Here is a 53907-nt window from a genome sequence, read left to right on the forward strand (position 1 = left end):
GGCGTCGAGTAGGTCGATGAGATCCGCGGCCCGCACCGATCGGTGCGGGCCGCGGACTGCTGTGCGTCAGACCAGTACGTGTGCGAAGGTGATCGGCTGGACGACCTCGATCCGCCGACCCAGCCGTCCGCGGGCCGACAACTCCCGGTACACCTCCCAGCTCTCGCCCGCGCGGTCCGCGTCCTCCTCGTGCAGCCAGTCGTCGATGGTCTGCTGGACGGTGCCGATCTGCTCGTAGGGCCCGGCATACCGCACGACCAGGACCGGGCCGCCGGGCAGCGCCGACGGCTCGATCAGCCCGTCGGCAATGATGGGTACGGCGACCGGGAAGCCGGCCTCCACATCGACAAACCCGTCGTGCAGCGGGTGGTGTCGGGCGAACGGGTATCCGCAGGGAGCCGTGCCCTGACGGTACAACCAGTCGCCGATCTCCACGCAGGCCCGCGGTACCCAGTCGGCCAAGAGGCCGGTGGGCACGACAGCGCGCCGGACAGCCGTCGCCTGTTCGGTGAATGTCCTCGTCTGCCAGGTGTGCATGGCGTCAGCGGACGATGGCGATCGGGCACTGGGTGTGGTGGAGGACGCTCTGGCTGACCGATCCCAGGAGCAGGCCGGTGAAGCCTCCGCGGCCGCGGGAGCCGACGACGACCAGGTCTGCGGACTCCGAGCGGCGGACGAGTGCCCGCGCGGCGGAGCCGCTGACGAGTTCGGTCGTCCACGCGACGTCCGGATGATCGGCGACGGCGCCGGCGACGGACTCGGCCACCAGGAGCCGGCTCTCGTCCTCGACCTTGTGCGCGTCGAACTGGAGCATGGACGCTCCGTTGGCATAGGTGAGGAAGGGGCTCGTCCAGGCGTGCAATGCGACGACGTGGGCGTGCATGGCCTCGGCTTGGTCGAACGCGAACTCGATCGCCCGCGCCGACGCCTTGGATCCGTCGACACCGACGACCACCGTGGGGCCCTCGTGCGCATGCGGCCGCAGGTCGGGCGGAATCACGACCACCGGGCACTGCGCGTGCGTGGTCACCTGGACCGCGACCGATCCGACCAGTAGCCCGCTCCAGCCACCGAGGCCCCGGGAGCCGAGCACGATCAGCCGCGCCTGCTCGGCCTCGGCCAGCACGGCTTCGGCCGCCGGGCCTCCGGCGAGGACTGTCTCGACGACCAGGCCGGGCTGTTGCAGGCGGATTCCCTCGGCCAGTGCGCTCAGCCCCTTCTCACGGGCGGTTCGCAATGCCTCGAGCGGCACGACCTGGCCCGGCGACGGCCGTGAGTAGACGACGAGCTCGAACGCCTCGACGATCTTCAGCGGCGCCAGCTCGCGGGCGGCGACGGTGGTTGCCCAGCGCAACGCGTCGAGGCTGGGCGGCGAACCGTCGTACCCGACGACGATCGGGGCTAGCGGTGCGGACATCTTGTTCTCCTTGTTCGAGGTTCAGAACCAGTGGTCGTAGGACTCGCGCCAGTCCCGCCGGGACGTGACGTGGTTGGGCTGTGCGGGGTAGCCGACGCGGAGGATCATCTGCGGCCAGGACCGGCCGCCGATCAGGTCGCGAACCTGGGTGCGCGACGCGGTGCTTTCGAGCACCTGGTTGAGGAACGACGCGACCAGGTCGTACGACGTCGCGACGAGCAGCGTGCGCTGCAGTGCCATACCTGCCCTGAGCCAGGCCTCGGTGTCCTCTTGCCGGGTGCACAGCACCGCGATGGCAGGGTCTTGCTCGAAGACCGCCTGGCTCCGGTGCGCGCTGTCGAAGCCGGCGGACAGGTCCCGGACCAGTGCAGGCTTCACCGGCATCGGGCCGAGTGCGCTCTCCTGGACACCCTCGGTCCCACCGTCGCCGCCGATCCAGCTCATCCGCTCGTGCAGGCGATCCTCGTCCCGCAGATCTGCGGCGTCGGTACGCCGCAGCAGCCCGGCCAGCCGGGACTTGGCGTCCTGGTCGAGCCAGCGCAGCGTCGCACCCTCGGCGCGTGTCGCATCGTCCAGCCGGGCCTGCACGCGGGGCGGGACGGCGTGCGCGAGCAACGGTCCACGGTAGGTGTGTCGCCGGGACAGTTCGCCGTACAGGCCGCCGAGCGTGGGCACCGGAGTGCTCCGGGCGCCGAGGAAGACGCGCGCCGCGATGTCGGGACGGCCGGGATCGGGTTCGGCCACGACCCGGGAGTCGTGGCCGAGCATCGCTGCCGCGACCCGGATGTTGAACGCCGCCGCCCCGATGCCGATCCGCGCCGCCCGGTCCGCCGGGTCGCTGGCCGGCAGCGTGCGTTCGGCGTCGAGCAGTACGTCGATGACCGGGGCGTGCACCTCGAAACGCCACGGCTGGGTGTTGTGCAGCGACGGCGCGTGCACCGCCGCGGTGAGCAGGATGCCCACCTCGTCGTCGGTCAGGGTGATGTTCATGAGAGGTCTGTCCTCGGCAGGTGATGGAGGTACGACGTCGCGACGCCGTAGGTGACGGCGGTCAGGAGGACGCGTTCGAGGGCCATGCCCGCCGCGACTTGGTCCGCGGGTTCGTCGCGGTCGGTGGTCAGCACCGCCAGCGGCGCGAAGGGACCGGGGAGCCAGCTCAGCGCGGTGTTCTCGAGCTCAGCCGCCCGGGTCAGGGCGAACCGGACTGCCTCGGTCGGCGCTGCCGGTGGCCGGGTCAGGTGCCGCGAGCGGATCGCGGCGTACAGGCTCCGCAGTTCCTGGTCGGGGAGGCCGGTCGGCTCGACCACCATGCGAGCGAGCAGGTCGGGCTCGTGCCGGTAGGGACACAGACTGACCCAGCTGTCGAAGCTCAGCGACGCTGCGGCGCAGCGCAGGTCGAAGACCGCGGCGCCACTGGCGATCAGCAGCGCTCGCGCTGCCCGGTCGTGGGCCGGCAGGGCGTGCGAGCCGTCGAGGTAGACATCGATCAGATGACCGTTGACGTCGAGCCGCCAGGGGCGTACCGCGCTTGCCGGGGCCGCGGCGTCGAACAGGACGCCGAGCGCCTCGTTCGTCAGCTGCTCGTCGAGCATCTGGGCCTCCTCGGCCGGACCGGGCACGGACTTCGTCCCTTCACAGGCTCTCTCCGGCAGCGAGCGGCTCCCAGCGGCAAGGGTCCCGAGCAGGCAGGTCCTTGGACTCTTCGGGCTGGGGTGAGAACGGCCCTGACCGAATCGGCGCCGCGGATCGACGATCGAGGTGTCGAGAACGAGTGAAAGGACGACACCATGACCACCACGCCGCACCGGCCGGCAATGCCGGCTCCGAGGATGGAGCCCGATGGCGATCGGTACCCGATCATCACGACGGCGGCGGGCCGCGCGCTCGCCGTGCTCCGGGTTGGGTACGGGCTCACCTTCCTGTGGGCCTTCTTCGACAAGTTGTTCGGCTTCGGGTACGCGACCCCGTCCGGCAAGGGCTGGATCGACGGTGGCGACCCGACCGCCGGATTCCTGGGCAAGGGCACCAGCGGCCCGTTCGCGGACTTCTACCAGTCGCTGGTCGGTGACTGGTGGGTCACCCCGCTGTTCATGGTCGGCCTGGCCGGTATCGGTCTCGCGCTGACCCTGGGGATCGGGATGCGGATCGCGGCCGGCACCGGCGCCCTGCTGTACGTGCTGATGTGGACCGCCGCCCTGCCGCCGGAGAACAACCCGGTGCTGGACGACCACATCCTCGGCGCCATCACCCTCGTCGTCCTCGCGCTGGTTGCCGCTGGCAACGTGTGGGGCTTCGGCAAGTGGTGGAGCGGCCTGAACCCGGTCCGCCGGTACCCCTGGCTGCGGTGAGCACGATGACCCCGAAGCCGGTCATCCACGTGGGAGTCGACGACTCCCGGCGGAACACCGGCGCCCTGGAGTGGGCCCTGCGGGAGTCCACACTCCGGCAGGAGCCCCTCCAGGAGCTTTACGTGGTCGAGGAGAAGCCGGCCCGGGCGCTGGCCGGCCGGGCGACCGGCAGCCGGATGCTCGTGGTCGGCCGCCGCGAACTGGGGACGTTCCGGCGGTTGCTGGCCCACTCCACCTCGGAGGCGGTCGCAGTCGAGGCGAAGGTGCCGGTGGTGATCGTGCCCGAGCACTGGATGCCGTCCGATCACGCCGGTCCGGTGCTCGTCGCACTGGACGACTCCGACGAGAACGCGGCGGTGATCGAGTTCGCGATCGCCGAGGCGACCGAGCGGCAGCTGCCGGTCCGGTTCGTGCACGTCTGGGATCTGCCGGCAATGTACAGCTGGGACGCGATGAACGTCGCCGGCGTCGGTGCCGAGTGGACGGAGAACGCCGAGCGGCACTTCGAGAACGTGGCGGCCGAGTGGCGCGCGAAACACCCGGAGGCGACCATTCAGGTCCGCGTCCGGCGCGGCCATGTGGTCGACGGCGTCGTGACCGCCGCCGAGGAAGCCGACGCGCAACTACTGGTGGTCGGCACCCGCCACCACACCCGCCTGGCCTCGTTCCTGCTCGGCCCCGTCACGCGTGGCGTCCTGCACCATGCACCCTGCCCGCTCGCCATCGTGCCGGTGGCACGGGCCTAGCAAGAGAAGAGGATGGCAGATGAGTACCTGGAACCGGGGCGGTCCGGTTGTGGTCGAAGTCGACGGAAGCGCCGAGAACCTGCACGTGGTGGACTACGCGTGCGGTGAGGCGCTCCGAGCCGGTGCCGAGCTGGTGCTGGTGGCGCCGTACGCACTGCACGGCTCGTTCTCGCCGATGATGCCTGCCTACTCGCCGAAGGCTCCGGCCGAGCTCGCCGACGACGCGTTGCGCGTGGCGGTTGCGCACGTACGGCATCACCACGGATACGCGATGGATCTGGTTGCGCTCACCGACGAAGGCTCGCGCGCGCGGGTCCTGGCCCACGCGGCGCGCAGCGCGCGCATGCTGGTGGTTGGAAGATCCCGCAGCCGCGGACCACAGCGCCTGGTCAACACCCACGCCAACCTGACCCTGGCTGCCCGGGCCGGCTGCCCGCTGGTCGTCGTACCTGCCACGTGGCGGCCGTCCTTGGCCGACCGGCGGGTTGCCGTCGGCATCGACGGTACGGCGCTGTCCGCGGAGGCGCTGGAGTTCGCCTTCGGGGTCGCGGCCGGACGGAAGGCGAACCTGATCGTGGTGCACGCCGGCCTGCCGGCGGATCACGCGTTCAACGACGAGGATCCGGAGCACTCGTGGATCAGCCGGGCCGATGCCCTGCTGTCGGACTCGCTCGCACCGTGGACGCGCCTGTACGGCGACGTGAAGGTGACCCGCTTCCTGAGCAGCCGGCCACCGGCCGCGGCGCTGGTGCACGAGAGCGGCGAGGTCGGCCTGGTGGTCGTCGGGTCGCACAGCGGGGCGTTGCCGATCGATCCGGTGGCGCGCCGGTCGGTCGCCGCCATGACCTGCCCGGTCGCGATCGTGCCGCACCACCCGACGGCCGAGGAGCAGGAGCGGCTGCGCAAGCAGCGCGAGGCGCGGCGTCGTGAACTTGTGACTCCGACGTACTGAACCTGAACGGAGGCTGATGATGTCCGAGGCCACACGTGCACTGATCGTGTACGAGTCGATGTACGGAAACACCGAGAAGATCGCGACCGCGATCCGCGACGGGCTGCGGCGGACGCTGCCCACCGAGACCGTACCGGCCTACCAGGCGCCGGCGGAGCTCCCCGGCGACGTGCGGTTGGTCGTCGTCGGCGGACCCACACACGCGTTCTCGATGAGCCGTGCGTCGACCCGGCGGGACGCCCAGAACCAGCACGAGGTCGTGATGCCGATCGAGGCCGGAATCCGCGACTGGCTGGAGACGCTTGCTGATGGCAAGCACGTTGACGCGGCCACCTTCGACACCCGGATCACGAAGGTACGGCGGCTGCCCGGATCGGCGGCCAAGTCCGCCGCGAAGGTGCTGCGGCACCACGGCTTCCGGATGCTGACCGCGCCGGCGAGCTTCTACGTGGACGAGACCACCGGCCCCATCGGCGCGGACGAGGTCGAGCGGGCCCGCAGGTGGGGCGAGGAACTCGGCCGGATGGTCAGCGGTTCGGCGGTCGCGTCCTGACCGCCTGCGGACCGAAGGAGGAGCCATGATGCACTCGATGGGAGCCGGGATGGGCTGGCTCGTGTTCGGGCTCGTGCTGTGGGCACTGGCCGTCGGCGGCGCGGTGTGGGGCACCGTCTGGCTGGTCCACCGGCCACGGCCGCGGCCGGCCGGACTTCCCTCACCGCTCGACATTCTCGAGCGCCGGTTCGCCGCGGGTCAGATCAGCCGTGAGGACTTCGACGAGGCCCGGGCCCGGCTCCGGGAGCACGAGGTGGATATCTGATCCCACGACCGAGGGGCTCACCGATCGACGGTGAGCCCCTCGTCGTCGACCTACCACGAGCGGATCCGCCGGCCGGTGATGCGCTGTGGCTCGATGGCCATGTAGGTCTCGCGCCGTCCGCCGGCCCAGGGCTCGACCCGTTCCCGTGCGGCCTCCAGTTCGGGCTCGGTGGCGGGACGGACCTGGCCGTTCACCAGGACGCTCCAGCCATCCCGCAGGCCTTCGTCGACCGTGTCGACCTGGAACGCGATCGGGGCCAGGTCGTACTGCGCGACGGCGCTGTCGGCCGCGGTACGGAAGACGATCAGGTCACCCACCCAGCAGTAGTTGATCGGGATCACGACCAGGCCGTCGGCGCTGTTGAAGGCGATCCGGCCGACGACGCCCGACTCGACGAGCTTGACGCACTCGTCCCGGCGCATCGGCTCGAGCAGTGGCCCCATCCGCGCGCGTCTGGTCGTCCGGTGCTGCAGCGGTGCGCTCAGTTCGCCGATCGTGGTGCCCAGCGCGCGGGCCAGCCTGGCCAGCTCGCCGGCGGTCAGTGCGACCGGGCGGGTCTCGACCTGCTCGATACGGCGGGTGCTCATCCCGGTGCGCTCGGCGACCTCCGACGTACTGAGGCCGAGCTCGGTCCGGCGATGCCTGACCCGGTTGCCGAAGTCACCCGGCACTTCCACGGGCTGCGTCCTGGTGTCCATCGGTCGTCCCTTCCTTGTTCCGGTAACTCCAGGCAACCATCAACCGGCCCGCCGCGGCAGGGCACGAGGACCCGACGGCCGCACCGCGCGTTCACGGTGAGCAGTGCCGAAGGTCCCGTCCGGACCGGGACCGTTTGCCTCTTCCGTACGGCGCGCCGGACCTGCAGGCTGGCAGGTGAAGCCGAAGGAGATGGTGATGACGATCAGGGTGTTTCTGCTCGACGACCACGAGGTGGTCCGGTTGGGTCTGCACCAGCTGCTCGAGGACGAGCCTGACATCGAGGTGGTCGGGGACGCGTCCACGGCCGCCGAGGCGATCGCCCGGATTCCCGCCGTACGGCCGGATGTGGCGCTGCTGGACGTCCGGCTGCCCGACGGCGACGGCATCACCGTCTGCCGGGAGGTTCGCTCGATGATGGACGAGCCGCCGGCGTGCCTGATGCTGACGTCGTACTCCGACGACAACGCCTTGTTCACAGCGATCATGGCCGGTGCGTCGGGCTACCTGCTGAAGCAGGTGCACGCGAGTGACCTGATCGGAGCCGTACGGCGGCTCGCCGCCGGTGAGTCGCTGCTGGACCCGGCCATGACGAGGAAGGTGCTCGAACGCCTGCGGCACCCGGTGGCCGAGGAGGATCCCCGGTACGCCTCGCTCACCGAGCAGGAACGCCGCATCCTCGCCGAGATCGCCGAGGGCAAGACCAACCGCCAGATCGCGCAGTCGCTCTACCTGGCCGAGAAGACGGTCAAGAACTACGTCTCGTCCCTACTGCGCAAGCTCAACGTCGAACGTCGCACCGAGGCCGCCATCTTCGCCCTCGAACACGCGAAGAAGACTCAGTCGAGGTAGCCGTCGCCCGGAACGTCCGGGGTCGGGGAGATCGCCGCGCTGATCTCCGCGGCCCAGCTCCGGATCTGGTCCCAGTCGCGGAAGTCACCCGCCAGATTGCCGGTGGCAAGGTGACGGGCGAGGAACCCCTTTGCGGTCTCGGGCTCGAGCCGACCGGCGAAGGTCACCGCCGGCGCCGCACCGATGTCGTCGGCCAGACGCTGTACGGCGGCCGGCATGTCCTGGACCTCGTCCTTGTCCGGGCCGACAGGCCCGCTGTGGAAGAGCCAGACCTGGCGGCTGCGGAGCTGGTCGGCGTTCCGGCGAAGGAAGTGGACAGCCTCCGGTCGCCAGCGCCGCATGTAGATCGCGCTGCCGAGCACGACGGCGTCGTACGGCTCGACGCTGCGGACCTGGTCGGCGGCGTCGACGTCGACGGTGTGTCCGCGGGCGCGCAGCTCGGTGCCGATGGCCTCGGCGATCTCCTGGGTTGCGCCCATCTTGCTGGCGTAGGCCACCAGCACGTTCCCGGACATGGCAGAGCTCCTTCGGCCGAGTCAACGGATCGCAGACGGGGGAATGACGGCGATCGGGCAGGGGGACTGGCTCAGCAGGGTCTGGCTGACCGAGCCGAGCAGGAGGCCGGCGAAACCGCCGCGGCCGCGGGATCCGACGACCACGAGCTGGGCGTCGGCGGACCATTCGAGCAGCAGCTCTGCGGGGTGACCGGTGACCTCGACGATCTCGGCGGTGCGTACGTCGTGGGCCCGAAGTGCCGCGGTGATCTCGTGGTCGTCGTCCTGCCCCTCCGGGCGAACCGTGACGATCCGGGCGACCAGTCCGTGCCGTTCTGCGTAGCCGAGGCCGTAGTCGACGGCAGCGTCCGCCGCGGGGGAGCCGTCGTACCCGATGACGACGGCGCCGCCGACCAGTGCCTCGTCGCCCGGCCGGACCACGACCACCGGGCAGCCGGCGTGCGCAGCGAGCTCGAGGCCGGTCGAGCCGACGAACAGCCCCAGCGCCCGGCCGGCGTTGCGGCTGCCGATCACGACCGAGTCGGCATCGCCCGACTCCGCCAGCAGCACCGGCGCCGGAAACCCGTCGACCCGGCGAGCGGTGACGGCCACGGCCGGCTCGAACTTCCGGGCCTGCTCGACCGCGTCGGCGACGATCTTGTCAGCCGCCGCACGCAAGCCGGGAGCGAACGCAGTCGGCCCCAACCGCACCCGGAACTCGGCCCAGACGAACGCGTGGACGAGATGCAGTTCGGCATCCCGGGCGGCGGCTTCGGCCGCACCCCAGCGGATCGCGTTCTCACAGTCGTCGGCACCGTCGATGCCGACGACGACTCTTCCGGCGGTCATGACGAGCCTCCTGTCCAGCGCCAGTCGCGGATCTCGGGCAGGTCCTCGCCGTACGCGAGGATGTGGGCGTGGTGCCGGGCCCGCTGGTCGGTGAGCCACTGCCGTACTGCGGCGGCCTGCTGACCGAGGCCGGGGACCCGGTCGATCACGTCCAGGGCCAGGTGGAACCGGTCCAGGTCGTTGCGGACCACCATGTCGAACGGCGTCGTCGTGGTGCCCTCCTCCTTGTAGCCGCGGACGTGCAGGTTGCGGTGGTTGGTCCGCCGGTAGGTGAGCCGGTGGATCAGCCACGGGTAGCCGTGGTACGCGAAGATGATCGGCCGGTCCGCCGTGAACAGCGCGTCGAAGTCCGCGTCCGGCAACCCGTGCGGGTGCTCCGACTGCGGCTGCAGGCGCATCAGGTCCACCACGTTGACGACGCGGATCTTCAGCGCGGGAAGGTGTTCGCGCAGCAGTCTCACTGCTGCGAGCGTCTCCAGGGTGGGTACGTCGCCGGCGCAGGCCATCACGACGTCCGGCGTACCGTCGTCGTTGCTCGCGAAGTCCCAGATGCCCAGACCCCGGGCGCAGTGCAGGGCGGCGGCCTCAGGGCCGAGCCAGTCGGCCTGGGGCTGCTTGCCCGCGACAACGACGTTGATGTAGTCGTGACTGCGCAGGCAGTGCTCGGCGGTCGACAGGAGAGTGTTGGTGTCCGGCGGCAGGTAGACCCGGATGACCTCGGCCTTCTTGTTCACCACGTGGTCGATGAACCCGGGGTCCTGGTGCGAGAAGCCGTTGTGGTCCTGTCGCCAGACGTGGGACGTGAGCAGGTAGTTGAGTGAGGGGATCGGCCGTCGCCAGGGCAGCGCCCGGGTGACCTTGAGCCACTTCGCGTGCTGGTTGACCATCGAGTCGACGATGTGCACGAAGGCCTCGTAGCACGAGAACCAGCCGTGCCGCCCGGTCAGCAGGTAGCCCTCCAGCCAGCCCTGGCAGGTGTGCTCGCTGAGAATCTCCATCACCCTGCCGTCGGTGCGCAGGTGTTCGTCGGTCGGCAGCACGTCGGCGTTCCACGCCTTGCCGGTGACCTCGAAGAGCGCGTCCAGCCGATTGGAGGCGGTCTCGTCCGGACCGAAGACCCGGAAGTTCCGGTGGGCCAGGTTGTCGCGCATGACGTCGCGCAGATAGGTCCCCAGCACCCGGGTCGGCTCGTGGTCCGTCCCGCCCGGGCCCGGCACCGGCACGAAGTACTCGCGAAGATCCGGCAGGTTCAGGTCCTGGCTGAGCACACCGCCGTTGCTGTGCGGACTGGAGCCCATTCGGCTGTCCGGAGCTGGGACCTGGGCGAGCACTTGCCGGACCGGCCGGCCGTCGGCGTCGAACAGTTCCTCCGGACGGTAGCTGCGCAACCAGCTCTCGAGCAGGCGCAGATGATCCGGAGACGTCCGGACCTGGGACAACGGCACTTGGTGCGAGCGCCACGTGCCCTCGACCGGTACGCCGTCCACCTCCTGCGGACCGGTCCATCCCTTGGGGGTGCGCAGCACGATCATCGGCCACGCACGGCGTCGCGCGCCTCGCCCGCTCCGGGCCTCGGCCTGGATCTCCGCGATCTCGTCGAGAGCCCGGTCCAGCGTCAGCGCGAGCGCCTGGTGGACGTGTCCGGGATCGTTGCCTTCGACAAGGTACGGGCGATAGCCGTAGCCCTCGAAGAGCCGGGTGAGCTCGTCGTCGCCGATCCGGGCGAGCACGGCCGGGTTGGCGATCTTGTAGCCGTTCAGATGCAGGATCGGCAGCACCGCGCCGTCAGTGCGCGGATCGAGGAACTTGTTGGAGTGCCAGGAGGTCGCCAGCGGGCCGGTCTCGGCCTCGCCGTCACCGACGACACAGGCGACGACCAGGTCCGGGTTGTCGAGCGCGGCGCCGTACGCATGGCTGAGCGAGTAGCCGAGCTCACCGCCCTCGTGGATCGATCCGGGCAGCTCGGGAGCCACGTGGCTGGGGATGCCGCCGGGGAAGGAGAACTGGCGGAACAGGCGCGCCATACCGGCCGCGTCCCGCGAGACGTCCGGATAGGTGTCGCTGTAGCTTCCCTCGAGCCAGGTGTTGGCAGCGATCGCGGGTCCGCCGTGCCCGGGACCGATGACGTACATCATGGTCAGCTCGCGGCGGCGGATCACCCGGTTCAGGTGCGCGTAGACCATGTTCAGCCCGGGCGTCGTGCCCCAGTGCCCGAGCAGGCGTGGCTTGACGTGCTCGGGGCGCAGCGGCTCGTCGAGCAAGGGGTTGCCGAGCAGGTAGATCTGGCCGGCGGACAGATAGTTGGCGGCGCGCCAGTATGCGTCGAGGCCGGCAACCTCGTCGTCGGCGAGCGGCTTACCGGTCAGCTCATGCATGCTTCCTCCAGTTCAGGGCTGGGTGAGACCAGCCTGTCGGCCGAGCGGTGCCCGGGCCCAGAGTCGAAGGTCCTGGGCCGCCGGGACCGTACGGCTCTGGCCCGGACCTGCCCTGCCGGGGTGAGCTGGAGGAGTGTCGGAAGGAGACGTCATGACGACGGTCGAGCGGCCGGATTCCCGGCTCATGGCGGGATGGGACGTGCTGGCCTCGGACGGGTCGGTGGTGCGGATCCGGCCGGTGCGGGCGGACGACGAGGCGGCGCTCGGTGCGATGAACGAACGGGTGTCGGATCGGTCGATGTACCTGCGGTTCTTCGGGATCAGCCGGTCGATGGCGGACGAGCACATGCACCACCTGGTGGCCGACCACGACGGTCACGTCGCGCTGGTGGCCGAGTACGACGACCGCGTGGTGGGCGTGGCGAGCTACGAACCGCTGCGGCCCGGAGAGGCCGAGATGGCGTTCCTGTTGGAGGACTCGGTGCACGGCCGGGGGATCGGGACGCTGCTGCTGGAGCAGCTCGCCGCGACCGCGCGGGAGAACGGGGTGGAGCGACTCCGCGCCGACACCCTGGCCGAGAACGCCGGCATGCTGCGCGTGTTCGCCGACTCGGGCTTCGAGCAGGTACGGCGGCTGGAGAGCGGAGTCGTGGAGCTGGTCCTGGACACGGCGTACCGGCCGTCGACGCTGGAGCGGATGGCCGACCGGGAACGTGCGGCGGAGGACCGCTCACTGCACCGGGTGTTCGCACCGCGCGCGGTGGCGGTCATCGGCGCCGGTCGCAAGCCCGGTGGGATCGGTCACGAGGTGCTCCGGAACCTCGCCGGAGGCAACTTCACCGGACCCGTGTACGCCGTGAACCCGCACACCGACCGCGTTGGCGGCCAGCCGTCGTACCCATCGGTCGAGGACGTGCCGGGAGTGGTCGACCTCGTGGTGATCGCGATTCCGGCCGAGCAGGTGCCGCACGTTCTGGTCTCCTGCGGAGCCAAGAACGTCGCCGGAGCAGTGGTGCTGACCGCTGGATTCTCCGAGCTGGGGACGGCCGGTCAGGCGGCCCAGCAGGAGATTCTGGAGGTTGCGCGCCGGCACAGCATCCGGCTGATCGGCCCGAACTGCATCGGCCTGGTGAACACCGACCCGGCCGTCAAGCTGAACGCGACGTTCGCCGAGGTGTTGCCGAGACCCGGCGCGCTGGCGATCGCGGCGCAGTCCGGAGCGGTCGGCGTCGCGGTGCTGGACCAGGCCGGCCGCAGCGGGCTCGGCATCTCGGAGTTCGTCTCGCTCGGCAACAAGGTCGATGTGAGCGGCAACGATCTGCTGCTGCACTGGTGGGGTGATCCGCGGACCGCGGTGATCGGGCTGTACCTGGAGTCGTTCGGGAACCCGCGGAAGTTCGGCGGATTGGCGCGGCTGGTCGGCCGGACGAAGCCGATTCTCGTCGTCAAGGGCGGCCGTTCCGCGGGTGGCCGGCGGGCCGGTGCCTCGCACACCGCCGCCGCGTCGACTCCGGAGACTGCTGTCGACGCATTGTTCGCGCAGTCCGGCGTACTGCGGATGGACACGCTCGAGGAGCTGGTCGAGACGGCTCGTGTCCTCGCTGCCTTGCCGCTGCCACGCGGCCGTCGGCTGGCTGTGGTCGGTAACGCCGGTGGTGCCGGGGTGCTGGCCGCGGACGCGGCCGGGCGGCTCGGTCTGGAGCTGCCGGAGCTGAGTGACGCGGTTCAGTCCGAACTTATGGAACTCGGCGCGGTCGGCAGCGGTAACCCCGTCGACCTCGGCGCAGCTGCGTCACCGAGCAGCCTCGGACAGGCTTTGCGGCTCATCGCCGACAGCGGCGAGGTCGACTCGGTGCTGATCAACTACGCGGCCACCCGCGCCGGCCGCGTCGACGAGATCTACGACGCGATCGCCCACTCGGCGGCCGGTTCCGACCTGCCGATCCTGGTGAACTGCGTCGGTGCGCTCGACGCTGCCCCCGAGATCGTGGTGGCGGGCGGGCGGCGGCTGCCGGTCTTCCCGTTCCCCGAGAGCGCCGTACGGGCGCTGGCACACGCAGTCCGGTACGCCGAGTGGCGGGCTCGTCCGCAGGGCGCCGTACCGGAGCTTGCCCGGGTCGATGCCGCCGGTGCGCGAGCCGTGGTTCGCGGCTTCCTCGACGAGTGTCCTGAGGGTGGCTGGATGGATCAGGTGCGAGTGGGACAGCTGCTGCAGAGCGCCGGAGTCAAGGCGATCCCGGTGACCGTGGCATCGACCCGGGCGGATGCGATCCGGGTGGCGAAGTCGATCGGCTACCCGGTCGCGCTGAAGACCGCGTCGCGGACTGTCCTGCACAAGACCGACATCGGGGGAGTGCGGATTGGGCTGGCCGACCAGCTGCAGCTGGCTGCCGCGTACGACGAGGTCACCACGGCGGCTCAGGACCCGGACGTGGTGATCCAGGCGATGGCCCCCGCTGGAACCGAATTGGTCATCGGCGTCGTCCGGGATCCGCTCTTCGGCCCGCTGGTGATGGCCGGAAGCGGTGGCGTGCTGACAGACCTGCTGGCCGATCGCCAGTGGCGCGGCCTGCCGCTGACGGACCTGGACGCGGCGGACATGGTGCGATCACTGCGGTGCGCAGTGCTGCTCGCCGGCTACCGAGGCGCGGAAGCCGCCGACCAGACGGCCGTGCTGGACGTGATCCACCGGATCGCGTGGCTGGCCGAGCAGGTCCCCGAGCTGGCCGAGCTCGACATCAACCCGCTGATCGCCGGCGCGACCGGCGTGTTCGCGGTCGACGTCCGCATGCGCCTCGCCCCGGCGAGCCCCGAGCCCGACTGGTACGCCCGCCGGCTGCGTTCCTGATCAGACTTTGACTCGCTCGAGGTGGCCGGGGGTCACGGCGGTCCAGTCGAGCTCGTCCTGGATTCGGTCGGCGAGCTCGGCGCGGGCGTGGTCCTCACCGTGGACGACGTACACGACCTCGGGCGGCTGCGGCGCCGCGGAGAGCCACTGCACCAGCTCGTCGGCGTCGGCGTGCGCGGAGAACTCGGGCAGCCCGACGACCCGGGCCCGCACCGGGACATACCGCCCGTGGATCTTGACCGAGCGGGCGCCGTCGAGCAGCGCCCGGCCACGGGTTCCGGGGACTTGGAAGCCGGGGAGCACGACGGTGTTCCGTGCCCCGGGCAGCAGCCTGGCGAGGTGGTGCAGCACGCGGCCGCCGGTCGCCATCCCGGACGCCGAGATCACCACCGACGGGCGACCGGGATCACTGATCCGGATGGATTCCTCCACCGAGTGGACCAGGCGCAGATCGCCGGGGTCGAACGGATCCGGGCCGCCGACGACCTCGGGCCGCAACTCGGGAGCCTTGCTGCTGACGGCCGAGCGGTAGACGTTCAGTGCGGCGAGTGCCATCGGGCTGTTGACGTAGACGGGCAGCCTGGGCATCAGGCCCTCCCGGGCCAGGCCGGTGAGCTCATGCAGCAGGACCGCCGTACGGTCGATCGCGAAGGCCGGGATCAGCACGACGCCGCCGCGTTCGGCTGTGGAGCTGATCAGCCGTCCGAGCCGGGCGTGGTCGAGCGGCTGGTGGAGCCGGTCGCCGTACGTCGCCTCGACCAGGACGGTGTCGACCGCCGGAGGAGTCTCGGGTGGCAGCAGCAACGGATGGTCCTGGCGGCCGAGGTCCCCGCTGACCAGGAGCCGACGCCCGTCCAGGTCGAGCTCGGCGAACGCGGAGCCGAGGATGTGCCCGGCCCGATGCAGGGCGACAGTGATGCCGCCGGGAAGCTCGACCCGGTCGGCAGTGGGCCGGAACAGGCGGATCGCTCGTTCGGCGTCATCTGTGTCGAACAACGGCAGTGGCGGATCATGTCGCGAGTAGCCCTCGAGCCGCGCGTGCTGTGCGTCCTCCACCTGCAGGTGGGCCGCATCGCGGAGCACGATTGCCGCGACGTCCGCCGTCCCCGGGGTGCAGATCACCGGGCCGCGGAAGCCCTGCCTGACCAGGCCGGGCAGGTATCCGCAGTGGTCCAGGTGGGCGTGCGTCAGGACGACGGCGGAGATGGTTGCCGGATCGACCGGGAACGGGTCCCAGTTGCGCCGGCGCCAGCGCGCGTCGCCCTGGAAGAGGCCGCAGTCGACCAGAACGCGGTGCCGGTCCTGCTCGAGCAGGAACTTGCTGCCGGTCACCGTCCCGGCCGCGCCGAGGAAGGTGAGGGTGGTCATCGGGCGGTTTCGAGGGATTGGTCGAAGCGGTAGGCGACGTGTCCGAGGGCCCGGAGGGCGGCGAGGGTCTCGGCGACGTGGTGGTGCGAGTCGGCTGGGTGGACGGTTCTGTAGAGGTGGTCGCGGAGGTCTTCGAGCCGGTCGAGCAGGTGGATGATCTCGTCGGCGACGATCGCGTCGTACTGCTGGCGGAAGGCGAACAGCGGCAGGATGCGGCTGCGGTACGCGGTGAGGGTGTACTGCGCTTCGGTCAGGCGGCGCTCCTCGACGAGCCAGTTGTCGGACGCGCTGGTCTCGGCGATGCGCTCGAGCTCGGCCTCCCAGCTCTCGATCTCACGCTGCAGTGAGGTGGTCATGACTGCTCCTTGTCGAGGAAGTCGGCGACGGGCCGGCGTGCGGTGCCTTCGGCCGGACGGCCGCGGCCGAAGCGGATGATCATGTGGGCGTGTCCCGGCTGCCGCGTGAGGCGCTGCACTTTCCTGCGCAGGTCGTCGTACTCCAGCGGTTGATTGAGGAAGGACGCGTTGACGCCGTCCCGGGTCGCGGTGAGCAGCACGCGTTCGAGCGCGAGTCCCGCGGCGACCTGGTCGGCGGGTTCGTCGGTTGCGGTGGACAGTACGGCGAGGTCCGGATGAGCCTCGAAGGTCGTCTCCTGACGCATCCGGTCGGTCGGCCGCGTGCCCATGTCGCGGACCGCTGCCGGATAGCTGGCGGAGCGTGGTCCGAGCGCGGAACTGGGCACGCCCTCGGAAGGTCGCTCGCCACCGACCCAGTGGGCGCGTTCGGCCCGGCGATGCCAGTCGTGGATCTCGCGCAGATCGGTCTCGACGACCAGGTCGAGGACGGTGCGGACCTCGGGCTCGTCGAGCCAGGTCAGCTCGGCGCCTTCGGCGTACGCCGCCTGGACGAGCGCCACCCGCGTACTCTGCGCGAGTGGGTCGGCGCCGGAGGGGCGGCGATCGGTGTGGCGCTTCGGGATCTGCCCGGCCAGGTCACTCAGTTCCTCGTCGGGTGTGCTGGTGGGCTCGACGACGATCCTGGCCAGCAGGTCGGGTTCCTCCGGGTACGGCGCGAGTCCGAGCCAGGTGCCGTAGCCGAGCGACTCGGCGGCGCAGCGCAGGTTGAACGTCGCGGCGCCGGCCGCGATCCGCATCGCCCGGCCGGTCGGGTCTTCGGCGGGCAGGGTCCGTGAGCCGTCGAGGAAGACGTCGATCACGCGGCCCTTCACCGCGAAGCGCCAAGGCTGGGTGTTGTGCATGCTCGGGGCCGCGACGGCCGCCGCGAGCAGGATGTCGACGTCCTTCGCCGGCAGTTGCTGGTCAGACACTGGAGGCTCCTCCCACTGGCTCCTACTCCAGCCTGACCCGTGCGAGGAGGGCCCCGCTGCGGTCAAGAGTCCCGACTTGGCAGGCCGTTCGGCTTGTCAGTCGCCGTTGAGCGGGGCGCGCAGCTCGACCACCGTGCCGTGCGGGTCGTTGTCGGTGATCTGGACAGTTCCGCCGAGGGCGTGCGCCCGTTCGGTCAGGTTGCGCAGGCCGCTCGATCGACGGGAGTTCCCGATGCCGACTCCATCGTCGGCGACTCGGGCGAGCACGTGGTGGGAGTCGACCGCGATCTCGACGGTGACATGCGACGCCTGGGCGTGGCGGACCACGTTGGACAGCGATTCGCGAACGGTGGCGAGGATCTGCGGCCGGACGGCCTCCGGTACGACGGTGTCGATCGGGCCGGTGCAGGTGAGTTGGGGCCGGAAGCCGAGTGGGTCGGTGTACTCCGCGACCAGGGCGTGGATGTCACCGCGCAGCGACGTGGCGTCGGGGGCCTGCTGGAGCTCGAAGATCGCGGCCCGGAGGTCGTGGATGGTGGTGTCGATGTCCTCGACCGCGCGATGCAGTCGTTGCTGGTGCTCGGGCCGGGCGAGCCGCTGCATGCCCTGAAGCTGCAGTCCGGTCGCGAACAGCCGCTGGATGACCAGGTCGTGCAGGTCCCGGGCGATCCGGTCGCGATCTTCGAGGACGGCCAGCATGTCGCGGTCGCGCTGGGCCTGGGCCCGCTCGAGTGCCAGAGTGGCCTGGCCGGCGAACAGTTGGACCAGGGCGGCGCCGTCGGAGACCCGGAAGGTCGCTCCCTGCTCGGCCGCCACCACGAGCAGGCCGCCCGTGCCGGTACTGCCGGCCGGTAGCGGTGCGATCGTCGTACGGCCTAGATTTGCGCCTTCCGGGAACTCGGTCAGGCCACCGGCGTCCTTGAGGAGTTGCGCGAGATCCTCGATCACGACCTGCTCGCCGCTGCCCGAGGCGGCCCGGCTGATCACCGGGAGATCGGCGGGGAGGCGGCGGCCCAGGAAAGGCTGGAACTCGGCCGGGCCGTCGATGGCACGCACCACGAGGTCCTGTTCGTCGTCGGCGAGCAGCACGGCCGCGACCTGCGCGCCGGACACCTCGCGGGCTCTCCGTGCGATCAGGTGGAGTGCCTCGTCGGAGTCGAACTGGCCCAGCATCAGCTGCGTGATCTCGGCGTTCGCCTCGTGCCATCGGCGGCGCTGCTCGGTGTCGGCGTAGAGCCTGGCGTTGTCGATCACGACACCCGCCGCGGCCGCCAGCGCGGTGACCGTGCGCTCGTCGTCCTCGGTGAAGGCGGCACCGCCGGTCTTCTCGGTCAGGTACAGGTTGCCGAAGGCGAGTTCCCTGGTGCGGATCGGCACGCCGAGGAACGTCTTCATCGGCGGATGGTTGGCCGGAAAGCCGTATGACCGCGGGTGCTCGGCCAGATCGGCCAGGCGGATCGGCTCGGGGTGGTCGATCAGCAGGCCGAGGATGCCGTGGCCCTCGGGATACGGGCCGATCGCGGCGATCTGCTCGTCGGTGACGCCGTACGTGATGAACCGGACCAGTCGTTTGCCGTCCGGTCCGACGACGCCGAGTGCGCCGTACCGGGCGCTGGCCAGTTCGCAGGCGGCGGTGACGATCCGGTCGAGGGTGCTGTTCAGGTCGAGGTCCGCGCCGATGCCGACGACCGCGTCGAGGAGGGCGCGGAGCCGCTCCTGCGACTCCATGATCTCGTCGACCCGGCCGAGCAGCTCCTGCAAAAGGGCGTCGAGGCGCACCCGGGACAGTCCGGCGAACTCGAGCGCCCCCTCGTCCCAGGTTCCCCGCCCGGTCCGTGATCCATCTGTCACGTGCCTACGTTACGAAGAATGCGCCCCGGATGTGAACCGTCACCGCGGAGATTCAAACGCCTGATCGCGGTCGCTGACCCCACGGCACCAGGCGGCGCCCGTTGACGGACTCGATGCCGAGACGGACGAGGTGTGGGTCGTCCATCGGCAGCCAGGAATGCAGCGGCAGGGTCCGCCGGAGCGCGGCCGCCTCGTCCGCGGTGACCACAGACAGGTGGCCGACAGCTGTCACGGTCCAGCCCAGGTGCCGCTCGGCGTCCACCACGTCGGTCTCGAACGCGACCACATCGCCCCGTTCCGCTGCCCGGAGCTTGTCACCCGGTCCGGAGTCGAACACGATCGTGTCGTCGTCGACGAGGAAGTTGACCAGGCGAACCGCGGGAAGGCCGCCGTAGGTGTAGACGAGCTGGCCGAGCGGTACGGACCGCATCAGCCGCAGGCACTCCGCGGGACTGATGATCTGCAAGCGGGAGTGGTCGAAGTCGGGCATGGCGGTCACGGTCTCCTCCTGGACAGAAACGACGTCGTCCATCCGTCAACCATCCCCCCGCCGCCGACGCCTCAGTAGGGTCGAAGGTCCCTGACCCCAACCCTCGAACAGCCTGGACACCATGAGCAGACGACCTTCCGGACCTTCGGGGGTCAATGGAAAGGACTTCGGCCCTGGGACGGCGGCCACCGGCGGCGTTCGGTGGAAGTGGGAGGACACCTCGAGTCCTGGAGGTGAGGACCATGTCCAACCCGGTGATCCACTTCGAGGTCGGCGGACGCGACCTCGCGCAACTGACGTCGTTCTACGGTGCGTTGTTCGGCTGGCAACTGCAGCCGGCCGGTCCGGACTACACGTTGGTCGCGGCCGGCGACGCCGGTCCCGGCATCGGCGGCGGCCTGATGCAGACGCGCGGCGAGATGCCGCCGTACGTCACCGTCTACGTGGCCGTGGACGACCTGAAGGCGACCCTCGACCGGGCCGGCGAGCTCGGCGCGAAGACCGTCGTCGAACCGACGGACATCCCCGGAATCGGTCAGTTCGCCATGTTCGCCGACCCCGACGGAAACATCATCGGCCTGATGCACCAGCAAGCCATGACCGAGCAGGCAGGAGCGGGCGATGAGGCATCTGCTGACCGTCGCTGACGTGATGACGCCGGACGTCGTCGCGGTGCCCGAGGACACGCCGTACAAGGTCATCGTGACCTTGCTGGCCGAGCACCACATCAGCGCCGTGCCGGTGGTCAACCGGTACGGCGGCATCGGGGGAGTCGTCTCGGAGACCGATCTGATGCGCAAGGAGGAGTTCCAGCGCACCGCGCGGCCGCCCAAGGTGTTGCGGTGGTGGCGGCGCCGGGCCCGGTCCCGGGCCGCCGGGCTGCGGGCGGGCGACCTGATGTCGCACCCGGCCGTGACGATCGGACCGGAGGCGACGATTCCCGAGGCGGCGCGGTTGATGGCGACCCGGGGGATCACGCGGCTGATCGTGACCGACGGGGACTTCCTGACCGGCATCGTCACCCGGTCGGACCTGCTGAAGGCCTTCCTGGCGCCCGACGACCGGATCGCGCAGCGAGTACGGCGCGATGTCGTCGACCACGTGCTCTGGGACGACCCGATCGGTCTCGAGATCAGTGTGCAGGACGGCGTCGTCACGCTCTCCGGAGAGGTCGATCGCCGCAGCACGGCCGAGGTCGCCGGGAAACTGACGGCCGAGGTCGACGGAGTGGTCGGCGTCGTCAACAGATTGTCCTGGGCCTTCGACGACACCGCCCCTGTGACGGTCCCGTGACCGCCGGCCGGCGCCGTACTCAACCGGTGCGGCGCCGGATTCGGCGGGTGTGGGACTCCGCGCGGAGTGAGAGGTAGCACAGGCCGGCCACCGGGACGGGGGCCCAGAACTGGACGAGGCGCCAGGAGATGACGCCGAGTACTGCGGCGTCGGCCGGCACCCCGAAGCCGAGCAGCATGGAGATCAGGACGCCTTCCACGACTCCGAGGCCGCCCGGAGTGATCGGGACTATCGCGGCCAGGCTCGCCGCGCAGTAGGCCACCAGCAGCATGACGGGATGGACGCGCTCACCGTAGGCGGCCAGAAAGACCCACAACGCGGCAGCATCGAGCACCCAGTTGGCCGTTGCCCACCCCAAGAAGGCCTTGCGCACCTCGGGGTCGGCGAGCAGGTCCCGCAGACGCAGTGCAACGGAGGCGGTCCACGGCCGGACCCGCTGGGGGAGCCGGTGAAGCGTCCAGCGCAGCAGCCGGCCCGCCAGCCGCTCGACCGCCGACCGCTCCCGTACGGCAAGCAGCCCGCAAGCGATCGCGACCGTGCCGACGAGGAACGCCACGAGGTAGGCCGCCGTCGCATCGAGCAGCAGCGCGGCCCCTGCGCTCACCCACGCGACGAGGACCAGCGCGAGCCAGGTGCCGACCCCTTCCGCCGCGACGGCGGCGGTCACCTCGGGCGTGCGAGCGCCGCCGGAGACCAGCAACCGGAACCGGATGGCGGTCGCCGTGGCACCGCCCCCCGGCAGAACGTGACTGGCTCCGAAGCCGGTCAGGTCCGAGCGCAGGATCCAGGAGAAGCGGATCGGGCTGGTCCGCAACAGCGCGCGGGTGAACAGCGAGTAGCACAGCAGGCTGAAGGCTTCCAGCCCGACACCGAGAACCACCCAGCCGGGCCGGATCTCGGCGAGCAGGTGCAGCGAGTCCTCCGCACCGGCCAGCTTCGGGAACACCACGTACCGGATCAGGACGACCAGGATCAGGAACGTGGCCGCCGACCGAAGCAGCGCGGGCCACGTCCTCCGCGGCTCCGCCGGAGTGAGCACGGCTGCCCGGCTCAGCGGTCGCGCGGTTGGTGCTCGTTCAGATGGGTGCCTTCGACGACCAGCCAGTCGCCTGCTGATGCTCGCATGGCGGTTTCCTTCCTCTCACTTGCAGGCTGGCAGTTCGGGCGACCGCGGTGCAGATCCGTTCGGCTCCGAAATCGGGACGTTGGGCCCTGCTGCCAGGAGGCCCCGGATCGGGATGCTCGATGCGGAGGTGGTCATGCCCAGCTCGCAGGAAACCCTGATTGCCCGAGGTCTGTCGGCGGCAGCGGCTGCCCAGCGACTCGCGGCCGACGGGCCGAACCAACTGCCGCCACCCCGGCGAACACCGGCGTGGCGACTGCTTGCCGGGCAGTTGACCCACCTGTTCGCCGTCATGCTGTGGGTCGCCGCCGCGCTGGCACTGGCGGCCGACCTCGCGCCGCTGGCCGCGGCGATCGTGGTGATCATCGTTCTCAACGGGGTCTTCGCCTTCGCTCAGGAGTACCGCGCGGACCGTGCGGCCGAACGGCTGCGCGACCTGCTTCCCGCCCGGGTTCAGGTCATCCGCGACGGGCAGGTGACGAGTGTCGACTCGGCCGGACTGGTCCGCGACGATCTCGTCCTGCTGAGCGCAGGCGATCGGGTGTCGGCCGATCTGCGTCTCGTCGCGGTGCACGGCCTGGCCGTGGACGAGTCGATGCTCACCGGCGAGTCGGTACCGGTCCGCCCGGCGGCCGGGGGTGACGTTTTCGCCGGGACGTACGTCGTACAAGGCGAGGCCGAGGCGGTCGTGACCGGCGTGGCCGGCGACACCCGGCTGGCCGGGATTCAGTCGCTGACCGAGAGCGCGGACCGGCCGCCGAGCCCGCTGACCCTCGAGCTGCATCGGTTGATCCGGATCATCGCGATGATCGCGGTGGCGGTCGGCGTCACGCTTGCCGCCGTGTCGCTCGTCCTCGGCCTGGGCTTCACCGAGGCGCTGCTGTTCGGCGTGGGCGTGACGGTCGCTCTGGTGCCGGAGGGCCTGCTGCCGACGGTGACGCTGTCACTGGCGCGTGGCGCACAGCGGATGGCTCACGGGAACGCCCTGGTCCGTCGGCTGGACGCGGTCGAGACTCTCGGCGCGACGACGTACGTCTGCACGGACAAGACCGGCACCCTGACGATGAACCAGATGGAGGTCCTCGACGTCTGGACCCCGCAGGGAACCGTTGCGATGTACGGCGACGGCTACGACCCGGTCGGCTCGGCCGAAGGGGATCCGACGGCGATCGCTGCGGCCGCCCGCGCAGTCTCAGCGGCCTTGGCCTGCGTCCGCGGCCGAGCAGTGAGCCTGGAGGGTCGTTGGGTCGCCGAGGGCGATCCGATGGAGGTCGCTCTCGACGTGCTCGCCCGGCGGCTCGGCGTTCCGGCCCTCGATCCAGGCACGATCAGCCATCGCGTCACTTTCACCAGTGAGACCAGGTACAGCGCGGCGGTGGCCGACGGCGACACGATCGTGCTCGGCGCGCCCGACGCGCTGCTGCCGTACTGCCGCGTCGACGGTGGGCCGGACGCGACCGCCGCGGTCGAGCGGTTGGCCGGCCGGGGACACCGCGTGCTCGCGGTGGCGGAGGCGAAGGGCGTGCTGGTTCAGCACGGCCGGCTGGAACTCCGCCCGGACGCGCTGGAACTGCTGGCCGTGTTCGGCTTGGAGGACCCACCCCGGACGGACGTGCACGAGGCCTTGACCACCTGCCGGCAGGCCGGCGTGCGGATCGCCGTGGTCACCGGCGATCATGCGGCCACGGCAGCGGTGATCGCCCGCGAGGTCGGGCTGCTGGGCTCCAGGGGAATCGTTGTGACGGGCAACGAGTTGCCGGCCGACGACGAGCAGCTCGGCGAACTGCTCGACCGGGACGACGGGGTGGTCGTCGCCCGAGTGACGCCGGCGGACAAGCTGCGGATCGCGCGGGCGTTGCGGGCCCGGGGGCACGTCGTGGCGATGACCGGCGACGGGGTCAACGACGCACCCGCGCTGCGTGAGGCGGACGTCGGTGTCGCCATGGGGGCGTCGGGCAGTGACGTGGCCCGGGCGGCGGCCGACCTGGTGCTGCTCGACGATCACTTCGCCAGCATCGTCACCGCGATCCGGCTCGGCCGGGCCACGTTCTCCAACGTACGGCGTTTCCTCACTTATCACCTCACCGACAACGTCGCCGAGCTGACACCGTTCGCGGTGTGGGCGCTGTCCGGTGGATCGATCCCACTCGCGATCGGCGTTCTGCAAGTGCTTGCCCTGGACATCGGCACCGACATGCTCCCGGCGCTCGGACTCGGTGTCGAGCCACCGGGCCGGCGCACACTGGACGGCCCGGCGAGGCATCGCCGGATCGTCGACCGCGCCTTGCTCGTGCGAGCGTTCGGGATCCTCGGACCGGTCGAGGCACTGCTCGCGATGGCCGCCTTCCTGATCGTGCTGACCGGCCACGGCTGGCAGCTCGGCGCGGAGCCGACGAGCGCCGGACTCGCGATCGCCTCTGGCACTGCGTTCGCCGTCATCGGCCTCGCCCAGCTGGCGAACGCGTTCGCCTGCCGCAGCGAGCGAAGCACCGTGTTCGAGATCCCGCCGGCCCGCAACCGCGCCCTGATCGTTGCCGTGCTCGCCGAGCTGGTCCTGCTGGCCGTCTTCCTCGGCGTGCCGCAACTGTCCGCCTTGCTCGGGGGCGACTGGCCGTCGTACCAGGGCTGGCTGTTCGCCGGCGCCGCCGCGATCGTCCTCCTGCTCACCGATACAACCGCCAAACTCCTGCGCCGCAGGATGACCCGGCACCCCTGAGGTCAAGCTGTGCCGGATCCTTCCCTGAGCTGGCGGCGGAGCCGGTCAGTGGCTGCGTCGGTGGCTTCGGTCAGGGTCGGCCCTTTCGCGTGGACGTGGATCGGCGTCCCGTCGACGATGGCCTCGACCTCGATCCCGGCCGCCTCCTCGTGCTTCTCGTTCGCCAGGGTGACGACGACGTGCAGGTGCTGGACGCGGTCCGGTGTCCAGTTCAGGACGTGGTCGATCTTCGCGGTGGCGTAGGTCGCGATGTCGCGCGGCACCGGGCCGCGCACGGTGAGCTGAACGCGACTGCCGGACTGCTCCGGTGTGGTGTTCGGTTGGGCCTTCATGGTGGGCTCCTCCTCAGTGCCGGCGCGGGATCGGGAAGGTCGTGTGTTCGGCGAGTTCGACCGCCCAGATGACGATGACCAGGGCAACGAAGACGGCGAGCAGGACACCGGCGACCGACGAGCCGGTGAGGCCGAGTGCCAGGAAGCCGGCCAGCGCGCAGGTGCCGGCCAGCGTCACGACGAACCACCCCAGTGCGTCGTACTGCTCGGCGCTCACCAGCACGTAGATGACGGCTCCGCCGGGGATCAGCGCGGCGGCGGTCATGTCCCGGGTGGTGTCGATCAACGGCAGTTCCCCCACCGCCAGGTAGGCGAGATAGGGCAGGACGAGGGCCAGAACCAGTCCCGTGGCCAGCAGATCCCGCAGTCTGACCTGCATCTCCACCCCCTCCGTCATCTCTGACGGTAGGAGCCGGGCGATCGCCCGGTCAGGGCCGAAGGTCCGTTCCCGATGGTGCCTAGTTCCCTGGGACAGGGCGATCAGGCGAGCTGTGGTGGAGGTAGGAGGAAGTACAGCAGAGAGGAGAGACTATGACGACACTCCAGCACCGGGACAACCGGCGCCAGTTCGTGGACCTGTTCGACTGGGCCGAGAGCCTGCCGAGCATGTTCGCCTGGCCGGGCACGTTGCGTGGCGTCCGGATCGAGGAGTTCACCGAGGACGGCAAGTACGTCGTCCGCGCCGAGCTGCCCGGGATGGACCCGGCGAAGGACATCAAGGTCGAGGTCGCGAACGGCATGCTGACCATCGCGGCGACTCGTCAACAGGAGGAGCACGACGGATCCCGGTCGGAGTTCCACTACGGCTCACTGATCCGCCGGGTCATGCTGCCGGACGGAGCCGACGAGGGCGCGGTCGTGGCCAAGTACGCGGCCGGCATCCTCGAGGTGACAGTGCCGATCACGGCGAAGACCGCCGAGGCGCGCACGATCACCATCGACCAGACCGAGTGACTCCACTGCAACCGGCCCGGCCGGGGCGCCCCGGCCGGGCCCGTCGGCGGGCGTGTCCGCCACCGTGTGCGTAGGGGGCCCGACCATGGGCTGCCGCGAGGTCTACCTGGACAACCTCAAGGTCGTCGTCATCGCCGTGATCATCGCCGGTTCCGGCGCCGGCCGAAGTGAAGCGCTACTACTGGCCGGCGGGGAATCTGGGGCTCGTTCGCGTTCGCCCGGCTGCTGATCGCCCGGGTGCCCGGAGTCGGCCGGGTGCTCTGATCAGTACCCGAAGTCCCGGCGGGCGAGGCCTAGGAAGCCGATGACGAGGCCGGCCGCCGCCACGGCGCCTACGACCACGAGGGGGGTCGCGGTGACGGTGTCCAGTGGGGCGTTCGGGAGACGGACGAACGGTGAGGCCTGACGTGACCAGGTGGGCAGACGGAACGACTCGGCGAAGACCGCGACCACCGCGCAGTAGCCGACCACTGTCCACGCCACCACTCCTGCAGCTCGCGGTATCCAGCCGATGGCCAGTACGGCGATCGCGACGACGAGCCAGACGGCGGGCAGTTGCACGAGGGCGACTCCGGTCAGTCGGACGAGCTGTCCAGGATCGGAGATTGCGACTCCGTAGGCCAGGCCATGACCGAGGCCGGCCGCGGCCAGGGCGATTGTGCCGCCGATCAGGGCGACGACGACATGACCGCCGAGCCAGGACCAACGGCTGACCTTGGTGGCCAGTACCGGCTCGGCCCGTCCGGACGTCTCTTCGTGCCGAGCCCGCATCGCGCCTGCCACGGCAGACGCCGACGCGAGCAGTGCGCAGAACAGGATCACCAGAGCGAGGTAGGAGTTCACTACGTCGACCGCACCGCCCGGCAGGAACTCGGCGATCTCGGGGTTGTTGGTGACATAGTCCTGGATGGAGTCGGTGAACGACCCGTACGCGACGCCGAGCACGAGCAGGCCCGCCGTCCAGCCGATGATCGAACCGCGCTGAAGGCGCCAGGCCAGTCCGAGCGGCGAGCCCAGTGCCCAGGAGGCTGTGGCCCGGCCTTGCCGGTAGGGCAGCAAGCCGTCTCCGAAGTCGCGGCGTTCCAGCAAGGCCACTGCAACCGACACGAGGGCTGCGCCGGCGATCACCGGTACCGCGAGAGGCCACCACCGGTCGCCGGTGTAGGGAAAGGTGCGCTGCCCCCAGCCGATAGGGGACAACCAGGACCAGATGGGGTTGCCGACGTCCCCCGCGGCTCGCAACCCGAAGGCGGTGCCGATCGCGACACCGACCGCGCCGTACACCGACCGGGGATTCTCGAACACTTGCGCGGCCACCGCGGTCAGACCCGCGAAGGCGATTCCGACTCCTGCACCCGCGGCCGCGACCAGCACGGAACCGGCGAATGGCAGACCGGTGCCGGCGGCCGCGACGAAGAGCACCAGTGCGACGGCCAGGTCGGCCAGTACGGCGAGGCACAGCGCGGACGCCAGCGGGGCGCGCCGGCCGATCCGGGTCGATCGGATCAGCTCGCCACGACCGGTTTCCTCGTCGGTCCGGGTGTGCCGCCCGACCAGGAACATGTTCATCAACGCGATCACGACCGCGAGGAACGCGAACACCTCGAAGACGACTTCACCGCCGATCGTGCCGAGCAGCCGTTCGGGACCGCTCATCGCGAGAATCGCCGTGTTCCCGGTCATCGTCTGCCGCAGGGCGGCGAGCTTCTCCGGGGTGTTGTACAGGTCCTGGCTGCCGACCGACTGGAAGGCCAGCAGCGCGCCCGCGCCGAGCAGCCACCACGGGAGGCTGCGGCGTTCCTGCCACAGCATGAAGCGCAGGAGAGTGCCGGTTCCCGCCGCCGTGCTCACGACGTGGTCTCGCTGTCGTAGTGACGGAGGAAAAGCTCCTCGAGCGTCGGCGGCGTACTGGTCAAGCTGCGGACGCCGAGGACGGACAGCTGCCGGATGGTCTCGTCGAGGTGCGCGCTGTCGACGTCGAAGGCCGCCCGGTTGCCGTTGACCGCCAGGTCGTGCACACCGGGCAGCGTCGTGAGCCCGTCGAGCGGACGCTCCGTCTCGACCGAGATCGAGGTGCGGGTGAGGTGCCGTAGCTCGGTCAGCGTGCCGCTCTCCACGGTCCGGCCGAGCCTGATCAGGCTGACCCGGTCGCACAGCGCCTCGACCTCGGCCAGGATGTGGCTGGACAGCAGCACGGTGCGGCCTTCGGCCTTCACCTCCTCGATGCAGCGCTGGAACTCCGACGCCATCAGCGGATCCAGGCCGGAGGTCGGCTCGTCGAGCAGCAGCAGTTCCGCGTCCGAGGTGAGCGCGGCGATCAGCCCGACCTTCTGCCGGTTGCCCTTGGAGTAGGTGCCGGCCTTCTTCCGCGGATCCAGGTCGAACCGCTCGAGCAGGTCGTCGCGACGGCGCCGGTCCAGCCGGCCGCGCAGCCTCCCCATCAGGTCGATCACCTCGCCGCCGGTGATCCCCGGCCACAGGGTCACGTCGCCCGGAACGTAGGCCAGCCGAGCCCGCAGCGCGACGCCGTCGGTCCAGGGGTCGCCGCCGAGCAGCCGGACCGTGCCGGCGTCCGCACGCAGCAGGCCGAGCAGGATCCGGATCGTGGTCGTCTTGCCGGAGCCGTTCGGCCCGAGGAAACCGTGGACCTCGCCGGTCGTCACCTCCAGGTCCAGTCCGTCCAGCGCCCGCGTCGGCCCGAACGTCTTCACCAGCCCCGTTACCGAGATCGCCGAGGTCATCCACGCCTCCCCAGAGTGCCTGCCTACGAGTTGCCGATCAGTACGACGATGCGCCGTGGCCCGTGCCGCCGCAAGGGGGGCTCGCGCCGACGAGGTCCAGCCAGGAGCGGAGTACGACGGGATCGGCCGGCCCGCTGTGCAGGCCGACGTACCCGTCGGGGCGGACCGCGACGAGGTCGCCTCCGGGCCGGCTGGTCAGGCGATGAACGTGGACTCGCGGGCCGAGGGGGTCCGGCTGCTCGGTGTCGCGGGAGAGCAGGAGATGGATTCCGGGGCTGGCTGTCAGTTCGTGCAACCGGACTGTGCGGCCGTCACAGGTCACCGTTGCGTCCGGCAACCGATCACCCGGCTGGAGCTGCCGGTCCGCCGGAGCTGTACCGACCTGTGAGAGTGGGCTGCCGTGGTAGTTCACTCGGAGCTGGGACAGTGTGCGGACGCCTTCAGCCAGCAGCCGTCGCTGCCGCATCAGCAAGGGCGCCGCGGGGGCAGCCAGCGGAGCCAGCGTCCCGCGCAGGAACGCCGGCAGCGGGTGCGTCGACGCCTCGGCGAAGAAGATGAGATGCGTCATCGCCAGCACCTTGCGGGCGACCGGCCGCCGCTCCCGGCCGTACGAGTCGAGCAACTCGGAGCATCGTTCGCGGTCGGCGGCGTACGCGAGCTTCCAGCCGAGGTTGACCGCGTCCTGGATCCCGGTGTTCATGCCCTGCCCGCCGGCCGGCGAATGCGTGTGCGCGGCGTCGCCGGCGAGGAACAGGCGACCGTACCGGTATGCCGCGGCCAGCCGGTGCTGCAGCCGGACCTTGGCGGACCATCTGACCTCCGCGATGGTGGCAGCCAGCCCCGAGTCGGCGATCAGCCGCTGGAGCTCCGGTGTCGGCACGTCCCCACCCGGCTGGCCGAATGCTGCGTCCGGCGCGCCACGGACCGGGCGGGTCGCGAGCAGACGCCAGGTCGCGCCCTCGCCGAGCGAGAACACGAATAGCAGCCCGTTGCGTCCGGCAGCGACATGGACGACGCCGGGGGAGAGGTCACCGGTCAGTTCGACGTCGGCGAGAACGACCTCCTGGCGGTACGACGCACCTCGCCAGCCGATCCCGGCGAGGCGCCGTACCGTGCTGTCCGGGCCGTCGCAGCCGGCCACGAACCGGCACGTCGTGTCCTCGATGCCGGCCGCCGAGCGGAGCGTCGCCCGTACCAGGCCGCCGCCGTACCCGGTGAACGCGGCGTCGGTCAGCTCGACTCCTCGCTCGATCGTCACGCCGCGCCGGGCCAGCGCTTGCGCCAGGACTTCCTCGACATCGGCCTGCCGTACCAACGTGAGATGCGGGAAGGCCGTGTCGGGCAGGTCGAGGCCGGACAGCTCGACCGATACCCGCCGGTGGCCCAGGTGGAGCTCGGCGCGGGGCGCGATGTCGCCGCGGTCGAGCAGTTCGCCGGTCACGCCGAGCGGCCGGAGGCACTCGAGCGTCCGCGGGTGCACGATCAGGGCACGCGACGGCCGGAACGCGTCCGGTCGTCGTTCCACCACGCGAACACTCGCGCCGTGCGCAACAGCCTGCAGGGCAGTGGTGAGCCCGGCCGGCCCGGCACCGACCACCAGGACGTCGGTCATGACAGAGCGGATGCGATCTCGTCGGACCAGGTGCGGATCTGCGGCCAGTCGCGGGCGTCGCCGACCATGGTGTCGACCCGGGCCCGGTGCGCGAGGCGCCCGGCCGCGGTGTCCGGCTGGAGGTTCCCGGAGAAGGTCTTCACCGGCGGCGCGCCGATCTTCGCGGCCAGCCGCGCGACGTCGGACGGGACCTTCTGCGCCGCATCCCGGCCAGGCCCGATCGGCCCGCTGTGGAACAACCAGACCGGCCGGCTGCCCAGCTCCCGTGCGTGGCTGCGGAGGAACCGCACGGCCTCGGGGCGCCAACGGCCGAAGTAGAGCGCGCTGCCCAGTACGACGGCGCCGTACTCGCTGACCGCCTTGACATCAGTGACCTCATGGACCTCCACCTCGTGACCGGCCCTGCGCAGCTCGGCGCCGATCGCCGCCGCAATGGTGGCGGTCGCCCCCATCCTGGTGGCGTAAGCCACCAGCACCTTCTCGGACATCAGCCTTCTCCTCCTTCAGCAGCGAGCATTGCCCCTAAGTTCATCGTGGGCACGTCGGCTCGCCTCCGCTGCGGCTGGATGGCCTTGAAAGACAGGGACTCTCGGCCCGGGTCAGCGGACGACGGCGACCGGGCAGCGGGCATGGTGCAGGAGGTCGCGGCTGACCGAGCCGAGCAACAGGCCGCGGACAGCGCCGCGTCCGCGTGAGCCGACGACCACCAACTGGGCGGTTCTCGAGGCATCCAACAGTGCGTCGGCGGCGGCCGCGTGGACGACCCTTTCCGTCACCTTGATGTCCGGGTGGTCGGCCAGGTGCCCACTGAGGGTCTCGGCGAGGACCAGTGCGCTGTCCCTCTCGAGGGCATCGAGGTCGTAGACCACGGGCACCATGTCGCCAGGGCCGGTGCTCACCGGGTCGTGCCAAGCCAGCAGTGCCGTCAGCCGGGCGCCGCTCTGCTCGACGTGCCGGAACGCGAAGTCGATCGCTGCCGTGGACCGCTCCGACCCGTCGACCCCGACAACGACCTCGCCGTCTGGCTCCGGCGTCCAGCCGGCGGGTACGGCGACCACCGGGCAGTGCGCGTGGGTCGCGACGTGGGTCGTGACCGAGCCGGTTGCGAACTCACGGAACTCTCCGAGTCCCGTGGACCCGAGCACGAGCATCGCCGCATCCGCGGCCTCCCGCAACAGAACGGGCCCGGTGTCTCCGAACACCACCTCGACCTCGACGGTCAGACCGGGATACGCGGACCGGACGGACCGGCACGCCTGGTCGAGCAGACGTTCCGCGGCGGTGCGGATGCTGTCCTGCCGCAGCATCACCGCGGCGCCGGTCACGCTCCGGACGATCGGCCACGGCGCCACGTGCAGCACGCGGAGCGGCACGAGTTGCCGCCGGGCCTCGGCGGCGGCCCAGCGGAGTGCGGCGAGGCTCGCGGCTGATCCGTCGTACCCGATGAGTATGGGCTGGGTCATGTCGTCACCACCGTGATTGCTGCGAAGTAGATCGCGATCGAGAGCAGGTCCTGGATGACCGTCGCCAGGGGTCCGGATCCGAAGGCGGGATCGGCGCCGAGGCGGGCGAACAACCAGGGCAACGCCATCGCGACCAGCGTTGCGATGGAGGACGCGGCGAAGACGGCCAGGCCGACCGCCACGGCGACGTCGACGTCGTTCCACAGCAGCCAGATCGCCGGCGCCGCCACGACGCCGAGCAGCGCGCCGACGAGTACGCCGGTCAGTGTCTCGCGGACGACGATCCGCCGGATCCCCACCCCGACGGACAGTCCGCGAATCACCAGTGCCTCGGTCTGGGTGCCGACGGCGTCGGCGATGTACACGACGCCGGGCACGAAGAACGCCACCAGTACTGCGCGTTCCAGCGCCTGCTCGAAGGCGCCGACGATTCCGGCGGCGGCGAGTGCGCCGGCGAGGCCGAGCAGCAGCCAGGGCAGCCGGTGCCACAACCGGTGGGGGACCGGCTCGGTGCTGGCGGTACGTGCTTCGGCCGTGGTGTGGAGGTAGCCGCCGAGCCGGGCCATGTCCTCGTCGTGCTCGGCCAGCAGGACTGCCAGTAGCCGCTGTGGTGCGATGAGGCCGCGGAAGCGACCGGTGCTGTCGACGACCGCGAGCCCGGGTTCGCCGTGCTTCACGGCCTGCCAGGCAGCGCGTTCCTGATCAGTGCCGGGGGCAACAATGGGAGGGGCGGGATCCATCACTGCCCGCATGGAGAGATCGGGATCGGCGGCCAGCAGCCGTTCGATGGTCACCACGCCGGAGAGCCGGTCGTCGGCACAGACCGCGACGACCGCGGCGGTGTCGAACTGACGGCCGGCCATCCCGCGCAGCACCTCGCCGACGGTGTCGTCGGGCGCGGCGACCGGCACGGAGGCGGACGCGTGCTGCGCCGCGGTCTCCAGCAGGTGATCCGGCATGCGCGGGCCCGCACTCGCTACCGTGGCACGACGGCCGGCTGATTGCGTTCTCACTGCTCCAGCCTGCCCCGGGACCGAGCCCGATCGTAGGGGCGAAGGTACGGCGCAACCCGGGCCGAAGGCCCTGCCCGGGGCTTCGATCCGGAGACTCAGTGCGGAGGTGTCCAGGTGTGGGTCTCGCCTGGGCGTAGAAGGCGGGTGCGCCCGTAGCAGCGGGCGGCGATCGCGGGGCCGGGTTCGGGGTCGACCGTCAGGGTGACGCTCTTGGTCGAGATCTCGGCGACCACCCGATGACCGCGATAGCGCAGCACCATCCGGAGCGTCCCCAGCTTGGCCGGCCACCGCGGACCGAACCGCAGTACGTCGTTGGTCGTGGTCAGCCCGGTGAAGCAGCGCTGGACGATGTCGGCGCTGCCGGCCATCGCCGCGAGGTGGATGCCTTCGGCAGTGGTCCCGGTCCGCGTCGCGTCACCGGAGTCACTGTGCAGAGCCTGCTCGAGAAAGGCGAGCGCGCGGTCCGGATCGAGGGTCGCGAGGCCCCAGGCGTGGACGACGGCGCTGAGGGACGAGCCGTGGCAGGTCCGAGCCAGGTAGTACTCGACTGTCGAGCGCAGGATGCCGGACGACAGCGGGTACCCGAGCCGGTCCATCAGGCTGTACAGGTCCCGGCGCGGCAGTAGGTAGAGCAGCATCAGGACGTCGGCCTGCTTGGACACCTGGTACGACGTCACGTCGCGCCCCTCGGCCTCGAGGATCCGGTCCAGCCGCCGGATGTCGCCGTACTTGCGCCGGTAGTGCGGCCAGTCCAGCTCCTCGAGTCGTTCGTAGCCCTCGAACTGGCTGATCACGCCGTCGTGGAACGGCACGTACATGCGACGGGTCAGCTCGTCCCACCGGTTGCGTTCAGCCTGAGTGAGCCCGAGCGACTCGATGAGTTCGGTACGGCGCCAGGGCGGCAGCCGGTCGAGCGCGTGGGCCGCGGCGTCGAACAGCCAGACCGCCAGCACGTTGGTGTAGGCGTTGTTGTCGACACCGGGATCCGCCCGGCCGGGATACCCGGTGTGGAACTCGTCCGGGCCGACTACGCCCCTGATCACGTAGCGGTCGCGGCCGGCGTCGTACTCGGCCAGCGCGGCGAAGAACCTCGCGACCTCCACGATGACTTCGGCGCCGTAGTCACTCAGGAATCCGACGTCGCCGGTGGTCTCGACGTACTGCCACATGGTGTAGGCGACCGCGAGACCGACGTGCCGCTGGCGGAAGGTCGCGTCCTCGGTCCAGCGCCCGGACAGCGGGTTGAGATGCAGTCGCTGGCTCTCCTCACGGCCGTCGCTGCCGGACTGCCACGGAAACATCGCGCCCGGGTATCCGCTCTGCCGCGCCGCCAGCCGCGCGGCGGGAAGCCGGCGGCACCGATACTGCAGCAGTGCACGGGTCAGCTCGGGGATCCTCAGGGTGATGACCGGGAACACGAACAGCTCGTCCCAGAAGACATGCCCCCGGTACGCCTCTCCGTGCAGGCCACGCGCCGGTACGCCGGCATCCGCGTCGATGCTGTGCGGCGACACGGTCTGCAGCAGGTGGAAGAGGTTCAGCCGGAGTGCGGCCAGCGTTCCGTCGAACGGCTCCTCGAGATCGATGGAGAAGCGTCGCCACAGCTGCGACCAGGCCAGGGCGTGGGCTTCGGTCAGCTGCTCGAATCCCGGGGCGTTGTCCAGCGCGATCCGGGTGGCCAGCTCCGGCTCCGAGATCCCGGCGTCGCGCGATCCGTGGATCGCGACGACCTTCTCCGCACTGACGACGTCGCCCGCCGTCACCTCGACGCTGAGCTCGGCGTACGCCGACGTGCTGTCGGTGCGCGTGGCCCAGTCGAAAACGTCGCCGTTGTGGAGGGCAACCGTTTTGGTGCCGACGGCCACGCGATGGTGGGACTGACAGGTGGTGGCGGTCACGATGAGTTTGTCATCGGCAACCACCGGGGTGAGGTCGGTGAGATGCCGGCCGGCGAGTTTGCGGTAGCGCTCGACCCCGGAGTTGGTGACGCCGCCGCGCACCGCGGAGCCGATCCGGATCCGGCCCGACCAGTTGACGGCGGTGACGGCGAGCGTCTGTCCGCCGAGATGGGCGTCGGCCATGCTCGCGAGGCGGCGTTCGATCCCGCGCACCTCCCGGCCGTGCCGGTCGCGCAGGAGGAAACGGCGGGTCAGGACACCCCGGCGGAGGTCGAGCTCCACGTCGTGCTCGAGGACGTCGGAATTGTCCGGGGTCAGCCACTCGCCGTTGTCGATGGCAACAGTGAGGGGGAGCCAGTCGGGCAGGTTGACCAGGCTCTCGTTCTCGACGTCGGCCTGGCCGATCCGGTCGGTCAGCCGGTTGAAGTAACCGGCCAGGTACGTGCCTGGGTAGTGCCGGTCCCCGGCCGCGGAACCGGCCCAGGCGCCGCGGCTGGCGAAGTACCCGTTGCCGACCGCGCACAGCGCCTCGCGCCGGCGCTCGTCCGCCGGGTCGTATCCGTCGAAACGAAGGAGCCAGTCGGTCACAGCGCCGTGGACCGGCGAAGCGGACACGGATGTCATGGCTCGACTCTGCGCGCCGGCCGGTGGTGCCCACCAGAGCCGAAGGTCCTGTTCGAACAGGCCGGGGCTTTCGGCGTGCCACAGCCGTGACAACCGCCTCTGCCGAGGTCATGCCCCCGGCCGGACGATCGAGATGAGAACGAAGGAGAGGCATCTGCTATGAGCACTGCACCTGTCAGACCGGTCATCCACGTCGGACTCGACGCTTCATGGCGCACCAGCGGCGCACTGGAATGGGCACTGCAGGAGGCCGAGCTGCGGCACGAGCCACTGGACTCGGTCCACGTGATCGACGAGCGGGTACGGCGGACGCCGTACTGGGAACCGAACGTCATCGACGACGCGGCGATGGACCTGGCCGGCGAGGTCCAGGCTTACCTCGACAGCGGCCCGAGCACACTCGACCACGAGATGGATCTGGTCGTCGGGCCACCGGCTGAAACCCTGGTCAAGAGGGCCGCCGGCAGCCGGATGCTGGTCGTCGGCCGGCGCGGAATCGGCGCCTTCCGGCGGCTGCTGATCGGATCGACGTCGGAGGCCGTGACGGCGGCGGCGACGGTGCCGGTCGTCGTCGTTCCGGATCGGTGGAAGGCTGCGGACCACAACGGGCCGGTCGTCATCGCGGTGGACGAGTCGGGTGATGATCAGGCAGCGATGGAGTTCGGGGTCATGGAGGCGACCGAGCGGAATGTGCCGCTGCGGCTGCTGCACGTCTGGGACCTGCCGAACATGTACAGCTGGGAGGCGGTGAACTCGTCAGGCCTGGCCGCGGAGTGGGAAGCGGATGTCCGCAGGACGTTCCAGCAGATCGCGGAGCAGTGGCGCGCCAAGTACCCGGATGTCTTGATCGACGTCGACGTGTGGCGCGGCCACCCGGTCGACTGCATCGTCCGGGCGGCGGAGCGCCACGATGCCCAACTAGTTGTCGTCGGCAGTCAGCGGCGCCGCCGACTGCCCGCCATGCGGCTCGGCTCGGTCGCGCGCGGTGTGGTGCAGCACGCAACCCGCCCGGTCGCCGTCGTACACGAACCTGCAGGCCGCTGACAGCGTCAGGTGCTGGCCACTGGATCGTGAGGGACGACCGCCGCGGGGGTGAACGGTTGGACGACCTCGGTCCGCCAGAACTGTGGGTCGTCGGTCGGCGGGTCGTGGTAGACCTCCCAGGCATCACCGGTGCGGACGCCGTCCTGGGCTTTCAGCCACTCGTCCACGGCCTCGTAGGTCTCGCCCAGTCGCTCGTACGGGCCGATGTGCCAGGCGACCACGACGCGACCGCCCGGAAGGACGGAAGGCTCAACGTGTTCGTCACCCGCGACGGGCGCGTCGACGGGGAACCCGACCTCCACGTCGAACCTGTGGTCGGGCAACAGGTGGTACCTGGCGACCGGCATACCGCGCGGGGCGATGCCGATGGCACGCAGGTAGGCGACGACCCGGTCGAACGCGGCCGGGATCCAGGAACCCAGCTCCTCGCGATCCAGCGTCGCCTTCATGACTGCAATGTGCTGTGCGGGAACAGTCCGCGACTCGATACGCATGGTTTCCTCCACCTTCAGGCTGTGCCGACCGGCCCACCTGAGGCAGCGGCAGCGGTCCCGACCCGGCAGGGTCCTTCGGCGGGAATGGTCAGTTCTCGGTGCCGGTGAGGGCGAAGCGCTCGACGCGCTGGAGATGTCCACCGGTGAACGCGACGATGGTCAGGGCCGGATCGGTCGCGCCGCGGAAGCTGACGCTCGTCGACCACGGCTGGTTCTCGCCGCCGGCGGGTAGGGCGGGGGCCCGGCCGATCGGTTGCTCGCTCGACGGCTGCCGCACCTCGACCACGATCGACTCGTCGACCCCGGTGATCCGGCCGCCGACGGTGATCGGTGAGGTCACCTTCGCGCCGTACGCCGGCCGCTCCACGGTCAGCGTGGTGTCGCGGCTGCCGACGACCTCCCACGGTGCGTCGGCACCGGTCCCGATCCGGGCCAGATGCAGGACGGCGGCCACGCTGAGCTGCCCGTTCGGATCGCGGTACCCGACCGCCACCCAGGCCTCGGAGCCTCGCACCGACCGGGACACCACCCGATCGATCTCGGTGAAGCCGAGGTAGCCGGTGGTGGAGGCCAGCGCGGTCCGGCCGGCGTCCAGGTGCCAGGGTTGATGGCCACCCGACCGATACGCCTCCTGCCAGGCCTGCGCCTCGGCCATCGAAGCGAACGGCCACAGCGGCTGGTACTCGAACGTGACCGGGGTGGAGCTCGTCGGCGCCGGAGTGCTCGGCGTGGCACTCGGTGTCGCGCTCGGTGTCCTGCTGGTCGTCACGGTGGGCGCCGGAGAGGCTGTCCCCGTTGGCGGCCCACCCGGCTGCACGGTTTCGTCACCACGAAGCAGAACGATCGCCAGGGCGGCCACCAGGACGGCCGTCGTACTGATCGCGACAGCCGCAATGGTCCGCAGCCGCCGTAGCCTCCGCTCATCGGGCCCAGGAGAGGATCCACCTGACCCGGTGCTGGCTGTTGTCATCTTCTCCTCCTGCCAGTCGGATCGCTTGCTCAGGCGATGTGTACGGCGACGACGCCGCGGACGGAGTCGGCGACGGCCCTGGCTTGGCGGCGGTCGTGGTCGGTCGCGGGGCCGGTGACCTTGACGACTCCGCCGTCGACTTCCGCGTGCCAGCTGGGATTCCGCTGGCTCAGGGCCTGGTTGACGTCGGCGCTGATCCGGTCCTCGCGGGTCGCCAGGAGGTGGATGATGTCGCTTCGGCTGACCACGCCGACCACCCTGCCCGCCTCCTCGACCGGCAGGCTCTTCACCATCGTCGATCGCATCAGGTCGATCGCGTCGTCCAGCTCGTCGTCGGGGTGCACGCTCATCACCAGGTGGGCCATCACATCGACGACCCGGCGCCGCCGGCTGGCGGCCGACACCGTGATCGGAGCAGACGGCAACCGGTCGGACAGCAGCAACGCGTCCTGCATCAGGTCGGCCTCGCTCAGCAGACCGATCAGTGCGCCGTTGCGGTCGACCACCGGCACTGAGGTGATCTTGTTCTGGTCCAGCAGCCGCAAGGCTTCGCTGACCGGTGTCTCGCTCAGCACCGTGACCGCAGGTGTGGTCATCAGGTCCCTGATCAGCATTGTTCTCACCTTCTCCTTCGCTTACCTCCATTGCAGGCCGACTGCGCGGTGCCGGTCAGAGCCGAAGGTCCTCACCGCCGGGGGACCAGCAGGCGACCGGCTGCCGGCCCGTCCGCTACCGGCGTGAGGACGCTCAAAGGACGACCAAGGTCCTGGTTCTGCTGTGCGTTTCGCCCCTGGCCGGACCCCGTTGCCGACGGTCATCGTCACGCGTGACGGCACGAGCCTGAGCGGAGGCAGCCGACATGACGGTGGGACTGGGCGAGCAGGAGCGCGACGAGCTGCTTCGGGCAGCGGTCGCGGCTCCGTCCCTGCACAACTCCCAGCCGTGGAAGTTCCGCTTCCGGGGCTGGGAGGTGGAGGTCCACCGGGACCGGGCGCGCGAGCAGCCGGCAGAGGACCCGGATGGCCGGATGCTGTTCCTCGCCCTGGGCGCGGCGATCTTCAACCTCCGGGTGGCCGCCGCCCGGCTGGGCCTGACCGCCGTGGTCCGCAGCGTGAGCGACCGGCATCGCCCGGACCTGGTCGCCGAGCTCGACCTCTCTCCGGGCGGTCCGGACGTCGAGCAGCTGGGGCCGCTCGCGCCGTACGTCGTGCGGCGCCGGACCAACCGGGAGCCGTACGACGAGCGGCGGCTCCCGGGCGACGTGCGCACACTGCTGGAGTTCAGCGCGCGGCTCGAGGGTGCCGAGCTGGACTGGCTGAACCAGCCCGCGCGGCTGAAGTGGTTGCGACTGGCTACAAAGGTGGAAAGCTCCGCCGACGCCACCAGGAGGATGCTGGCGACGTTCGAGCACGACCCACAGCTCGCGGTGCTGTCCACCCGGTACGACGGCCCCGACGAGTGGCTGCGAGCGGGGCAGGCGATGCAGCGGATTCTGCTCGAGGCGACCGGTCGCGGTGTCTCGACCTCGGTCCTGAACCAGGCGATCGAGCACGAAGTGCTCCGCTGGCTCATCAACGACCCGCTGGGTACCTGGCGGCGGCCCCAAGCGGTGATCAGTCTCGGCTACGGCCCGCCGACCCCGCCGGTTCCGCGCCGGCCGATCAGCGACGTCCTGCTGGACTGAGCCTCGCGCTGCGCCACGGGCGGCCAGGGACCTTCGGCACTGCCGCTGGTGACTCCGGCCCCTGCCGGACGCGCGGCGCCGACGCCACGATCGAGGTGTTTCCCGACCGAAAGGAAGCGATCATGACCGCCAGTTTCGCTCGGCGCACGCCGTGGGTGCGGTGATCGGCATGAACAGTGCGATCTATGTCGGGGTGGACCACTCGTGGCGCGACACCGGGGCGTTCGAGTGGGCTCTGCAGGAGTCGAACCTCCGGCGCGAGCCCCTCCGAGCGATCCACGTCTTCGACGAACGGTTGCGGCCGACGTCGTACTGGGAGCCGGCTGTGGTCGACGCGCAGACGACGGAGCTGATCGAAGACGTCCGGCGCGAGCTGAAGTCCAGAGGTGGCGACCTGGACGTCGACGCGGACCTGACGGCCGGGTCGCCGGCCAAGCGGTTGGCCGAGGCGGGGGCAGACGGCTCGATGATCGTCGTCGGCCGCCGGGGGATGGGTACGTTCCAGCGCCTCCTGGTCGGTTCGACCTCCGAGGCACTGGTCCATGCGGCGACGGTTCCGGTGGTGGTCGTGCCCGCCGACTGGAAGACGCAGGAGCGGACCGGTCCAGTCGTGGTCGCCATCGGCAAGGCAGACGAGCAGCACGCCGCGATCGAGTTCGCGGCGACGGCGGCTGTCGAGCGGCACATTCCGCTGCGGATGGTGCACGCCTGGGACCTGCCGAACATCTACAGCTCGGACGCGGCGGTGGTCGCCCGGATCGAGGACGAATGGGCTGACGGCGCCCGGCGGGTGGTGAACGCTGCCGCCGACCACTGGCGGCGGCTGTATCCCGACCTCGCGATCGAGACCGTGGCCGTTCGCGGGCATCCGGTCGGCCGCGTCGTCGCTGCGGCCGAGCAGTCTCACGCACCGCTGCTGGTGGTGGGTGGTCACCGCCGGCACCGGATGTCACCGATGCTGCTGGGATCGGTCGCACGCGGTGTTCTTCACCACGCGAGCTGCCCGGTGGCGGTGGTTCACGACTCCTGATCCGCTGGAGAAGAGCGTTGAGGGGCGCGCATCTCCAGCCGAAGGTGCCGTGCGGCCGTGACCTCACCGGCCGCACGGCACCGACTCCTGTCTCGGGACGATCGGAGTCGGCTGCGGGCCCGGACAGAGCGGGACCTAGGGCCCCCGCGGCGGGGCCGGCCGCGGGTCCTGGGGCCTGGCGAGTTGGGGCCCGATGACTGTGTCCTGCGTCACTCCCTGAGCGGAAGACTCGGTCTCATGATCGACCGACGGGAGAGGGCGATGAACAGCATCGAGCAGGACGCAACCGACAGGGCGCAGCACCCGGCCATCGTGGTTCGTGAGCTGTCGGTGCACGGAGTCGAGCTCGACGAGCTTCGGGTTCGCCGCGGCGAGATCGTCGCCCTGCTGGGCGCCAACGGCACCGGCAAGAGCACGGTGAGCCGGGTGCTGGTCGGTGCGACAACGGCCGCCGGGACCGCCCGAGTGCTGGGCCTGGACCCTGTGGACGATCACGCTGAGCTGAAGTGCCGGATCGGCTTCCTGATCCAGGACCTGGAGACGATGGGCTCGCTGAGCTCGCGCGACGTGCTCGACATCTGTGCCGCGGTGCGGGGCTGCTCGGCGTCGTACGCCGTGGAGCTGGCCGAACGGATCGGCCTGGACCTGGACCGGCCGATGGGCCAGTTGTGCCGGGGACAGCTGCGCAGGCTGGGCGTCGTACAAGCGCTGATGCACCGTCCGGAAGTGGTCGTGCTGGACGACCCTACTGCCGAGCTCGACGCGCCCGGCCGGCTGGCGCTGGGGAAGCTGCTGCGCGAGGCAGCGGCCTGGGGCGCGGCGGTCCTGATCACTGTGACCACTGCGGCCGAGGCCGCGGAGTACGCCGACCGCACCACGACCTTCGCCCGCCGGTCCACCCCCGCCCCCGCTTCGGAGCCGACCGCTGACTGTGGTGCTTCGCCCTCGCAGAGCACAGACCGAGTGACTCATGTCCGGTACGGCGTCGCGGTGCACCGAAGCGCCACGACGTTCGCGTGCTGGAGCCCTCCGTCCTGCGGTGGGATCGAGGTCCTGCTGCCGGCCCGGTGGCGGTTGGCGTTGTCCGGTAGGTCGGTCTTCGGCGGCGTCGAGGACCTGAGCGGATCAGTGGACCGCCTGCCGGCCGACGCCGCTCGCCTGAACCTCCACGCGGTCGCGGTCTTCGGCGGCGTGACGGTGGCGAACGAACCGGGTGTGGCCGCCCGCCGGAAGGCTGCGGCCAGGAGCCGGGGCGCCGGACCCGAGTTCGTCGCAGCGTCCTCTGCCTGATCATGCGGGGGTCGTTCGCGGCGCGAACGCGGACCTTCGGCCCTGCTTGCCGGATGCCTGCGGGCGGACGGTGAAGGTGCGGGAAGGAGGTGAGGTTGATGAAGCTGAAGGCGAGAGATCTTGTGGCGACGCTGCTGGTCGTCGCTATCGGCATCCCGTACGTCGGTTACCTGATCGACGGCGACATGCCGTTCGTGGAGGATGCCCGTGGTATGGCCGCGGTTGGGCTGCTGCTGGGCGTCCTGGCGTTCGGGGTGCTGCTGAGCGGCACCAAGCAGGATCGGCTCGGCAAGATCGAGATCGGGATCGCGGCGGTGTCCATCGGACTGGGCGTCGTCGCACTGGCCCTTGCGGAGACCGCCGCGGCGGAGGTGCTGCTGGCGATCTTCATGGGGTCGATCCTGGTCGTTCTGGCCATTGAGCTGATCGACCACGCCGGCTGGTTGGACCGCGCCGGCCACCCGGTCTGATCCAGCCGTGCCCCGCAACGGCCGGTGCGACGCGACGCCGCCGCACCGGCCGGACCTCGTGGGAACCGGAGGTGTCATGGCTGCGCACCTCGAAGGGCAGACATCCTCGCGGGACCGCGTCTCGCTCGAGGACTGGACATCTACGCGCCGGCCGTACCTCGACAATCTCAAGGTCGCACTGATCACCGCGATCATCGTCATCCACGCGGTGCTCGGTTACTCGACCCTGGAGGCGTGGACCTACACGGAGCTGCGGGAGGTCACCCTCGCGCCGGTGACCGAGATCGTGCTGCTCGTGCTGTTGAGTCCGTTCGCGTTCTTCCTGATCGCGCTCCTGTTCCTGGTTGCCGGACTCCTCACGGCGCCGTCGCTCGAGCGCAAGGGGACGGCACGATTCGTCCGCGACAGGTTGCTGCGCCTGGGAGTGCCCTTCGGGCTGTACGTCCTCCTCGTGCAGCCCGCACTCGCCTATGCACTGCGCCACCCGCTGGGTAGTGCACCGGGATCGTTCTGGGCGGAGTACCTGGCCGCCGGCCGACTCGACACCGGGCCGCTGTGGTTCGTCGGCGTACTCCTGATCTTCTCCCTCGGGTACGCCGGCTGGGCCGGCCGGCGCCGTGGCCATGGCCATGGTCAGGGCCACCGTCGCATCACCCTGCGCACGTTGCTGCTGGCAACTGGTGTCGTGGCGCCGGCCTCCTTCGCGATCAGGCTGATCTATCCCTACGGCTCGGAGAGCGGCGTCACGGACCTGAATTTCTGGGAGTGGCCGGTCTGCATCACCGCCTTCGCCGTCGGTGTTGCCGCCTCGGGTCAGGGGTGGTTGACCGCGGTTCCGGAACAGCTTGCCGGCCGATGCCGGACGCTGACCCTGGCGGGCGTGGTGGCGATGGCGGCGCTGCTGGCGACAGTCTCCGCCGGTCGGCCTGTCGACGAGGTGCTGGGCGGTTGGCACTGGCCTGCCGCGGTGTTCGCTGTCGTCGACGCCGTACTGACTGTCTTCGGGTCGGTCTGGCTGCTCAGCGTGGCGCAACACCGGCTGAATCGCCCGTATCGCTGGGGTCAGCGTCTGAGCCGCAGCGCCTACGGCGCCTTCATGCTCCAGACACTCTTCCTGCTGGGACTGGCACTCGCGCTGCGCCCGCTCGACCTGCCCGCCGAGGCCAAGGCGCTGATTGTCGCCCTCGGCGCCGTGACCGGCTCGTACCTGGCGGCCTGGTTCCTGATCAGCCGAGCTCCCGGCGTCGCCAAGGTACTGTGAGGCCGGCGGCAGGCGAGCGACGGTCGGCGGTTCGGTCTATCGGTTTGGCTGCGGGGTGCGGAACTCGTGGACCATCGCGGGTACGGCGAAGCAGAGCGCCGGCACGGACCACAGCCAGAAACCCCAGCCGAACAGCATCAGCGCGACGTGGAAGACGACCACGGCGACGTAGCCGATGCGCCGCGAGCGAACAAGGAGTACGGCGACGAGGAGCTCACCGGTGCCCAGCAGCAGCGCCCACAGGGTCGGTGAGGCCAGGAAGACGTTCTGCCAGGCGTCGTACACCCAGCCGAACAGTGCCTCGTCGGCGAACGGCTCGTAGGACTCGGGGCTGAACAGCGCGAGCCCGATGTGGACGAACGCGCCCACGCCGAACAACGCGACGAAGCCCCAGTAGATCGCTCGCCAAGCCATCGCGGCGTTGGTCTCTTCGGTCTGCGGAGTTGTTGCCATCACGATCAGCCTCCCAGTTTCACCGTCATCCGATCGTGGGCCGGCCTGCAGGTCCCAATGTCCCGAAGACCGGGACATTGGTCCCTGCTCGGCCTGTGTCCACGCGGTCATGCTGGACACGCACGAGTCGCCTGAGGAGGTATGTGATGGCCGAACAAGGTCCGTTGCCCCGGGCCACCGCCTTCGGGCGGGTCGCGCGCTGTGTCGCGTCCACCGTCGTGCTGCTGGCGCGACGGCGAGTCCACCTGCCGCACGAGAACCTCGATCGGCGGCTGACCTTCGCCGACGGATCGCATGGCCGGGTCTACCGCGAGACGGTGGTCGAGCGGCCGGTTGCCGATCCGTGCGTCCTCGTGGTCACGTTCCGGCTGCGAGGCGTGCGCGGCTGGGGACACACCGCGTTCCGGTGGGAGTCCTGGTTGAACACTCCGCTGTTCGTCGGCTTCGACGGATTCGTCTCCAAGCTGTGGCTGGCCCACGACGAGTCCGGGGCGTACCGCGGTCTCTACGAATGGGACGGCCCGGACCGAGCGGAAGCCTATGCCCGCGCGCTGTGGCGGATTCTCGAGCTCGTCTCCGTGAAGGGCTCGATCCACTACAAGGTGGTCCCGGGCCTGCGACGAGACGAACTGTTCGCCGACCCCGGCGTCCTGACTGCGGTCGAGCCGACTGACCAGGAACCCTGGTGGCAGGTGGCCGCCACGACCTGACCAAGGATCCCGCCGGATCCGCGGGTCGGTTGCGGTGACAGACGGGACCTTGGGCCCTGGGAACACCCACCGGAACGCGGTGACGATCGTGCTAGGCCGGCCACTCGAACAACCGGATGGGGGGATGGCTGTGAGCGTCATGCTGGACCGCTTGCGTCGCTTTCGTCCCGTCGGCACACCGGGCGGTGCGGGGCCGGTCGGCGTCCCTGCGGACGACCCCTCCGGCGTGCCCGCCGAACTCGTCGCCGTCTTCGCCGCTCTCGACGAGGTGATCATCGAGTGCCAGGAGATCCGCACCCGCGCCGCGCAGCAGGCGGCTGACATCGCCGGGGGCGCGGAGCGTGACGCGGCCGGGTCGATTGCGGACGCCCGAACCCGGGCAGCGGGTGAGCGAGCCGACGCGGCTGCGGCTGTTCGGGCCCGAGGGGACGCCGCAGTGGACCAGACGCTCGCGGCGGCGTCGGCGGAAGCGGATCTGGTCTCCAGACAAGGGCTGCAGCGCATGGACGGCGTGGTGGCCCTGGTCGTCGACCGGATCCTGGCCGATGCGGACGCTGCTGGAGCCGGCTGATGAGCGCGGGCTGGGTCGCCGCCACCGTCCGGGCGAAGGCGATGGCACGTCGGCGGATCGGAGCCGGCGCCGCCCGGCGCATCGCGCTCGCGCCCAGCTTCGCCGATGCCCTCGGCCTGCTCGACGGCACGGCGTACGCCCGGGCGGCCGCTCCCGGCACGTCGTTGCCGGACGCCGAGTGGCTGATCACGGCCGCGGAGTTGTGGCAACTGCGGGTCCTGTCGGGCTGGTTGCCCAGGTCGGCGGTCGGTCTGGCGCGGGCGCTGGGCGGCCGGTACGAGTGCGCGAACATCGAGGTCCATGCACGAGCTCTCGCCGAGCCCGGCCGGCCGCAGCGGTACTACGAGCTCGGCAGCCTCGCGTTGTCCTGGCCGAGAATCGCGGCAACGACATCGGCAATCGAGCTCGGTTCGGCGCTCGGAGCTTCGCCGTGGGGTGACCCCGGTGACGGTTCGCTGCAGGCGCTGCACGACATGCTCACCCTGAGGTGGTTGCGGATGGTCGCGGCGGAGGCTCCGGCAGCCCTCGAATGGGCGACCGGTGCTGCGGCCCTGGTGGTCGCCAAGCAGTTGCTTGTGGCAACGACTGGTCCGGTCGAGTGGCTGGTTCGATCCGCGGCGCCGCTGCTTGGGCCGGACTGGACGCAGGCTCGATCGGTGTCCGCTCTGCGCGCAGCGTTGCCGGTCGCTGGACGCTGGGCTCTGGACGGAGTCGACTCCCCGGTGAGCCTGTGGCGGGCGGAGACCGGTCTGGCGCTTCGGATCGAGTCGGACGGCTTCCGCCTGTTACGGCGCGGGACGCCTGGCGTGGACCCGTTCCTGGGGGCTGTGGCTGTCCTCGCGGTCGATGGCTGGCGGGCACGTGTCGCTCTCGGCGACGCGGCGTACGGCGGCGGCCCGGGGGAGGTGCTCGATGTCCTGGCGTGACGCCGTACGGCCGGTCCGGATGCAGCGGGTCGCGCTGGTCGTACCGGTCGACCAGCTTCGCGAACTGCTGGAGCAGGTCAGTTCGTCCGGACTGGTCGAGCTGGACCCGGTCCGGTCCGAGGTCGATCTCGCGGTCGTCGGGAATCGGCAGCCGGACTGGTCGGCCCGCGAACTGGAACTGCGCCGGCGCACCGCGCAAGCGGTCGAACACGGTCCTGTGACGGCCATGCTGGGCTGGACACCGGCGGCGGCGTTGCCGGACCTGACGGATGCGGTCGTCGCAGTCGGCGGGGCCGCCGTACCGCTGCCACCCCCGCCCGGCGTCCAGCCACCGACGCTGTTGCGGCAGAAGGGCACGGGCCGGTCGTTCGAGCTGATCGTGCAGACCTACACCACGGTCCCGTACGCCGACGTCGACCCGTCGCTGGTCGCCGGAGTCGCGTACGTGGCGATGTTCGGCATGATGTTCGGTGACGTCGGCCATGGTCTGCTCCTGCTGCTCGGCGCGCTGCTCGTCCGGAGCGGCCGTGTCGCGCGGCTCGCGAAGCTCCGGCCGGCCTGGCCGTTCCTCGCCGGCGCCGGTGCCACGAGCGTGGTCTTCGGTTTCCTGTACGGCGAGATGTTCGGGCCGACCGGTCTGGTGCCCGTGGTGTGGTTGTCGCCGGTGGATGACGTGACCACCCTGCTGTTGACCGCGCTCGGAGTCGGGGCCGCGTTGCTCGGCGGCGCGTACGGACTGGGCATCGTGAACCGGTTCCGCGAGGGCGGCTGGGGATACGCCCTCTACGCGCGCACCGGAGTTGCGGGCAGCCTGCTGTTCATCGCATTGGCCGGGACTGTCGGCGGAGTCTACTTCGATAACGGCGGACTGCTGATCGCCGCAGTCCTGCTGGCGATCGCCGGCCTGGTGCTCACCTTCGCCGGACTGCTGGCCGCGTCCGGTGGCGGCGCGGCCGGTGTATTGCAGGCAACGGTCGAACTGTTCGACGTGGTCGTCCGGCTCGGCTCCAACGTCGTCTCCTTCGCCCGGCTGGCCGCCTTCGGCCTGACGCATGCCGCGCTCGGTGGGATCGTCTGGCTGGGCGCGGTCGCCTTGTGGGACAGCGGGTCGGCGTCCGGCCGGCTGGGTGCGGGACTGGTCCTGGTCGTGGGTACCGCCGTTGCGTTCACGCTGGAGGCGCTGGTGGCAGGCATTCAGGCGCTTCGTCTGGAGTACTACGAGCTGTTCTCCCGGGTCTTCGAGGCGGACGGGCGGCCCTTCCGTCCGTGGCGGCTGCCCGCGGAGGAACTGGAGGTGACATCGTGAGGGACTTCCTTCGCCGCCATCCATGGTCGGCCGTTCTGCTGACTGTGGCGAACATCGTGCTGCTCACCGTCGCAGTGGTCCTGCTGATCGCGATCGTGACCGCGGACTGGGGGTTCGCCGCAGGCGCTCCTGAGGTGGCTGGCGCGCCGCGGGCCGCAGCGCAGACGGCCAACGGATCCGCGCTGCTCGGCGCCGCGATCGCTGTGGCCGGGTCGGCGATCGGCGCCGGCGTCGCGGTCGCCTACACCGGTGCCGCCGCGCTGGCCGCGATGAGCGAACGTCCGGAGCTGTTCGGTCGCGCGATGGTGGTGGTCGGACTCGCCGAAGGGATCGCGATCTACGGCCTGATCGTCGCCATCATTCTGGTAGGCGAGGCGCGATGACACAGATCGCTGTCCTCGGAGAGCCGATTCGCACGTCGGGCTACGGGCTGGTGGGTGTGCGGTTGCTCACGGCCACTACACGGGCCGAGGTGCGTCGGCAGTGGCACGAGCTGCCCGCCGACGTGGGCGTCGTGTTGCTCACCCCGGCGGCGGCCGAAGCGCTCGGTCCGCCCTCGCTGACGTCGGCTTCGGTGCTGACTGTGGTGCTGCCGCCATGAGCCGACCGCTGCCCCCGATCGCCGACCACGCGCTGGATCCCGTCCGCGACGCGTTGCGGGCCGCGGCGCGCGCGGATGCAGCCGCGGTCCTGCGAGGTGCCGAGGACCGCCGGGACGCAATGCTCGCGTCTGCACGACGTACGGGGGACGAACTCGTCGCTGACGCCCGTCTGGAGGGCGAGGCTGAGGCCACTGCCGTCCTCACGGCGCGGATGGCGAACAGCCGGCGGGACGCGCGCCGTACCGTGCTGGCGGCACAGCGAGAGCTGTACGTCGAGCTCCGGCGCCGTTGCCGGGTTGCCGCGGTGGCGCTGGTGGGGAGCCCGGACTACGAACGCGTCCGCAAGAGCCTGGTAGCCCACGCCGAGGAACTGCTGGGCCCGGAAGCCACGGTGACCGACAGCCCGGACGGCGGCGTGCTGGCGTCGGCGGGGAGCCGGAGGCTGGACCTCAGTCTGCCCGCCATGGCCGAACGCGTCGTCGATCGATCGGGTGCGGAGGTGGCCGCGCTGTGGTCACGATGACGTCGTCGCAGGGCCGCATCGGCCGGATCAACGGTCCGTTGGTCGAGGCGACCGACGTGGCGGGCGCGTCGATGTACGAAGTGGTCGAGTTGGGTGCGCGCCGGATCCCGGCCGAGGTGGTCGCGATCGACGGCACGGCCGTCACGCTGCAGGCGTTCGAGTACACCGGTGGCCTCACGGTCGGCGACCCGGTCCGTCGTGCCGGTGGTCCGCTGTCGGCGCGGCTCGGGCCCGGCCTCCTCGGGCAGGTCTTCGACGGATTGCTGCGGCCGTTGTCGGCGGCACCGACCTGGCTGTCCCCTCAGCTGCTGTCTCCGGACGTTGCGTCGGCGGTCCGGTGGCACTTCGTGCCCCGTGCTGTCAGCGGTGAGCAGGTCGAACCAGGGGTGGTGCTCGGTGTGGTGACCGGCGCCGGTGCGGTAGAGCATCGGGTCCTGGTTCCGCCGGGCGTGCACGGTCGGCTGAGATTCCTCGCCGGTGCGGGCAAGGTGTCGGCGGGGGAGGCGGTCGCCCGGGTGGGCGAGGTTGAGGTCGGCCTGTTCGAGCTGTGGCCGATCCGCCGTCCTCGGCCGTACAGGTACCGGGAGGAGACGTTCGTGCCGTTGCACACGGGACAGCGCATCCTGGACCTGCTGTTCCCGATCGGTGCCGGCTCGAGCACCGCCGTACCGGGTGGATTCGGCACCGGCAAGACAGTCCTGCTGCAGCAGTTGGCGAAGTGGTGCGACGCCGACGTCATCGTGTACGTCGGGTGCGGGGAGCGAGGCAACGAGATGGCCGATGTCCTCGGCGAACTGGCCGAGCTCGCGGACCCGCGCACCGGCGGGCGGATGATCGATCGCACCGTCATCCTGGCGAACACCTCGAACATGCCGATGATGGCGCGCGAGGCGAGTGTGTTCACCGCGATCACGGTGGCCGAGTACTTCCGGGACATGGGGTACGACGCGGTGGTCGTTGCCGACTCGACGTCGCGGTGGGCGGAGGCGTTGCGGGAGTTCGCCAGCCGGACCGGAGCGCTGCCCGCGGAGGAGGGCTACCCGGCCGACCTGTCCTCGGCGCTCGCCGCCTTCTACGAGCGGTCCGGAAGGGTCCGTACCGACGGCGGCCGGACGGCGTCGGTCACCGTGGTCGGCGCCGTGTCGCCGCCTGGGGGCGACCTGACGGAGCCGGTCACGACCGCGACCGCACGGTTCGTCCGGGGCGTATGGAGTCTGGATCGTGATCTCGCCTACGCGCGGCACTACCCGGCGGTCAGCTGGTCCGCGTCGTACTCCCATGACGTCGGCGCCGCCGGGGTGTGGCACGCCGCAAACGACAACGCGGGCTGGGCCTCGCGACGTGCGCGGGCGATGACACTGCTCGCCGAGGCCGCGCGGCTGACCGAGCTCGCCGAGATCGTCGGCACCAGGACGTTGCCGGGCCGGGAACGCGTGACGATCCTCGGTGGCCGGCTGCTCCGCGACGCGGTGCTGGCGCAGAGTGCACTGAGCCCGGTCGACGCCAGTTGCTCCGTCGAGCGCGGCGCCCGGCTGCTGCAACTGGTTCTGGACGTCGTCGAGCGCTGCCTGACCCTGGTCGACCGCGGTGTGACCGCGACCGAGCTCGAGGAGTTCGACTTCGGTCCGCTGGTCAGGGCGCGGGAGGAAGCCCCTGCACCAGAGGATCTGACCGATCGCCGGACGGCGGTCATGCAGGCGTTGGAGGCGCTGCCATGAGCGAGCGAGGACCCCGATGAACAGGGGTGTGGAGTACGGCGCGGTGGAGTCGCTGCGCGGGTCCCTGCTGGTCGTGCGCGAGGTGCGTGGCGTCGGCTGGGACGAGTCCGCCCTGGTCCGGCTCGACGACGGCTCCGAGCGCCACGGCGTCGTCCTCGAGGTGGCCGGCGATCTCGCCGTGCTGCAGGTGCTCGAAGGGACCGGCGGCGTGCGTCCGGGTGGGGGCCGGGTCGAGTTCACCGGCAGCCCGTTCCGGATTCCGCTGGGTCGTGGCTGGCTCGGCCGGGTCTGCGACGGTCGCGGGGAGCCGTTGGACGGCGGCCCGCCGGTTCTCGGGCCGGTATCGGCTGCGGTCAACGGGTGGCCGCTCAACCCGGTCCACCGGGAACCACCACGGGAGCCGGTGCTGACCGGGGTGTCCGGGATCGACGCGCTGACCACAGTGGTCCGCGGCCAGAAGCTGCCGATCTTCTCGGTGCCGGGTCTGCCGCACCTGCTGCTCGCCACGCAGATCGCGGCGCAGGCCACTGCGTCCGGTGACCCGTTCCTGGTGGTCTTCGCGGCGATGGGTCTGCCGCACGCCGACATCGACTTCGTCCGGGCAGCACTCGAGGCGCGCGCTGCCGAGGGGGAGTTGGTGATGTTGCTCAACACCGCCGACGACCCGGTGATCGAGCGACTGCTGACGCCGCGGATCGCGCTGACCGTTGCCGAGCATCTCGCGTTCGACGAGGGCATCCATGTGCTCGTGGTGATGTCCGACATGACCAGCTACTGCGACGCGGTCCGGGAGGTGGCGGCGGCGCGGCGGGAGATTCCGGCGCGGCGTGCGTACCCGGGCTACCTCTACAGCGATCTCGCGTCCCTGTACGAGCGGTGCGGCCGGGTCCGCGGGCGCCCGGGGTCGGTGACGATCATGCCCGTGCTCACGATGCCCGCCGGCGACCTCACCCATCCGGTCCCGGACCTGACCGGGTACATCACCGAGGGACAGATCGTGCTGGCCGAGGACCTGCACGCGCGCGGTCTCTATCCTCCGCTCGACGTTCTCGGCTCGCTCTCGCGTCTGATGCGCAGTGGCGCCGGTCCTGGCCGGACTCGGGACGACCATCTGCACATTGCCGCACAGGCCATTGCGGCGCTGGCGCGGGCCCGGCAGGCGACCGACTTGGCCGACCTGATCGGTGCGGGTGCGCTCAGCGAGACCGACCGTTCCTACCTGACCTTTGCCACCGCGCTGGAGGACTCCCTGCTGAGGCAGCGCGCCGACGAAGCACGTGGCTTCGACGACACCCTGGATCGGCTGTGGCAGGCGGTGTCGGTGTTGCCGCGGCGTGAGCTCACGATGGTGTCGGACGCCTTGGCCGCCGAGCATCTCCCGAGGGCCGCCCGATGACCGGGCCGGCCACCGGACGTGCCGCACGGCTGGCGTTGACGGCCCGACTGACCACGGCGCAGCGGGCGGTCGCCTTGCTGGACCGCAAGCAGCGTGCGCTTGCCGCGGAGGGCGAACGGCTCGAGCTGGTCGCCGTCCGGGCTGCCGAGGCGTTCGACGAGCAGGCCCGGGCAGCGTCGGGCTGGCTGCGGCGTGCTACGGCGCTGGACGGGACCCGCGCCATCAACAAATCGACGCCGAGGGCAACCACCGAGGTCGGGATCGGGTACGAGGTCACGATGGGCGTCCGGCATCCGACTCGGACCGACGTCCGGTTCGGGCCGCAGGCCGAGCCGGCCGGGAGCTCGGCCTTGGCCTATACGGCGCAGGCGCATCGTGCCGCCGTGGTCGCCGCGGTCCGGCTCGCGGCGGCACAGCGTTCGGTCAGCCTGGTCGCCGCCGAGTTGGCGCTGACTCGCCAGCAGCAGCGGGCGCTCGAGTTGCGATGGATCCCGAAGCTGGAGCTCCGGCTGGCGGAGCTGTCACAACGCCTCGACGAGACCGAGCGCGAGGAGAACGTGCGGCTGCGCTGGGCGGCGAGCCGGACCGGGACGGAGGATCGACGATGAGGCGGATGCTGGTCGTGGTGGACGACTCGGCGGCGTCGCTTCGAGCGGCGCAGCTGGCAACCGAGCTCGCGGCGGCGGTCGGTGCCGACCTCATGCTCGTCGCGGTCGTCGAAGACCATGTGCTCGACGCGAGGCTGCGGGCCGCGGCGATTCCGGAGGCGACCGAGCGGCGGGCTCGAGGCGCGGTCGCAATGCTGTCGCGGGTGGCCGCGCGGGTCGCAGACCTCGGACTCCGGACGGAGACCGAGGTCCTCTCCGGCCGTGGCGCCGAGCAGGTGCTCGCGGTCGCCGCTCGCCGTGGCGCCGAGCTGATCGTGCTGGCCCGCGAACCGCACGGGTCGGTGAACGCCCAGCATCTGCTGGAGTTCACCGACATCCCCGTGCTTCTCGTACCTCCGATCGAATGACCCGGATCCCACCCGGCTCCGTCGTCAGTTCGGCCGAGCCGGTGCCTTCGTGCGGCAGACGTAGCGTTCGACCAACTGGAACGGGCCTCCGTCGACCGAGACTTCGTTGCGCCAGATCATCTCGGTGTCGCTGGTCAGGTGCCAGAACATCCGGAGCCGGACCGGCGGCCGCCCGAGCGACTCGAAGGTGAGCAGGTCACCGTCGATCCGCCCACGGAGGACCTCGGCGTGGCCGTTGTTGTCGACCACAGTGGCGCGGTACTCCTGTGCCTGTGGGTCCCATCCGGCCACCCAGTGCAGCTGCCAGCGGGCCACGAAGGTGCCGTCGGCAAGGAACTGGTCCTGCCAGTAGTCGCCGACGATCCACAGACCGTCCTGGATGAGGTGGTGCACACCCTGGCCGGTCGCGGTCAGTTCCGGGCTGTCAGGACCGAAGACCCCCGGCCTGATCGTCCCGGTCCAGGTGACGTCGCGGTGGAAGCGTGCGAGCGCCGTCAGTTCAGGCCCGGGCTGCAGCGGCCTCGGCAGCTCGTCTGTCCGGGTGTCCATGCTGATCACACCGCCTGCCGGCCTGCCCGCGGCACGGCCAGAACGATCGCGACCACGCCGAGCACGAAGAACGCGCCGGCGCTCACGAGTACGACGATGGACAGCCAGTCGAGCGCCGGTGCAGTGGCGCCGAGGTCCATCCGGACGTCGACTCCGGCGGACGCGTCCGACGACATGACGACGATCGTCCAGCCACCGGTTTCGACCGGCCAGGTGATCGACTGCGTCCCGCTGCCATCGGCTTGCACTCGCCAGATCGACAGCTCGCCCGGCGACGTCGCCGGTGCATTGCCCCGATGGTCGACGTACTTGTCGCTGTTCGAGCCGTACCACGAGCGGACCGTCGAGTATGCGACTCCTTCGAGGTACTTGTGGACGTCGCTCGACCGGGCGATGCCGACGAACACCGGACTGCCGTCGGCAGCCTCGACGCGCAGCCGTGCGTCACCGAGCAGGCGACGCGGTACGCCGGGAGTCGCATCGATCGTCATATCCTCGCTGACCAGGGCGTAGCCGTCGGTCCGGATCGACACGGTGTCGGACGTCAGGAAGCCGGCGCCGTCGCGCTGGGTCTGGTCGAACCAGAGCATCGTGCCCCCGACGACCAGCCCGAAGGCGGACATCAACGCCACCAGGATGCCGAGGACGAGCGTGATCACCCGTCCTGCGGACCACACCTTCCGTGGATTTGTTGT

The 53907-nt window shown here is 70.6% G+C and carries 57 protein-coding genes (1 of these 57 only partly in view); 28 read left to right on the forward strand and 29 right to left on the reverse strand.

What is annotated here, in order from left to right:
* Window positions 1–66: 66 nt before the first annotated feature.
* The 4 genes from AB0H36_RS05330 to AB0H36_RS05345 are packed head-to-tail and all read right to left on the reverse strand — an operon-like array spanning window position 67 to window position 3009.
* Entirely contained in the window at window positions 67–537 is a 471-nt protein-coding gene (locus AB0H36_RS05330) for a GyrI-like domain-containing protein (protein WP_360516857.1), read from the reverse strand.
* Between the two features lie 4 nt (window positions 538–541).
* Window positions 542–1417 carry a universal stress protein gene (locus AB0H36_RS05335; RefSeq protein ID WP_360516860.1) on the reverse strand — a complete coding sequence of 292 codons (876 nt, stop codon included), beginning with the start codon at window positions 1415–1417 and terminating at the stop codon, window positions 542–544.
* 21 nt (window positions 1418–1438) lie between these two features.
* Window positions 1439–2407 (reverse strand): nitroreductase family protein, encoded by a 969-nt coding sequence (locus tag AB0H36_RS05340; RefSeq protein ID WP_360516863.1) that lies wholly within the window; start codon window positions 2405–2407, stop codon window positions 1439–1441.
* A complete protein-coding gene (locus AB0H36_RS05345; protein ID WP_360516866.1) occupies window positions 2404–3009 on the reverse strand; it encodes a hypothetical protein in 606 nt (201 codons plus the stop codon). The genes AB0H36_RS05340 and AB0H36_RS05345 overlap by 4 nt, the downstream gene beginning before the upstream one ends.
* A 195-nt stretch (window positions 3010–3204) precedes the next feature.
* Between AB0H36_RS05345 and AB0H36_RS05350 the strand changes: the two genes are divergently transcribed.
* Genes AB0H36_RS05350 through AB0H36_RS05370 form a run of 5 tightly spaced genes read left to right on the forward strand, consistent with a single transcriptional unit; the run spans window position 3205 to window position 6281 of the window.
* Window positions 3205–3765 carry a hypothetical protein gene (locus AB0H36_RS05350; protein ID WP_360516869.1) on the forward strand — a complete coding sequence of 187 codons (561 nt, stop codon included), beginning with the start codon at window positions 3205–3207 and terminating at the stop codon, window positions 3763–3765.
* A 5-nt stretch (window positions 3766–3770) separates the two neighbouring features.
* Entirely contained in the window at window positions 3771–4511 is a 741-nt protein-coding gene (locus AB0H36_RS05355) for a universal stress protein (RefSeq protein WP_360516872.1), read from the forward strand.
* A gap of 19 nt (window positions 4512–4530) precedes the next feature.
* Window positions 4531–5463, forward strand: coding sequence for a universal stress protein (locus AB0H36_RS05360; RefSeq protein WP_360516875.1), 933 nt, complete (start codon window positions 4531–4533; stop codon window positions 5461–5463).
* Window positions 5464–5482: 19 nt separating this feature from the next.
* On the forward strand, window positions 5483–6016 hold the full coding sequence (locus tag AB0H36_RS05365; RefSeq protein WP_360516878.1) for a flavodoxin domain-containing protein: 534 nt from the start codon (window positions 5483–5485) through the stop codon (window positions 6014–6016).
* Window positions 6017–6041: 25 nt separating this feature from the next.
* Entirely contained in the window at window positions 6042–6281 is a 240-nt protein-coding gene (locus AB0H36_RS05370; RefSeq protein ID WP_360516881.1) for an SHOCT domain-containing protein, read from the forward strand.
* 50 nt (window positions 6282–6331) lie between these two features.
* Here AB0H36_RS05370 and AB0H36_RS05375 read toward each other — a convergent pair whose 3' ends face one another.
* Window positions 6332–6979 carry a pyridoxamine 5'-phosphate oxidase family protein gene (locus AB0H36_RS05375; protein WP_360516884.1) on the reverse strand — a complete coding sequence of 216 codons (648 nt, stop codon included), beginning with the start codon at window positions 6977–6979 and terminating at the stop codon, window positions 6332–6334.
* 196 nt (window positions 6980–7175) lie between these two features.
* Here AB0H36_RS05375 and AB0H36_RS05380 point away from each other — a divergent pair, with 196 nt between their 5' ends.
* On the forward strand, window positions 7176–7829 hold the full coding sequence (locus AB0H36_RS05380; protein ID WP_360516887.1) for a response regulator transcription factor: 654 nt from the start codon (window positions 7176–7178) through the stop codon (window positions 7827–7829).
* Here the strand turns inward: AB0H36_RS05380 and AB0H36_RS05385 are convergent.
* From AB0H36_RS05385 to AB0H36_RS05395, 3 genes are read right to left on the reverse strand one after another with little or no spacing between them, the layout of a single operon-like run.
* Entirely contained in the window at window positions 7817–8344 is a 528-nt protein-coding gene (locus AB0H36_RS05385) for a flavodoxin domain-containing protein (protein ID WP_360516890.1), read from the reverse strand. The genes AB0H36_RS05380 and AB0H36_RS05385 overlap by 13 nt on opposite strands.
* A gap of 21 nt (window positions 8345–8365) precedes the next feature.
* The gene (locus AB0H36_RS05390) at window positions 8366–9172 is read right to left on the reverse strand and encodes a universal stress protein (protein ID WP_360516893.1); all 807 of its coding nucleotides are present in this window, start codon (window positions 9170–9172) and stop codon (window positions 8366–8368) included.
* Window positions 9169–11547, reverse strand: a complete 2379-nt coding sequence (locus AB0H36_RS05395) for a phosphoketolase family protein (protein ID WP_360516895.1) — start codon at window positions 11545–11547, stop codon at window positions 9169–9171. Before AB0H36_RS05395 ends, AB0H36_RS05390 begins: the two co-directional genes overlap by 4 nt.
* Before the next feature lie 151 nt (window positions 11548–11698).
* On the opposite strand from AB0H36_RS05395, the gene AB0H36_RS05400 reads away from it, so the two are divergent.
* Window positions 11699–14395, forward strand: coding sequence for a GNAT family N-acetyltransferase (locus tag AB0H36_RS05400; RefSeq protein ID WP_360516898.1), 2697 nt, complete (start codon window positions 11699–11701; stop codon window positions 14393–14395).
* On the opposite strand, the gene AB0H36_RS05405 is transcribed toward AB0H36_RS05400, so the two are convergent.
* From AB0H36_RS05405 to AB0H36_RS05425, 5 genes are all read right to left on the reverse strand, one after another.
* Window positions 14396–15763: an MBL fold metallo-hydrolase gene (locus tag AB0H36_RS05405; RefSeq protein ID WP_360516901.1), complete on the reverse strand. Its 1368-nt coding sequence runs from the start codon at window positions 15761–15763 to the stop codon at window positions 14396–14398.
* Window positions 15760–16119: a hypothetical protein gene (locus tag AB0H36_RS05410; RefSeq protein WP_360516904.1), complete on the reverse strand. Its 360-nt coding sequence runs from the start codon at window positions 16117–16119 to the stop codon at window positions 15760–15762. The genes AB0H36_RS05405 and AB0H36_RS05410 overlap by 4 nt, the downstream gene beginning before the upstream one ends.
* Entirely contained in the window at window positions 16116–17090 is a 975-nt protein-coding gene (locus AB0H36_RS05415) for a hypothetical protein (protein WP_360516907.1), read from the reverse strand. Before AB0H36_RS05415 ends, AB0H36_RS05410 begins: the two co-directional genes overlap by 4 nt.
* Before the next feature lie 96 nt (window positions 17091–17186).
* The gene (locus tag AB0H36_RS05420; protein WP_360516910.1) at window positions 17187–18941 is read right to left on the reverse strand and encodes a GAF domain-containing sensor histidine kinase; all 1755 of its coding nucleotides are present in this window, start codon (window positions 18939–18941) and stop codon (window positions 17187–17189) included.
* A 52-nt stretch (window positions 18942–18993) separates the two neighbouring features.
* On the reverse strand, window positions 18994–19473 hold the full coding sequence (locus AB0H36_RS05425; protein WP_360516913.1) for a pyridoxamine 5'-phosphate oxidase family protein: 480 nt from the start codon (window positions 19471–19473) through the stop codon (window positions 18994–18996).
* Window positions 19474–19673: 200 nt separating this feature from the next.
* Here AB0H36_RS05425 and AB0H36_RS05430 point away from each other — a divergent pair, with 200 nt between their 5' ends.
* Together AB0H36_RS05430 and AB0H36_RS05435 are read left to right on the forward strand one after the other, a co-directional pair.
* Window positions 19674–20078 carry a VOC family protein gene (locus tag AB0H36_RS05430; RefSeq protein WP_360516916.1) on the forward strand — a complete coding sequence of 135 codons (405 nt, stop codon included), beginning with the start codon at window positions 19674–19676 and terminating at the stop codon, window positions 20076–20078.
* Window positions 20053–20724, forward strand: coding sequence for a CBS domain-containing protein (locus AB0H36_RS05435; protein ID WP_360516919.1), 672 nt, complete (start codon window positions 20053–20055; stop codon window positions 20722–20724). Before AB0H36_RS05430 ends, AB0H36_RS05435 begins: the two co-directional genes overlap by 26 nt.
* Window positions 20725–20743: 19 nt before the next feature.
* On the opposite strand, the gene AB0H36_RS05440 is transcribed toward AB0H36_RS05435, so the two are convergent.
* On the reverse strand, window positions 20744–21763 hold the full coding sequence (locus tag AB0H36_RS05440) for a YbhN family protein (RefSeq protein WP_360516922.1): 1020 nt from the start codon (window positions 21761–21763) through the stop codon (window positions 20744–20746).
* Between the two features lie 220 nt (window positions 21764–21983).
* Between AB0H36_RS05440 and AB0H36_RS05445 the strand changes: the two genes are divergently transcribed.
* Window positions 21984–24563 (forward strand): cation-transporting P-type ATPase, encoded by a 2580-nt coding sequence (locus AB0H36_RS05445; RefSeq protein WP_360516925.1) that lies wholly within the window; start codon window positions 21984–21986, stop codon window positions 24561–24563.
* A gap of 2 nt (window positions 24564–24565) precedes the next feature.
* Here AB0H36_RS05445 and AB0H36_RS05450 read toward each other — a convergent pair whose 3' ends face one another.
* Both AB0H36_RS05450 and AB0H36_RS05455 read right to left on the reverse strand, forming a co-directional pair.
* Entirely contained in the window at window positions 24566–24895 is a 330-nt protein-coding gene (locus AB0H36_RS05450) for an HPF/RaiA family ribosome-associated protein (RefSeq protein WP_360516928.1), read from the reverse strand.
* 13 nt (window positions 24896–24908) lie between these two features.
* A complete protein-coding gene (locus AB0H36_RS05455; RefSeq protein ID WP_360516931.1) occupies window positions 24909–25292 on the reverse strand; it encodes a hypothetical protein in 384 nt (127 codons plus the stop codon).
* Between the two features lie 134 nt (window positions 25293–25426).
* Between AB0H36_RS05455 and AB0H36_RS05460 the strand changes: the two genes are divergently transcribed.
* Window positions 25427–25849 carry an Hsp20/alpha crystallin family protein gene (locus AB0H36_RS05460; RefSeq protein ID WP_360516934.1) on the forward strand — a complete coding sequence of 141 codons (423 nt, stop codon included), beginning with the start codon at window positions 25427–25429 and terminating at the stop codon, window positions 25847–25849.
* A 264-nt stretch (window positions 25850–26113) separates the two neighbouring features.
* Here the strand turns inward: AB0H36_RS05460 and AB0H36_RS05465 are convergent, their stop codons facing one another.
* The 7 genes from AB0H36_RS05465 to AB0H36_RS05495 form a co-directional block, all read right to left on the reverse strand.
* Window positions 26114–27700 (reverse strand): hypothetical protein, encoded by a 1587-nt coding sequence (locus AB0H36_RS05465; protein ID WP_360516937.1) that lies wholly within the window; start codon window positions 27698–27700, stop codon window positions 26114–26116.
* Window positions 27697–28590 carry an ABC transporter ATP-binding protein gene (locus AB0H36_RS05470; protein WP_360516940.1) on the reverse strand — a complete coding sequence of 298 codons (894 nt, stop codon included), beginning with the start codon at window positions 28588–28590 and terminating at the stop codon, window positions 27697–27699. Before AB0H36_RS05470 ends, AB0H36_RS05465 begins: the two co-directional genes overlap by 4 nt.
* 37 nt (window positions 28591–28627) lie before the next feature.
* Complete coding sequence (locus AB0H36_RS05475; RefSeq protein ID WP_360516943.1) at window positions 28628–30202, reverse strand: FAD-dependent monooxygenase; 1575 nt, start codon at window positions 30200–30202, stop codon at window positions 28628–28630.
* Entirely contained in the window at window positions 30199–30690 is a 492-nt protein-coding gene (locus tag AB0H36_RS05480; RefSeq protein WP_360516946.1) for a flavodoxin domain-containing protein, read from the reverse strand. The genes AB0H36_RS05475 and AB0H36_RS05480 overlap by 4 nt, the downstream gene beginning before the upstream one ends.
* Before the next feature lie 111 nt (window positions 30691–30801).
* Window positions 30802–31665 carry a universal stress protein gene (locus AB0H36_RS05485; protein WP_360516949.1) on the reverse strand — a complete coding sequence of 288 codons (864 nt, stop codon included), beginning with the start codon at window positions 31663–31665 and terminating at the stop codon, window positions 30802–30804.
* Window positions 31662–32624: a magnesium transporter gene (locus AB0H36_RS05490; RefSeq protein WP_360516952.1), complete on the reverse strand. Its 963-nt coding sequence runs from the start codon at window positions 32622–32624 to the stop codon at window positions 31662–31664. Before AB0H36_RS05490 ends, AB0H36_RS05485 begins: the two co-directional genes overlap by 4 nt.
* Before the next feature lie 149 nt (window positions 32625–32773).
* Window positions 32774–35200, reverse strand: a complete 2427-nt coding sequence (locus AB0H36_RS05495) for a glycosyl hydrolase family 65 protein (protein ID WP_360516955.1) — start codon at window positions 35198–35200, stop codon at window positions 32774–32776.
* A gap of 159 nt (window positions 35201–35359) precedes the next feature.
* Here AB0H36_RS05495 and AB0H36_RS05500 point away from each other — a divergent pair, with 159 nt between their 5' ends.
* Entirely contained in the window at window positions 35360–36244 is an 885-nt protein-coding gene (locus tag AB0H36_RS05500; protein WP_360516957.1) for a universal stress protein, read from the forward strand.
* 5 nt (window positions 36245–36249) lie between these two features.
* On the opposite strand, the gene AB0H36_RS05505 is transcribed toward AB0H36_RS05500, so the two are convergent.
* The 3 genes from AB0H36_RS05505 to AB0H36_RS05515 form a co-directional block, all read right to left on the reverse strand.
* A complete protein-coding gene (locus tag AB0H36_RS05505) occupies window positions 36250–36738 on the reverse strand; it encodes a GyrI-like domain-containing protein (RefSeq protein WP_360516960.1) in 489 nt (162 codons plus the stop codon).
* Between the two features lie 88 nt (window positions 36739–36826).
* Window positions 36827–37708: a hypothetical protein gene (locus AB0H36_RS05510; protein WP_360516963.1), complete on the reverse strand. Its 882-nt coding sequence runs from the start codon at window positions 37706–37708 to the stop codon at window positions 36827–36829.
* 29 nt (window positions 37709–37737) lie between these two features.
* The gene (locus AB0H36_RS05515; protein WP_360516966.1) at window positions 37738–38322 is read right to left on the reverse strand and encodes a CBS domain-containing protein; all 585 of its coding nucleotides are present in this window, start codon (window positions 38320–38322) and stop codon (window positions 37738–37740) included.
* A 245-nt stretch (window positions 38323–38567) separates the two neighbouring features.
* Between AB0H36_RS05515 and AB0H36_RS05520 the strand changes: the two genes are divergently transcribed.
* The 5 genes from AB0H36_RS05520 (at window position 38568) to AB0H36_RS05540 (ending at window position 43443) form a co-directional block, all read left to right on the forward strand.
* On the forward strand, window positions 38568–39392 hold the full coding sequence (locus AB0H36_RS05520) for a hypothetical protein (RefSeq protein WP_360516969.1): 825 nt from the start codon (window positions 38568–38570) through the stop codon (window positions 39390–39392).
* 169 nt (window positions 39393–39561) lie between these two features.
* Window positions 39562–40422 carry a universal stress protein gene (locus tag AB0H36_RS05525; protein WP_360516972.1) on the forward strand — a complete coding sequence of 287 codons (861 nt, stop codon included), beginning with the start codon at window positions 39562–39564 and terminating at the stop codon, window positions 40420–40422.
* Between the two features lie 237 nt (window positions 40423–40659).
* On the forward strand, window positions 40660–41712 hold the full coding sequence (locus tag AB0H36_RS05530) for an ABC transporter ATP-binding protein (RefSeq protein WP_360516975.1): 1053 nt from the start codon (window positions 40660–40662) through the stop codon (window positions 41710–41712).
* Window positions 41713–41810: 98 nt separating this feature from the next.
* Window positions 41811–42182: a hypothetical protein gene (locus AB0H36_RS05535; RefSeq protein WP_360516978.1), complete on the forward strand. Its 372-nt coding sequence runs from the start codon at window positions 41811–41813 to the stop codon at window positions 42180–42182.
* Between the two features lie 76 nt (window positions 42183–42258).
* Window positions 42259–43443, forward strand: a complete 1185-nt coding sequence (locus AB0H36_RS05540) for an acyltransferase (protein WP_360516981.1) — start codon at window positions 42259–42261, stop codon at window positions 43441–43443.
* 36 nt (window positions 43444–43479) lie between these two features.
* Here AB0H36_RS05540 and AB0H36_RS05545 read toward each other — a convergent pair whose 3' ends face one another.
* A complete protein-coding gene (locus AB0H36_RS05545; RefSeq protein WP_360516984.1) occupies window positions 43480–43896 on the reverse strand; it encodes a hypothetical protein in 417 nt (138 codons plus the stop codon).
* Between the two features lie 146 nt (window positions 43897–44042).
* Between AB0H36_RS05545 and AB0H36_RS05550 the strand changes: the two genes are divergently transcribed.
* The 11 genes from AB0H36_RS05550 (at window position 44043) to AB0H36_RS05600 (ending at window position 52663) form a co-directional block, all read left to right on the forward strand.
* Window positions 44043–44606 (forward strand): hypothetical protein, encoded by a 564-nt coding sequence (locus AB0H36_RS05550; RefSeq protein WP_360516987.1) that lies wholly within the window; start codon window positions 44043–44045, stop codon window positions 44604–44606.
* A gap of 124 nt (window positions 44607–44730) precedes the next feature.
* A complete protein-coding gene (locus AB0H36_RS05555) occupies window positions 44731–45177 on the forward strand; it encodes a hypothetical protein (protein WP_360516990.1) in 447 nt (148 codons plus the stop codon).
* Window positions 45177–46103, forward strand: coding sequence for a hypothetical protein (locus AB0H36_RS05560; protein WP_360516993.1), 927 nt, complete (start codon window positions 45177–45179; stop codon window positions 46101–46103). Before AB0H36_RS05555 ends, AB0H36_RS05560 begins: the two co-directional genes overlap by 1 nt.
* Window positions 46090–47409 carry a V-type ATPase 116kDa subunit family protein gene (locus AB0H36_RS05565; RefSeq protein WP_360516996.1) on the forward strand — a complete coding sequence of 440 codons (1320 nt, stop codon included), beginning with the start codon at window positions 46090–46092 and terminating at the stop codon, window positions 47407–47409. The genes AB0H36_RS05560 and AB0H36_RS05565 overlap by 14 nt, the downstream gene beginning before the upstream one ends.
* On the forward strand, window positions 47406–47792 hold the full coding sequence (locus AB0H36_RS05570) for an ATP synthase subunit C (protein ID WP_360516999.1): 387 nt from the start codon (window positions 47406–47408) through the stop codon (window positions 47790–47792). The genes AB0H36_RS05565 and AB0H36_RS05570 overlap by 4 nt, the downstream gene beginning before the upstream one ends.
* Window positions 47789–48010 (forward strand): hypothetical protein, encoded by a 222-nt coding sequence (locus AB0H36_RS05575; RefSeq protein WP_360517002.1) that lies wholly within the window; start codon window positions 47789–47791, stop codon window positions 48008–48010. Before AB0H36_RS05570 ends, AB0H36_RS05575 begins: the two co-directional genes overlap by 4 nt.
* Window positions 48007–48534 (forward strand): hypothetical protein, encoded by a 528-nt coding sequence (locus AB0H36_RS05580; protein WP_360517005.1) that lies wholly within the window; start codon window positions 48007–48009, stop codon window positions 48532–48534. Before AB0H36_RS05575 ends, AB0H36_RS05580 begins: the two co-directional genes overlap by 4 nt.
* Window positions 48531–50252, forward strand: a complete 1722-nt coding sequence (locus AB0H36_RS05585; RefSeq protein WP_360517573.1) for a V-type ATP synthase subunit A — start codon at window positions 48531–48533, stop codon at window positions 50250–50252. Before AB0H36_RS05580 ends, AB0H36_RS05585 begins: the two co-directional genes overlap by 4 nt.
* 16 nt (window positions 50253–50268) lie before the next feature.
* Window positions 50269–51648 carry a V-type ATP synthase subunit B gene (locus AB0H36_RS05590; RefSeq protein ID WP_360517008.1) on the forward strand — a complete coding sequence of 460 codons (1380 nt, stop codon included), beginning with the start codon at window positions 50269–50271 and terminating at the stop codon, window positions 51646–51648.
* Window positions 51645–52256, forward strand: a complete 612-nt coding sequence (locus AB0H36_RS05595; protein ID WP_360517011.1) for a V-type ATP synthase subunit D — start codon at window positions 51645–51647, stop codon at window positions 52254–52256. Before AB0H36_RS05590 ends, AB0H36_RS05595 begins: the two co-directional genes overlap by 4 nt.
* On the forward strand, window positions 52253–52663 hold the full coding sequence (locus tag AB0H36_RS05600) for a universal stress protein (protein WP_360517014.1): 411 nt from the start codon (window positions 52253–52255) through the stop codon (window positions 52661–52663). The genes AB0H36_RS05595 and AB0H36_RS05600 overlap by 4 nt, the downstream gene beginning before the upstream one ends.
* Window positions 52664–52687: 24 nt before the next feature.
* On the opposite strand, the gene AB0H36_RS05605 is transcribed toward AB0H36_RS05600, so the two are convergent.
* On the reverse strand, window positions 52688–53212 hold the full coding sequence (locus AB0H36_RS05605; protein WP_360517017.1) for a DUF1579 family protein: 525 nt from the start codon (window positions 53210–53212) through the stop codon (window positions 52688–52690).
* A 5-nt stretch (window positions 53213–53217) separates the two neighbouring features.
* Window positions 53218–53907: the 3' portion of a hypothetical protein gene (locus tag AB0H36_RS05610; RefSeq protein ID WP_360517020.1), read on the reverse strand. Its footprint extends 12 nt past the window's final position; only the last 690 of its 702 coding nucleotides appear in the window; the start codon falls outside the window, past its right edge; it ends in the stop codon at window positions 53218–53220.

Source organism: Kribbella sp. NPDC050820, from assembly GCF_040653975.1.
Lineage (GTDB): Bacteria > Actinomycetota > Actinomycetes > Propionibacteriales > Kribbellaceae > Kribbella.

Excerpts from the sequence above, each read along its gene's own strand:
- AB0H36_RS05330 (WP_360516857.1), bottom strand. The coding sequence starts at position 537 with ATGCACACCTGGCAGACGAGGACATTCACCGAACAGGCGACGGCTGTC.
- AB0H36_RS05335 (WP_360516860.1), bottom strand. The coding sequence starts at position 1,417 with ATGTCCGCACCGCTAGCCCCGATCGTCGTCGGGTACGACGGTTCGCCG.
- AB0H36_RS05340 (WP_360516863.1), bottom strand. The coding sequence starts at position 2,407 with ATGAACATCACCCTGACCGACGACGAGGTGGGCATCCTGCTCACCGCG.
- AB0H36_RS05345 (WP_360516866.1), bottom strand. The coding sequence starts at position 3,009 with ATGCTCGACGAGCAGCTGACGAACGAGGCGCTCGGCGTCCTGTTCGAC.
- AB0H36_RS05350 (WP_360516869.1), top strand. The coding sequence starts at position 3,205 with ATGACCACCACGCCGCACCGGCCGGCAATGCCGGCTCCGAGGATGGAG.
- AB0H36_RS05355 (WP_360516872.1), top strand. The coding sequence starts at position 3,771 with ATGACCCCGAAGCCGGTCATCCACGTGGGAGTCGACGACTCCCGGCGG.
- AB0H36_RS05360 (WP_360516875.1), top strand. The coding sequence starts at position 4,531 with ATGAGTACCTGGAACCGGGGCGGTCCGGTTGTGGTCGAAGTCGACGGA.
- AB0H36_RS05365 (WP_360516878.1), top strand. The coding sequence starts at position 5,483 with ATGTCCGAGGCCACACGTGCACTGATCGTGTACGAGTCGATGTACGGA.
- AB0H36_RS05370 (WP_360516881.1), top strand. The coding sequence starts at position 6,042 with ATGATGCACTCGATGGGAGCCGGGATGGGCTGGCTCGTGTTCGGGCTC.
- AB0H36_RS05375 (WP_360516884.1), bottom strand. The coding sequence starts at position 6,979 with ATGGACACCAGGACGCAGCCCGTGGAAGTGCCGGGTGACTTCGGCAAC.
- AB0H36_RS05380 (WP_360516887.1), top strand. The coding sequence starts at position 7,176 with ATGACGATCAGGGTGTTTCTGCTCGACGACCACGAGGTGGTCCGGTTG.
- AB0H36_RS05385 (WP_360516890.1), bottom strand. The coding sequence starts at position 8,344 with ATGTCCGGGAACGTGCTGGTGGCCTACGCCAGCAAGATGGGCGCAACC.
- AB0H36_RS05390 (WP_360516893.1), bottom strand. The coding sequence starts at position 9,172 with ATGACCGCCGGAAGAGTCGTCGTCGGCATCGACGGTGCCGACGACTGT.
- AB0H36_RS05395 (WP_360516895.1), bottom strand. The coding sequence starts at position 11,547 with ATGCATGAGCTGACCGGTAAGCCGCTCGCCGACGACGAGGTTGCCGGC.
- AB0H36_RS05400 (WP_360516898.1), top strand. The coding sequence starts at position 11,699 with ATGACGACGGTCGAGCGGCCGGATTCCCGGCTCATGGCGGGATGGGAC.
- AB0H36_RS05405 (WP_360516901.1), bottom strand. The coding sequence starts at position 15,763 with ATGACCACCCTCACCTTCCTCGGCGCGGCCGGGACGGTGACCGGCAGC.
- AB0H36_RS05410 (WP_360516904.1), bottom strand. The coding sequence starts at position 16,119 with ATGACCACCTCACTGCAGCGTGAGATCGAGAGCTGGGAGGCCGAGCTC.
- AB0H36_RS05425 (WP_360516913.1), bottom strand. The coding sequence starts at position 19,473 with ATGGACGACGTCGTTTCTGTCCAGGAGGAGACCGTGACCGCCATGCCC.
- AB0H36_RS05430 (WP_360516916.1), top strand. The coding sequence starts at position 19,674 with ATGTCCAACCCGGTGATCCACTTCGAGGTCGGCGGACGCGACCTCGCG.
- AB0H36_RS05435 (WP_360516919.1), top strand. The coding sequence starts at position 20,053 with ATGAGGCATCTGCTGACCGTCGCTGACGTGATGACGCCGGACGTCGTC.
- AB0H36_RS05445 (WP_360516925.1), top strand. The coding sequence starts at position 21,984 with ATGCCCAGCTCGCAGGAAACCCTGATTGCCCGAGGTCTGTCGGCGGCA.
- AB0H36_RS05450 (WP_360516928.1), bottom strand. The coding sequence starts at position 24,895 with ATGAAGGCCCAACCGAACACCACACCGGAGCAGTCCGGCAGTCGCGTT.
- AB0H36_RS05455 (WP_360516931.1), bottom strand. The coding sequence starts at position 25,292 with ATGACGGAGGGGGTGGAGATGCAGGTCAGACTGCGGGATCTGCTGGCC.
- AB0H36_RS05460 (WP_360516934.1), top strand. The coding sequence starts at position 25,427 with ATGACGACACTCCAGCACCGGGACAACCGGCGCCAGTTCGTGGACCTG.
- AB0H36_RS05470 (WP_360516940.1), bottom strand. The coding sequence starts at position 28,590 with ATGACCTCGGCGATCTCGGTAACGGGGCTGGTGAAGACGTTCGGGCCG.
- AB0H36_RS05475 (WP_360516943.1), bottom strand. The coding sequence starts at position 30,202 with ATGACCGACGTCCTGGTGGTCGGTGCCGGGCCGGCCGGGCTCACCACT.
- AB0H36_RS05480 (WP_360516946.1), bottom strand. The coding sequence starts at position 30,690 with ATGTCCGAGAAGGTGCTGGTGGCTTACGCCACCAGGATGGGGGCGACC.
- AB0H36_RS05485 (WP_360516949.1), bottom strand. The coding sequence starts at position 31,665 with ATGACCCAGCCCATACTCATCGGGTACGACGGATCAGCCGCGAGCCTC.
- AB0H36_RS05490 (WP_360516952.1), bottom strand. The coding sequence starts at position 32,624 with ATGCCGGATCACCTGCTGGAGACCGCGGCGCAGCACGCGTCCGCCTCC.
- AB0H36_RS05495 (WP_360516955.1), bottom strand. The coding sequence starts at position 35,200 with ATGACATCCGTGTCCGCTTCGCCGGTCCACGGCGCTGTGACCGACTGG.
- AB0H36_RS05500 (WP_360516957.1), top strand. The coding sequence starts at position 35,360 with ATGAGCACTGCACCTGTCAGACCGGTCATCCACGTCGGACTCGACGCT.
- AB0H36_RS05505 (WP_360516960.1), bottom strand. The coding sequence starts at position 36,738 with ATGCGTATCGAGTCGCGGACTGTTCCCGCACAGCACATTGCAGTCATG.
- AB0H36_RS05510 (WP_360516963.1), bottom strand. The coding sequence starts at position 37,708 with ATGACAACAGCCAGCACCGGGTCAGGTGGATCCTCTCCTGGGCCCGAT.
- AB0H36_RS05515 (WP_360516966.1), bottom strand. The coding sequence starts at position 38,322 with ATGCTGATCAGGGACCTGATGACCACACCTGCGGTCACGGTGCTGAGC.
- AB0H36_RS05520 (WP_360516969.1), top strand. The coding sequence starts at position 38,568 with ATGACGGTGGGACTGGGCGAGCAGGAGCGCGACGAGCTGCTTCGGGCA.
- AB0H36_RS05525 (WP_360516972.1), top strand. The coding sequence starts at position 39,562 with ATGAACAGTGCGATCTATGTCGGGGTGGACCACTCGTGGCGCGACACC.
- AB0H36_RS05530 (WP_360516975.1), top strand. The coding sequence starts at position 40,660 with ATGATCGACCGACGGGAGAGGGCGATGAACAGCATCGAGCAGGACGCA.
- AB0H36_RS05535 (WP_360516978.1), top strand. The coding sequence starts at position 41,811 with ATGAAGCTGAAGGCGAGAGATCTTGTGGCGACGCTGCTGGTCGTCGCT.
- AB0H36_RS05540 (WP_360516981.1), top strand. The coding sequence starts at position 42,259 with ATGGCTGCGCACCTCGAAGGGCAGACATCCTCGCGGGACCGCGTCTCG.
- AB0H36_RS05545 (WP_360516984.1), bottom strand. The coding sequence starts at position 43,896 with ATGGCAACAACTCCGCAGACCGAAGAGACCAACGCCGCGATGGCTTGG.
- AB0H36_RS05550 (WP_360516987.1), top strand. The coding sequence starts at position 44,043 with ATGGCCGAACAAGGTCCGTTGCCCCGGGCCACCGCCTTCGGGCGGGTC.
- AB0H36_RS05555 (WP_360516990.1), top strand. The coding sequence starts at position 44,731 with ATGGCTGTGAGCGTCATGCTGGACCGCTTGCGTCGCTTTCGTCCCGTC.
- AB0H36_RS05560 (WP_360516993.1), top strand. The coding sequence starts at position 45,177 with ATGAGCGCGGGCTGGGTCGCCGCCACCGTCCGGGCGAAGGCGATGGCA.
- AB0H36_RS05565 (WP_360516996.1), top strand. The coding sequence starts at position 46,090 with ATGTCCTGGCGTGACGCCGTACGGCCGGTCCGGATGCAGCGGGTCGCG.
- AB0H36_RS05575 (WP_360517002.1), top strand. The coding sequence starts at position 47,789 with ATGACACAGATCGCTGTCCTCGGAGAGCCGATTCGCACGTCGGGCTAC.
- AB0H36_RS05580 (WP_360517005.1), top strand. The coding sequence starts at position 48,007 with ATGAGCCGACCGCTGCCCCCGATCGCCGACCACGCGCTGGATCCCGTC.
- AB0H36_RS05585 (WP_360517573.1), top strand. The coding sequence starts at position 48,531 with ATGACGTCGTCGCAGGGCCGCATCGGCCGGATCAACGGTCCGTTGGTC.
- AB0H36_RS05590 (WP_360517008.1), top strand. The coding sequence starts at position 50,269 with ATGAACAGGGGTGTGGAGTACGGCGCGGTGGAGTCGCTGCGCGGGTCC.
- AB0H36_RS05595 (WP_360517011.1), top strand. The coding sequence starts at position 51,645 with ATGACCGGGCCGGCCACCGGACGTGCCGCACGGCTGGCGTTGACGGCC.
- AB0H36_RS05600 (WP_360517014.1), top strand. The coding sequence starts at position 52,253 with ATGAGGCGGATGCTGGTCGTGGTGGACGACTCGGCGGCGTCGCTTCGA.
- AB0H36_RS05605 (WP_360517017.1), bottom strand. The coding sequence starts at position 53,212 with ATGGACACCCGGACAGACGAGCTGCCGAGGCCGCTGCAGCCCGGGCCT.